The following is a 57671-nucleotide window of genomic DNA, read 5'->3' as shown; positions in this document are numbered from 1 at the left end:
TATAGGATATGAGGTATTAGATGCAGTAGATAATAAAAACTATAGTATGTCGTATGCATTCTCATACGGGCCGTTCTTTAACACTGGATTAAAAGCACAATATACCTCAGGTAAATTTACGGCTATGTTTGGTATAACAAATCCAACTGATTTTAAATCAGCGATGGATGCAGGGTCAAGCCAAAAAACATATATCGGACAATTAGGATATATTGGTGAAACAGGAAGTGTCTATCTGAACTTTACGTCAGGAAGTACTAATCCAACACCGGGAACTTTGGTAGTGCCATCAGATGAAAATAAAACGCAATTTGATTTAGTTGCATCAAAAACAATAAGTGATAGTTTCGGTCTTGGATTTAATGCAACGTATGCCAAATCAAAAAATGATTTTGACAGCACTTTAGACGGTGAGTGGTTTTCACTAGTAGGATATGCTAATTATTCATTCAAACCGGATTTGCTTTTGGCTTACAGAATTGAATATTTTGACGCTAAAGATGCTTTAAATCTTGGAACTCTAAATGGTTCTAGTGTATTTGCAAACACATTGTCGTTAAATTACAAAGTTGGAAAACTGACAATAATTCCTGAGGTAAGATACGATGCTGCATCAGAAGATATATTTTTAGACAAAGATGCTTTGCCAACAGGCGGATCATTCTACGCGCTACTTGCTACAACATACTCTTTCTAGAGATAAAGATTGATATTTTTTTTTTTTTTTGGAGCTGTCGAAACATATTAATGTTTTGGCAGCTTTTTTATTACTGCCTGTTTTTTTTGCAACAAATCAAATTACTAAAAGATTCCTAATGTTTTTCTGCCATGACCTAAGTGATAGCGAACAGGCGCAGTAATCCCACTAATTTCCACTATTTTTTCCTTCATCTATCTAAAATGTCACTTTTTAATTTGTGCTAATTAGTGTAATTTATGGTTGAAAAAAATCAACACAGAACAAGAAAAAATAATCTTTTTTAATCTAATCTGTGGCAAACTATTTTAATCGAATCATGGCAACTATTTATACAAAATAAAAAAAACGCGTTTCTAAACAATTAGAAACGCGTTTTGTATTTATTAGTTTTCTTCTTTTATTGAAGTTGTTTTTTGTAAATAGAATAAATCGTATCAATTGTTTTTCGATCTAAAACAGATGTAGTATCTGTTTGAATATAATGTAATTTGAAAGCCTGAATTGCCGCAGTAAGATTTTTGGTGTTATAACCAATAATACGCAAAGCCTGTTCTATTTTAAAATCCACGGGAGCTTCTTCTAAAATTTCATCTGGCCAGATTCCAAATCCTTTTTCTGCCAAAGTTTTCCACGGAAACAATCCACTTGGATCTTGTTTTCTTCCCGGAGCAATATCAGCGTGACCCAGAATATTCTGAGTCGGAATGTTGTAATCTTTTTTTAATTTAGTTAAAAGAGCTATCAAACTGCTAATTTGTGCTTCAGTAAAAGGCTTAAAGCCATTATTGTCTAATTCAATACCAATTGAGCTGGAATTTAAATCTGTGTTTTTTCCCCACGTTGATGCTCCGGCATGCCAGGCTCTTAAATAGTCATTAAGCATTTGAACTACTTTACCGTTTTCAGAAATCACGTAATGAGCACTTACCTGTGTTTTAGTTTTGATAAAAGTGTTTATGGTTTGCTGAATAGAATCCTGTGCAGTATGGTGAATAATGATAAAGCTCGGTTTTCTTAAATTAAAGTTTACCGTGCCAATCCATTCCGTATTTATTCCGTTAAGTAGGGCAGTAGATCCTGTTTTTGACAGCGTATCTTTTACAATACCTAATTGTTGCGCATAAGTAGTATCAATAACTACAGGGCTAACTGCGGGTATTGTTTGTGCTTCTTTACTTGTAATTTGATTTTCTAAATTTTTAAGCTGCTGATCGTAAACCTTTTCAGTGCTTTTATAAGGATTTGTAGAGCAAGAAGTAATAATAATTGCTAAAATCAGATAACAAAAATGTTTTTTTGCCATGTTTATTATTTTTAAGATATAGTTAAAACAATTATTATTCTGTTTTTATTGTCTCTGTTTCTTTTTTATCGTCTTTATCTTCTTTTGAATCTTTTTTCTTTTTAGATTTCGTTTTCTTTATTTCTTTGAAATCAGCCATAAAAGCGGTATATTTTTCAATCTGATCCGGATTTAAAAAAGCAGTTACTTTTTTTGTAGTAGCTTCTCTTAGCGCTTTCATTTGCTCGATTTTTTCATCCTGGCTGCTGCTTTCGTTTTTCAAAAGAACCCCTTGTTCCTTCATGCTGTCCGTAAAAACATTTGCAATTGCAATTGCTTGAAGTTCGTCAAGATTGACTACAGGTTTCATTTGTTCTACAATTTTGGCTGCAGTTTCTTCAGCTGGAATTTCTTTAGGTTTACTTGTATTTCCCTGAGGTCCTGCCATCATGCTTCTGTCCATTCCCATTCCGCCGCCTCTTCCGTAGCCGCCTCCGCCGTAACCATTATTATATCCGTTTCCGTACTGTGCAGAAACAGAATTGAAACATAATAAGGTAAAAACTAAAAGAAATAAAGATTGTATAGGTTTCATAAATGGTTCTTATATAAAAGTTAGCAAATGAATACTGTAAATTTAAGCAGGTTCTCCGTATAAATCAAATTCTGTTGCTTCAATTATCCTTATATTAACAAATTCACCTGTTTTTACGTAATGTTTTGATGCATCTATTAAAACTTCGTTATCAACATCCGGACTGTCAAATTCTGTTCTTCCCACAAAATGAGCACCTTCTTTTCTGTCAATAATACATTTAAATACTTTTCCAACTTTTTCCTGATTCAAATCCCATGAAATTTGCGATTGCAATTCCATGATTTCATTGGCTCTCGCTTGTTTTACATCATCTGGAACATCATCTTCAAGCAGATAAGCATGTGTATTTTCTTCATGAGAATAAGCAAAACATCCCATTCTGTCAAATTTCATTTCCTGAACAAAATCTTTCAAAATTTCAAAATCTTCCTGAGTTTCTCCTGGATAACCAACAATTAAAGTAGTTCTAATTGCCATTCCCGGAACCGCAGCACGGAAATCTTTCAATAATTGAGTTGTTTTTGCCTGAGTTGTTCCGCGACGCATTGATTTCAAAATCGAATCAGAAATATGCTGCAACGGAATATCAATATAGTTACAGATTTTCGGTTCGCGCTTCATTACTTCCAAAACATCCATAGGGAAACCGCTAGGGAAGGCGTAGTGCAAACGAATCCACTCAATTCCTTCAACTTTTACCAAAGCTTCTAAAAGTTCTGCAAGATTTCTCTTTTTATAAATGTCAAGACCATAATAAGTTAAATCCTGAGCAATTAAGATCAATTCTTTTACGCCGTTTTTTGCTAAACCTTCTGCTTCTTTAACCAGTTTTTCAATAGTTTGAGAAACGTGTTTTCCACGCATTAACGGAATCGCACAAAAACTGCAAGGTCTGTCGCAGCCTTCGGCAATTTTTAAATAAGCGTAGTTTTTTGGAGTTGTAGTTAAACGTTCTCCTAATAATTCGTGTTTATAATCGGCTCCTAAAGCTTTCAATAGTTGAGGTAATTCTGTTGTGCCAAAATATTGATCTACATTCGGAATTTCTTTTTCTAAATCAGGTCTGTAACGTTCAGACAAACATCCGGTTACAAAAACTTTATCAACTAAACCTTTGTCTTTTTTATCAGCATATTCCAAAATCATATTTACCGATTCTGCTTTTGCATTATCAATAAATCCGCAAGTGTTAATTACAATTATGTTTCCTTCTTCGGCTGCAGGCGCTTCATGTTGTACTTCTTTTCCATTCGCACGAAGCTGTCCCATAAGCACTTCGCTGTCATAAACATTCTTTGAACACCCAAGAGTGATTACGTTAATTTTGTTCTTTTTTAAAGACTTGGTTCTCATACTTTTATAAATTGGAGTGCAAAATTACACTTTTTTATTCAAACACCAGTTGTTTCGGTTTGTTTTACGTGTTTTTTATGAAGCTAATCCTGCTGTCCGCTATATCTTTTGTGGTGAACCCCACCACAAAAGGATGCCGCTTCCATCAGGGCTAAAAAAAATCCGCCAAGTAAAAAACCTGACGGAAATTTCCATTCATCTATTTATTCTTAATTACAATTCAAATATTGCAGTCAAAGAAACATTATTAAGTTTCGATGTAATATTGGCTCCATCAGTAAATCCTGTAGCAAAAAATCCCTGATTCGTTTTTCTCTGTGCATAAGAGTAGGCTAAATCTAATTTGGTTGCTCCAAAATTATATCCCAAACCACCAGAGTAACTGTTTAAATCTCCAATTGTTGTTTTGTCTTTATAAGGACTTCCTTCATAACGATATCCACCTCTTAAGCTTAATCTTTTTATTTTGAATTCAGCACCAACTCTTAATTCACCATTATTGGTTAGTTGATCACTAATGTCATTGTTTAATCCTCTAAATCCTGTGTCATTTGTAGGTTTAAATTTTGTGTTTCCATAGTCTTTTATAGCATAATCAACACTAATTAAGCCTGATTTCCCAAATACATAAGCGCCGCTAAAAGTAAATTTTCCTGGAGTTTGTAAAGTATATGGTTCGTAAACATTAATAATATTTGGATTTACATCCGCATAATTTTCTGGTCCATTAACTGCTTGTGTTGTTGTGTAAAGACTTTGAGAAATTTCATCGTATAATTCATACCAGGTATTTGATTCGTACGCTAATCCAAGACGAAATGATTCGGTTACTTTAGCAATGGCACCAAGTTGAAATGAAAATCCATTTCCATACGTGTATAATTCATTGTTGAATCGTAAATTAGATATAGTTTCACTTGTTTGTAATGGATTGCTTTCGTAGAAACTACTTGATCTTCTATAATCTGTAATGTGAACATTTAAATTAGCACCAAAATAAATTCTATCCTTATATGATGTCGCGATATTAAAACTTAATTTACTGTTATATCCTCTCTCATATATTTCATTTTGCTGATAATTTGCAACTTGAGGCATGTTAGTGGTATATTGTGTATTATTGTCGTTGTCTGCAAGAGGATTAATTACGAAGCCATAATAACCAAAATAAGCTTGCTGTTCTCCATAAAGTTGATCTCCGTAAGGTACGCCTTTAATGTCTCCCAATGATATTCCATTAGCATAAGCTAAAAAATATTGATCAATAGAATGGGTTGGATTTGTATTTGTTCCTGCTGAAAAAGTATTATTGTCGAAATTTTTTGTGTTTTCATAAGAAGCTCCAATAACAATTTTATTCCAGCCATTAGGATTTGTGTTATTAAAAACAAAAACACCACCAGCCTGATTTAGTATAAAAGAATTGTCTTTGTCACTGGTTTGAGTTCCAAAATAATCAGAATTGTTTTTAGTGTTTACATTACTTAAAGTTACCGCTACCTGATTGTTTAGAAATATAGCAGATCCTGCAGGGTTTACAGAAAGAGAGGATAAATCTCCACCTACGGCTCCAAAGGCTCCGCTCATAGCTCTAAATCTGGCAGTTCCAGTCAAATTGTCCTGAGCATAACGTACAGCATCTGAAACTTCTTGCGAATGTGAGACGCTAATAGTTAGTCCTGATATAATTAGGAAGAATATTTTTTTCATTTGATTTAGGTGTTAAATGATTTTATAGATTGAAACAGTAGAGGAATTATCTTCTTCCTCCACCGCCACCGCCGTAAGATCTTCCACCGCCGCCACCGCCGCCAGATGATCTCATGCTTCCGCCGCCGCCACTGTTATAAGAACGGGAAGAGCCTGAACTTGGTGATGAATAACTTCTTGAAGAGTTATTACTACCATTGTTGTAGCTTCTGGTAGTAGTATTGCTTGAACTTCTGTTTGAATAATCGTAGCCACTGCTTCTGTTAGAGTTAGAATAGTTTCTGTTTGTAAAAGTAGGACTTGTTGTTCTGCCATTTACAGCACTTCTTCGGTAATCAGAATATCCGTTACTTCTGTTAGTGTAATTTCTGTTTGTGGTATAGTTTCCTCTATTGGTATAGCTTCTGTTTGTGTAACTTCTATTTGAGTAGTCTCTGCTGCTATATCCTCTATTTGTGTAATTTCTGTTGTATGCGTAGTTTCTTCCGCCATAATAAGCGGCAGAACCTCTTCTTCCATAGTTGTAAGCGTAGTTATTGTAACGGTATCCGTAACCGCCTCCCCAATAATATCCAGGGTAACCCCATCCAGGACCCCAGTAACCAGGATAACCCCATGCATATCCAGGATATCCCCAGTAGCCGCCATAACCATAACCCCATCCATAATAAGGATAACCCCATCCTAAACCAAAACCTATTGACCAGGTTGGATCAGAATAAACGTTTACGGCTACATCTGTATTTGCACTTCCCCAAGCTGGATAAGCGGTAGAAGTTGCAGTTTGCGTACTGTCATTTTCAGCATAATTTCCATAAGAATCTACATCTGTAAAAATTTCAGTAGGCTGATTATCATCTTGTAATGATTTAAAGTATTCCTTATATTGATTGTTAGTACCTGTGGTATTTGTTTGAGCATACGTTCTTGAAGAACCACCATATACTCCGTCATTATCACTGTAAGAAGTATTTTGGTAAGAACCACACGATGCTGCTAGAAAACTCAGTAATCCAATTAAGTAGAAATGAGCTGAATTTTGGCGAAGAGAAATAGAAGTTTTCATATCTGTGGTGTTTTTTATTGTTGCACATTACAAAAATAGTTAGTTTTGTCAAACTATTTAGTTAAAATTATTAAAACAAAATTTGTGCCAAACTATTCAATATGAGTAAGAACCTCACTACAAGATCAGAAGATTATTCGAAATGGTATAACGAGCTGGTTGTTAAGGCAGATTTAGCCGAAAATTCAGGAGTTAGAGGCTGTATGGTTATCAAACCATACGGATATGCTATTTGGGAAAAAATGCAGGCTGAGTTAGACAGAATGTTTAAAGAGACAGGACATCAAAACGCATACTTTCCTTTATTCGTGCCTAAAAGCATGTTTGAGGCTGAAGAAAAAAATGCAGAAGGATTTGCAAAAGAGTGTGCTATTGTAACACATTATAGATTAAAAAACGATCCGGACAAACCCGGAAAATTAATGGTTGATCCAAATGCTAAACTTGAAGAAGAACTGATCGTTCGTCCTACGAGTGAGGCAATTATTTGGTCTACTTATAAAGGTTGGGTGCAGTCTTACAGAGATTTGCCTCTTTTAATTAATCAGTGGGCAAATGTGGTTCGCTGGGAAATGCGTACGCGTTTGTTTTTGAGAACTGCCGAGTTTTTATGGCAGGAAGGGCACACGGCGCATGCCACAAAAGCAGAAGCATTGGAAGAGTCTGAAAAGATGATGAATGTTTATGCTGATTTTGTAGAAAACTTTATGGCAATTCCGGTTGTTAAAGGGATAAAAACCGAAACTGAGCGTTTTGCAGGAGCTGACGAAACTTATTGTATTGAAGCTTTAATGCAGGATGGAAAGGCATTGCAGGCTGGTACATCTCACTTTTTAGGACAGAATTTTGCAAAAGCATTTGATGTGAAATTTGCTAACGCCGAAGGAAAACAAGAACACGTATGGGGAACTTCTTGGGGAGTTTCTACCCGTTTAATGGGAGCTTTGGTAATGACGCATTCTGATGATCAGGGATTGGTTTTGCCTCCAAATTTAGCGCCAATACAAGTTGTTATTGTACCTATTCATAAAACAGATGAGCAATTAGCGGAAATCACGACTTCTGTTAATGAGCTAGTGGCTAAATTGCGAAAACTGAAAATCTCGGTTAAATATGATGACAGAACAACTCAAAAACCAGGATTCAAATTTGCTGAATGGGAATTAAAAGGAGTTCCGGTTAGAATTGCTGTTGGGCCAAAAGATCTTGAAAATGGAACTTTTGAAGTTGCAAGACGTGATACTTTGACAAAAGAAGTAGTTCCTGCTGATGGAATTGTAAATTATATAAATGACCTTTTAGAACAGATTCAAAGTGATTTATTCAACAAAGCATTAGACTATCGTAATACGCATATTACGGAAGTAAATAGTTTTGAGGAGTTTAAAGAAGTTTTAGATGGTAAAGCAGGTTTTGTATCGGCTCATTGGGATGGTACGGCTGCCACAGAAGAAAAGATAAAAGACCTGACAAAGGCGACGATTCGTTGTATACCTTTAGATAGTATAGACGAGGCGGGAACCTGTGTGTTTACTGGGAATCCTTCTTCAAAAAGAGTGCTTTTTGCAAAGGCATATTAATTTTTTTTAATTTTTTTTGCATCGGGTATTGTACATCTTAAAAATAGTTGTATTTTTGCATCCGCATTAGAGAAACACGGTCCGTTCGTCTATCGGTTAGGACGCCAGGTTTTCATCCTGGTAAGGGGGGTTCGATTCCCCCACGGACTACTTTTTTTTCTGCGAATTAAGTTATTTAACTTGATGTAATGGTCCGTTCGTCTATCGGTTAGGACGCCAGGTTTTCATCCTGGTAAGGGGGGTTCGATTCCCCCACGGACTACAATTTCAATTTTATTTAAATTGAAGAAAACTTAGAAGAATATGGTCTGTTCGTCTAGGGGTTAGGACTCCAGGCTTTCGTCCTGGTAACAGGGGTTCGATTCCCTTACAGACTACTAAAATTAGTTGTGAATAAGTTTTATAAAATAAAAATTGGTGTCTCGGTTCTTATTTTATTAGTTAAAACCAAAGTGATTGTTTTGCAATTGTGGGAGGTTTTTCTTTTTTAACTAGTATCTATAATAATTATTACATCTAAAATTAAAACAAAATGGCAAATCATAAGTCAGCATTAAAAAGAATCAGAAGTAACGAAAAAAGAAGAGTTCTTAACAGATATCAACATAAAACTACTCGTAATGCTATTAAAGCATTAAGATTAGCTACTGATAAATCTGATGCTACTTCAAAATTATCAACTGTAATCTCTATGATTGATAAATTAGCTAAAAAGAACATCATTCATGATAATAAAGCTTCTAACTTGAAGTCTAAATTAACTAAACATGTTGCTAAATTGTAATTAATTACAATTTCCTAAAAATATAAAGTCCTCTTTTAGAGGACTTTTTTTTGTTTAAATGAATTTCTAAATTTCAGACATTTACATGACATTAAGTCTGTTTAAGCAGATTTTTTGCTAAGAATGGGGACTTGTAAAATATCAAAATATCTTATTTTTTGTCAGGTTGCGTTAGGGATAGGAGCGGTATCCTTTTGTGACAAGAAAAAACGTTTGGTTTGTGCCGAAATTTTCCGGAACAAAAGATTTAGCGGATAGCCCGACCCGAAGGGAAATGCCCTAATTATTCTATTAATAAAAAAGACTTTAAAGCTCTATCTTCTTTTTTAAATATTCAAGCATGGGTTTTGTAATAGGCTTCGATAGAAAATCTATAATTATGGGATATTTTTTTGCCTTGGCTAAATCGTGAGGGTCAATTGTAGAAGATAATACAATGACTTTTGCAGTATTGAATTCGGAATAATAGGAAGATGTAAAATGATCCAAAAATTCCCAACCGCCCATTACAGGCATATTTAAGTCTAAAAAAATTAGCTCTGGTTTTTTATTTACCTTGTTTTTACTGTTATTGTATTTTAAAGTATTGAAATGATGTAGTGCTTCTTCGCCATTGGGAGCTGTGATGATTTCTTTTGAAAAAGAAGATTTTGAAATCACTTTTTTGCATAACATCAATGTAATTGGGTCGTCGTCAATACATAAAATCTGCTCAAGCATAATAATTAATTTTTAAAAGTTATTGTAAAAGTAGTCCCTTTGTTAACTTCACTTTCGATACTAATAGTTCCTCCCATGGTTTCTACCTGCGATTTTACAAGATACAATCCTAATCCTTTGCTGTCAGGATAATTGTGAAATCTTTGGTACAATCCAAAAACTTTATCACGATTTCTTTCTAAATCAATTCCAATTCCGTTGTCTTTAAAGGTCAGGATTACCTGATGATCAATTTGTTCTGCAATAATAGAAATCTTGAGTTTCCTGTTCTCTGATTTGTATTTTATAGAATTGGTGAGTAAATTAAGTAAAATACTTTCAATATACGCTTTGTTTGTGTTTAATAATGGTACTCTGTCAAACTTCAGTTTTATTATTGGCTTGTGCAATTCGATTTGAAAAGATAATTGGCTAAAAACATTTTCGAATATTTCTTTTAATGACACTTCTTCTTTTTGCATAGAAGGATTGTCTTTAATAATGATAACTTTTACCAAATCATTGATGGTTTCATTTAGTAAATGCGTTGATTTACTGAATCCTGCCAGAATTTCTTTTAGTTCAGAATCTTCAATTGGAATGTCTTCGGTAAGGTTTAAAAGTCCAATTAAATTAGACAAAGGTGCGCGTAGATTGTGGGATGTAATGTATGAAAACTGCTTTAAGTCCTTATTGTTTTGGGTTAATTCCCTGATAAGATGTTCTTTTTCTGTTTCTAGCTTTTTCTCATCGGTAATGTCTCTTTGAATAGAAATCCAATGTGAAATTACGCCTTCGTTGTTGAAAATAGGAATCATGGAAAATCGAACCCAGTATTCTTCTTTTTGTTTGGTGTAGCTAATGGTTTCGATCAAACATTCTTCTTCATTTTTAATAGCTCGCAAAAGTTTTTTTAATTCATCAGAATCTGAATTAGGACCTTTATTAAAAATATTGGTTGATTTTCCGATAATTTCGTTTGAATGATAACCGGACATTTGCGAAAATGCCGGATTAACATAAACTATTTTAGGAATTTTCCCGTTAACAGAATTAGCTTCTGTAATTAATATAGAATCTTTTGATTGCGTGATTACGGTTTCGAGAAGTTTTAATCGCTGTTCTTCTTCTTTTTGTTTGGTGATATCCTGAATTGCACCGATCATTCTGATGGCTCTTCCGTTTTCATCTTTCAATAAAAAACCTCTGTCCAAAACATATTTATAAGTTCCGTCTGCGCATCTAAAACGATATTGATCCTGCCATTTTTCAGTTTTTTGCTCGATAAAAGAATATAATTTAATAGACATTCTGATGCTGTCTTCGGGATGAATTTTGTCAAACCACCATTTTGAGGTTTTTCCAACATCTTCTTGTTTATATCCAAAAACACTCTCAATTCCTTTATTCCAATTAATGCTGTCTTCCTGAATTTTCCAGTCCCAAATCGTGTCACTTGTTGCTTTTGCTACAATATCATATTTTTCGTTTGATTCTTTAATTTCTTCATTTGTTGTTTTAAATTTTTCGAAAATTGATTTGTTTTTGTTTTCGTTTTTCGAAAGTATGTATTTGAAAACAAGTCCGGTAATTAAGATGAAAAGAAAATCTTTTATGATGAAGAAATAAAATTCCTGTTTAGAAGAGATAAAACTAGCTAGTAATTTGTCGCAGATTACAGCTACAAATAACGAAATGATAACATATATTAGAGTAATTTGGAGAGTTTTACTTTTCATTACTCAAATATAGTTAAATTAACTATAATTAAACAATAAGAAAAGTTCATTTTACACTTAATTAATGCAGTTTTTAGTTAACTAATTACTTGTATATACGCAAACTATCTCAGAAACGTTTTTTATATCAAAATAAAGTGTACCTTTGCACCCATTAAAAATCACAGATGGAATCTATTAGAAACATTGCAATTATTGCCCACGTCGATCACGGTAAAACCACTTTGGTTGATAAAATTATGTATCACTGTCAATTATTTCGTGACAACGAAAACACAGGTGATTTAATTCTTGATAATAACGATTTAGAGCGTGAGAGAGGTATTACTATTACTTCGAAAAACGTATCAGTTCAATATAAAGGAACAAAAATCAATATTATTGACACTCCAGGCCACGCGGATTTTGGAGGTGAAGTAGAACGTGTATTAAACATGGCCGATGGTGTATGTTTGCTAGTGGATGCTTTTGAAGGTCCAATGCCACAAACTCGTTTTGTATTACAAAAAGCTATTGACTTAGGTCTTAAGCCATGTGTAGTTATCAATAAAGTTGATAAAGAAAACTGTACTCCTGAAGAAGTTCATGAAAAAGTTTTTGACTTAATGTTTGAATTAGGTGCTTCTGAAGAGCAATTGGATTTTCCAACTGTTTACGGTTCAGCTAAAAACAACTGGATGTCTGACGACTGGAAAAATCAAACAGACAATATTGAGCCTTTATTAGACATGGTAATTCAAAATGTACCAGCTCCTAAAGTATCTGAAGGAACTCCTCAAATGTTGATTACATCTTTAGATTTCTCTGCATTTACAGGTCGTATCGCTATTGGTCGTCTTGAAAGAGGAATATTAAATGAAGGTATGCCAATTTCTTTGGTAAAAAGAGACGGTAAAGTAATAAAATCACGTATTAAGGAATTACACACTTTTGAAGGTTTAGGCCGTAAAAAAGTACCACAGGTAATTGCCGGTGATATTTGTGCGATTATTGGAGTAGAAGGTTTTGAAATTGGTGATACTATTGCTGATGCTGAAAATCCTGAAGCTTTACAAACAATCGCTATTGATGAGCCTACAATGAGTATGTTATTTACAATTAACGACTCACCTTTCTTTGGTAAAGAAGGTAAATTTGTAACTTCTCGTCATATTAGAGAAAGATTGACAAAAGAATTAGAGAAAAACTTAGCTATGAAGTTAGGTGAAACTGATTCTGCTGATAAATTCATGGTTTTTGGCCGTGGAGTACTTCACTTGTCTGTTCTTATTGAAACAATGAGAAGAGAAGGTTACGAATTACAAATTGGTCAGCCACAAGTTATCATCAAAGAAATTGATGGTAAAAAATGTGAGCCAATTGAGGAATTGACAATCGATTTACCGGAAAACCTTTCAGGTAGAGCAGTTGAATTCGTTACAATGCGTAAAGGAGAAATGCTTTCTATGGAAACTAAAGGGGAGCGTATGATTGTGAAATTTAATATTCCATCACGTGGAATTATTGGATTACGTAACCAATTGCTTACTGCAACAGCTGGTGAGGCTATTATGGCGCACCGTTTTATTGGATATGAGCCTTACAAAGGAGAAATTGCCGGACGTAACAAAGGTTCATTGATTTCTATGGAAAAAGGAAAAGCTATTCCTTACTCTATCGATAAATTGCAAGATCGTGGTAAGTTTTTTGTTGAACCAAATGCTGAGATCTACGAAGGTCAGGTAATTGGAGAAAACTCTCGTGCTGATGATATGTGTGTGAACGTAACTAAAGAGAAAAAACAATCTAACGTTCGTTCTTCTGGAAATGATGAAAAAGCTAGAATTATTCCACCAATTATTTTCTCTCTTGAAGAAGCTTTAGAGTACATTCAAAAAGATGAATATGTAGAGGTTACACCAAAATCTATTCGTTTGAGAAAAATCTATTTGACAGAAACTGATAGAAAAAGATATAAAATCTAATACGTTTTAAATTTCAATATAAAAAATCCCAAATTCCAATTTTACGGAGTTTGGGATTTTTTTTGTTATAAAGTGAAGTATTGGAATTTGGAATTTCCAGATTGGAATTTCCTATCTTTTATCTTTTTAAACTAAAATGACCTTTTACTATCTTACCATCAACAAAAGTCAGAGTAAACCAATAATCGTCAGATGGTAATTGCTGCCCGTTGAATATTCCGTTCCAACCGCTGCTATTTTGATTCATTTGTTTGAGTAATTTACCATAACGATCAAAAATGAAAAGTGTATAATCAGGAAGCTGGTCTAAATTCTGAATAACCCATGAATCATTATATCCATCTCCATTTGGAGTAAAAAACCTTGGATAATCTAAAACATAAATGATATAAGTGTTTGATAATCCGCAGCCATTTTTGTCTCTGATAATAGCATAATAAGTTCCCGGAGAGACATTTGTAAACAATGGCTGATCCTGAAAAACAGTTTGATTTAGTGAAAATTCATAATTTCCAACTCCTGTATATTCTAGTAAAACAGAATTTTCATTGGCGGAAAAGTCTTTTATAATCGCTCCGGTTATAGTTGCGACTTCTGATAGAATTACTTTGAATTTTTTCGTTTTCTCACAGCCATTTACATCTTTAACAGTAACCGAATAATCTGCTGCTGTACTTACAGTTATAGAGTTTGTGGTGTTGCCGGTATTCCATAAATAGCTTGCGAAACTACTATCAACTGTTAGCTCCATTTGATCGCCTCTACACAAATAGAGAGTTTCATCTTCAAAATTAGGAGGATCAAAAGTATTTACAACAAGCGTAACAGGAGTTATAGCATAACAATCAGGACCGTTAACTATTCTTGCATAAATAGTTTGTGTAAAAGCTACAGTGTTCTTAAAGATATTAGGAACTGCATTTGTTTCTGTAACAGCATCAGCAGCATTTAAATAATACTGTACAGTTAATCCGTTTGGCAACCCAAAAAGAATTTGTGGAGTTGCCTCTTGTTGAAGATCAAATTGATAAAATCCATCTTGGTTATCATCGCCGTCGCAAGTTGCTACTGGGTTTTGATTTGAAATAGCTGCATTTGAAATCTGTAGTGTTACTTCGGCTATTTTGTAGCAGCCGTATTTATTTTCCAGCCTTGCAAAAACAATTTGGTTTGGAGATTTATTAGTGTATTTTTCCGGTGTTACTATTGGATTTGTTTTTGATTCGGCATTAATTAATGACTCGTAATATCCTTTATTTAGAATTTCGGCATTATTATTTTTTACAATATTATCTGCTTTAGTTAAATTGAATACAGAGATTCCATCTGCATTATCATCACATTGTATTAAAGTAGTATTTGAAATTAACATTTCCGAAGCAAAATCAATTTTAATTTTACCATTTAAAATACAAAGTGAAGGTGTCAGGGTTACTTGAACAGTGTAAGTTCCTGATTCAGTTGGAACATAAGAAGGCGTATTTGCACCGCTAATTAAAACTCCGTCTTTAAACCATTTATAGGAATATGCAGGCGATAATTTTGTATCTAATGTTAATTGCTCTCCATAACAAACAGGATTTCCGTCGGCTATAGTTCTGTCTGTTCCAAAATCAATTTTTGAAGAGAAACTGCCAGCTTCTAAGAATACAGCCGAATCATAATATCTATTTCTGTCATCTGCTATAACAAGTTTTATATGGTATTTTTTTCCTGCAATCACATTGGTTTGTGCATTCATTTCAATAGTTTGTCCTGCATAATTTATGGGACTCGAGAGATCATTTAATCCATTAAAATAGCTCTCGTTTATTGCTTCGCAACCATCATATTTATCGCCATTGGGAGCAATAGTAGGTTCAATTTTAGGATGGATATTTGTAGAAGAAACCGGTGTATTTGTGTTCGGAATGACGGCCAGATTTTTATAAGGGTCACTTGTTCCCGCTTCTTTAATTAAAAAAGCAAAACCATCAGAATATACACAAGGATAAAAAAATTGATATTCATTTGATGCAAAAACATAATTGAAACTTAAAAAATCAGTTAAAGGTACAAAATCAAATTCAAGTAGTGTGGAATTTAAAGAATTGATCCCTAAAACCTGATCTAAATCTGGGTCGCCTAACCAGTTAACATTCCCGTCTCCTACATCGCTTATGTAAGGACCAATTGCATTTTTACTTTTGGAAGTTGTTAAAACAACACCTTCAGAAAAAGGAAAACTAGTTGAAGCGGCGTTGAAATAGGCATAACTATTTTGACCCGGACTAAAAGGATCTCCTTTTCCTGAGGTATTAGTAACAGAAACACATGAACTATTTACTAAAATATTTTCAATAAGCTGCTGTGGTGTTTTTTGGTCATCAATACTTATAAACTGGGCATTTACCTTTGAAGATAAACCACATAGAAATATAATTAACAAAAAACTTTTAATATAATTCATAGTAACAAATATACTACAAATCTCTATTCTTTAATATTTTGTAAGAAAAATAAACAAACAAAAATGTCCAGATTAAAACTATAAAAACAGAAAGATAATGCACATCATAATCTTTTGTGTTTTCAATGCCAATTTGATTTCCTAATGCTTTTATTACCGATAATCTTGAGAATGGCTCAATGATTAAATTCGACATGGCTTCTAATGGGAAAAATTGTGTGATATAGTCTGCCTTATTACTATTTGGAAAAACCTGAAAAATCAAAAGACCTTTAAGTATACCTTCCAAAATACTCCAGACTAAAAGAAAACCTAAAGCAAAGGCAGATCGCTTTACAAAAATCCCTAAAAAGAGACAGAAAGAAAAGAATCCCATCAGCTTTACAAAAAAAGCGAGCAAATAATCCATATCCATAAAAACAACATCAAGTTCTGTATAAGATGAAAAGCTAAATCCTAAGATTAAACTCATCACAAAAACAAAAACTGTCGAACAGAGTGCAAAAAGAACTACCGTAAGAAACTTGGACAAAATGAATTCTTTTTTGCTTAAACCGTCAATTAAATTTTGTTTTAAAGTGCCATAACTATATTCATTTGCCATCATAGAAACGATTACGATCGCCAGAAAAAGTTTAAGCCAGGCAGCAATGTAAGTATTAAAATGCCAGATAAAAGGAAAGTTGAAAATTCCCATTTCGGCTACGTGAATTTTAACCACGCCAAAATCAAATTTTATCGACGCAATTAATGCAATGAAAGAAAGTAAAATAAAATAGGTTAAGGTAAGAACGCGACTCGCTTTGTTCTTCCAGATTTTTTGCAATTCTATAGATATAAGTCTGTTCATGGTTTAGTTGTTTTGAGGAGTGGCGGTTTTAGTTAATTCTAAAAATTGAGCTTCTAAACTATTTTTACGTTTTACTAAATGGCTCAAAGTAATATTTTTAGAAAATAAAAATGAATTTAATTCTGAAGCTGAAAAATCTGATTTTAAATAAGCAAGGATTTTGCCCTCTTCTTCCGTTAATCTTTCTATAGCGGGATGATCTGCCAGAATTAATTTTAAAGCAGCATTATCTTCAGACATAACTTCAAAGAAACCTTCATTTGCAGACATTCCGTCAACAGAACCAGAATATAAAATTTCACCTTTTCGTAAAACAATAACATGCGAACATACTTTTTCTACTTCGTCAAGTAAATGTGAAGCCAGTAAAATAGTAGTTCCCTGAGAGGCAATTTTTTTGATAATATCACGAATCTGATGAATTCCCTGCGGATCTAAACCATTCGTTGGCTCATCCAGAATTAAAATTTCAGGATCATTTAAAAGTGCCGAAGCAATGGCCAGACGCTGTTTCATTCCTAAAGAAAAAGTACTGAATTTGCTGTCTTTTCTTTCCGATAAACCTACTAAATCAAGCTTTTCATTTATCTTGGAATAATTGATGCTTTTAATTTTACAGACTAATTTCAGGTTTTCTTCAGCCGTCATATAAGGGTAAAAGTTGGGTCTTTCAATAATTGCTCCCACTTTTTTAAGCGCCTCATGTGTCTGAATTTTTCCGTCAAACCAGCGATAATCGCCTGATGTTTTGTTGACAACATTTAGCACAATTCCCAAAGTAGTAGATTTTCCGCTTCCATTAGGACCTAAGATGCCATAAACGCGGCCTTTTTGTATTTCAAAAGATACATTTTTCAACGCCTGAATGCGTCCGTATCGTTTGTAAAGATTTTCAATAGTAAGAATGGTTTCCAAATTATTTCGGTTTTAGTTTTAAGTATGACGATTCAACCTCTATATTGTTACGCTAAATTTTATTTAATGTAAATTTGTAATAAAGATATTCAAAATGAGCGAACCTTTAATGGTCTTAAAAAAACCATCTTATCCTTTAACGCAATCACTTTTAAATTATTTAGAACGATACGAGAGAATCTCCAAAGTATCTGTGTTCTATGATGATTTATTGCGATTTGCCGGTTCTGTAAATGTATACGATAAAAACGAAACCGATACTTTATGGATTAGGGTTTATTATAGCGAATTTGAAAGAAATGAAATTGACCTCAATTTAAAGAAAATCTATTCCCTTCTGCATTCTGATGGAAATAGCGAGATTATTCAGTTCCTAAATGTCGATGCCATTGATTATTGTACTTTCGGAAATTCAAAACCGTTTCGGGTAAAAGTCCGAAACATTCTCAATGACAATTACGTTCATTTTTATATCAAAAAAGCAGACGCTTCCAGAATTTACGGTTTAGAATTAGAAGACATTCTTTCGCCAGATAAAATCAACTTTCTGGTTTATAAAGATACTTTGATCGAAGAACATATTATCGGAATTCCTGGCGATGTTTTTATGGATACTTTATTGGATAATTGTACCGAAATGGAAAAATCGCAGATTGCAAAAGAATTTGTGAAGTTTAATGAACGGTGTATGATTCGTCTTTTAGGTGATATGCGGGCTTATAATTATGTAATTGTACCAATTCACGATTTTGATCAGGTAGTTTATAAAATCCGTCCAATTGACTTTGACCAGCAATGTTACGAGGGAAATTTTAAAGTATATCGTCCACAGTTTTTCAAGGAAAATTATCCAATGATAAAACTCATTAAGGACAAATTAGAAGAACGTTCCATCATTCAGTATAAAGACGAAGAAAGAGCAATTTTGGCAAAACGTATTCACTCAGCCGAAAACAGAATCAAAAAGTTATTGAATATCATGTGTCATGATACCATTTCGACAGAAGAACATCTCAATCAACTAAAAATGGAATTGTACCGTTATACTAATGACATGAAATTTAAAAATGCCAGATCAATGGGGCATATTATGTTCGCGGCGTTCGAGTTTATCACACGTAATTTTAAAAACACAAATTTAATTTAAAAGTTCTTCACCATATAAGTTATATAAGTTCATATAAACACAATTTCTTAAATTTACTTATGACTTATATGGTTTAAAAAAATATATACTATGAAAAAGTTTTTTTTACTTGGAATTTCAATTGCTTTATTGGCTTGTCAGCAACAATCAAATAATGATTTAAAGACGCTTTATTCACTTCCTAAAAAGTTAAAAGAAGTTTCAGGAATTGCTTATTTTCCTAAAAATAATTTGATTTATACGCTGGAAGACAGCGGAAATGCAAACAAAATCTACGCCATAAATGCTGATGGAAAATTAGATAAAACAATCACCATTACAAACGCAACAAATGTAGATTGGGAAGATATTACAAAAGATAAAAACGACAATATTTATATTGGAGATTTTGGAAACAACGACAACGAACGCAAAGATTTATGCATTTATAAAGTTGCCAAAAATGAACTGAATAAAGATTTGGCTGTAGCCGAATATAAAGTTTCATTCTCATATCCGGAACAAACAGAATTTCCTCCAAAGAAAAAAGAAATGTTTTATGATGTAGAAGGTTTTTTTGAATATGAAAATTACTTTTATCTTTTCACAAAAAATCGAAGCAAAAACTTTGACGGAACGGCTTTTATCTACAAAATCTTAAATGCGCCGGGAACTCAAAAAGCAATAAAAATAGGGGAATTTAAAACTTGTGATAATTACAATCATTGTGTGCTGACAAGTGCAACAATTAGTCCTGACGGAAAAAAAATAGTCGTTTTAAGCCATGATAAAATAGTTTTATTCCAGGATTTCAAAGGTGATTTATTCCACAAAGGAGCACAAACCGAAATAAAACTAAACCATTTTTCTCAAAAAGAAGCCATCGTTTTTAAAGACAACAACACTTTACTGATCGCCGACGAAAAAACAAACAAAGTAGGAGGGAACGTCTACGAATTCAAACTGAAATGATTTTAAGCTTCTAAGGTACTAAGTTTCTAAGATGCTAGGGTTTGAAATGCTAAGAAAAAGTTAGCCACGAATTCACGAATTTTTTATTACAAATAATTCGTGAATTCGTGGCTAAAAAACCTTTCTAACTTTGAGCCTTTGTACCCAAGAAAAAAACTTAGAACCTTAGCAACTCAGAATCTTAGTACCTTTTTAAAAGCTATATGCCGCTCCAAAAATAACTCTTCCTACTTCATCCGGAGATTTAAAATAAGAGATTCTTGCTGTTAAAACATTAATGGCATTGATCCAAAGTCCGCCACCGTAATCCTGGTGCCATTTTCTGGAGTTTTCTCCGTCAAGCCAAACTCTTCCGTAATCGAAACCACCCAGAATTCCGTAAGTCAGAGGCGCAATCGTTTTTTGAATTTTACCAATACTAAAACGTAAATCACTACTTTGAGAAAAATAAGAACTTCCTAAAAAGCGTTCGTTTCTATAACCTCTCAAATCAGTATCGCCGCCTAGAGAAGCACCATGATAAAAATCAAAATTATTATTTAAAACAGCTTTTCCTTTTAAAAGAGTCGCTAAAACTAACTTTCCGTTGTGATCAATTTTATGTGTAAAACCTAAAAGACTTTCAATAGTTGGAAAATTTTGTTTTGTTTCATTTAAATTAGTCAGCCATGTTGCCGAAATCATAAAAGCAACCCCTAAAGTAGGTTTTGCCGCAAAATCAGAATTTTTAAATATATATTTCGCTTTCAAACCTCCATAATTCTGACTTTCAAAAACATTTGGATTTACAATATTTGGCGTGTTAATATATCTGCCTTCAGTATCTTCAACAGTCATTCTCTGAAAAACTGGCTGTAAACTAAACTCACTTCCATAACGCCCAACATGTCTGATGGCAGCCGAAGCATTAAATTTTCTAATACGCACACGATTATAATCCATTCCAACCTGATCGTCATCATACGTAGTTTCATTTCCGTATCCAAAATAATTCATAGCAAAATTTGGCGTGGTATAAAGCGATTCAACATCAATAACCCATTTACCCAATAATCCCGGAAAATGTGCTACATAATTAAATTCTAATCCGCCGGTAGCAAAATAGTAAAATGCATTAATGACATGTCTTTGCGTGTACGGATTCTGCTTGAAATTATTCACCGTATAATTCAAATTAATACCCACTTTTACACCATCGTCAGGATTAAATCCAATGTTTGGAAGCCCTGAAATTACATTATATTTTGGTTTTTCGTAATTGTATAAATTTACATCATAATCATCTGTAAGCTGTGTTTGAGTTTTAGAATCCAGGTTATAAGTGTTTTCTTTTGATTTAAAATCGTAAACAATTACTTTTTTTCCATTCTCAATATTATAAGTATCATTGTTTTGACCGCCAATTAAACGAATTTTTATGTTCGATTTCTGATTTCCAACAACTTCAAAAACGTCAGCATCGTCTAAACCATAAATCCAAAGATTCTTCGTTTTTGCATCCGTCACAGTTTTGCTATAAATCAATTCATCGCCTTCTTTTTTAACTCGATAAACCTGAACCTCAATGCTTTTTCTTGCATTATGATTGATTACAAATTTGTCTTTTTTATCCGTTCCGGCAATCATTACTGTTTTAGACAGCACATCAGAATATTCCGAAGCATATTTTTGAAGGTCTTTTTTTCTGTTTTTTAGCTTACGCTTAATATCTTCAACCGTTCCATCCTGAACTTCTTTCGGCATATTTTTAAAAGCATTGTCAATCTCCGCATCCGATAAATTTTCCTGAATAAATTTCGCCTGTTCAATCCAGTCCTTTTCATCAGATGTTCTTAAAAAAGCCAAATCCATTGGATAAGGTTCTCTGCTTAACCATTTTACGTTATCAATTTTGTTTTTGAAAGTACGCATATGGCGAAGTGCCGGAATATTCATTAACAGCGAAAGCAAAGTTCCGTCGTATTTGGCAAAAGCCTGATCACGATCGCGCGGAATAGGTTTGTAAATAATCTTATCTCCTTTTTTATATTCTCCCCAACGCCATTGATCGCTGTGTCTGTCCCAGTCACCAATTAACATATCAAACAAACGTGCTTTCATATATTCTTTTTCATCAACCGAATATTTTTCATCTTTATGAAGATTGGCCATCATATCTTCGGTACTGATAATATTACTTGGGTTTCCGAAATTTTTTCCGTCAAGATGATTATCTGCAGGTCTTTCTTCAACCATATACAATTCATCTCCAAAATTCGAATTAAATTCTTTCAATCCATTTTGTTTCGGAATATAATATAGAACAGGATTGGTGTGCGAAATACCCAACTGATCTGCCATACTGCCAATTACAAACGGAGCATAAGGATGTGCAGTAGTATAAAAATCAAACAAAAAGTTCTCAGCATACGTATCTTCAAAATCATTTACAACATATTGATCTTTAAAAGCAACAGATTGTAAAAATGCAGTAGCACTTTTTTTCATACCGCGCATTACATATTCTCTTCCTTTTGGATCAGACATTCTTAAAGATACAGATTGATGTCCGCCGCCTTCGCGAATAGGTTTTAAACCACCCATTAAAGTATCTATTGTTGCAGTTCTGGCTTCAATTGGCAAGCTGTAATATTTTCTGTAATGCTGACCAAATAAAAATTTATGAAATAAACTTTTATCCGTCATTTTTGTCGAATAAATAGAGGTGTTAACAGTTGCAGGAAATTTATTTGAAGCACCCGCAGCCCAGTTAATTTCTTTGGCTTTTATAATCTCACGTTCAAAAAGTAATTTTTCCTTTTGATTTTCATTTCCAAAATAGGACACTTTTGCATCTCCGCTTTTAAATAAAGTCAGGGTTGCATAACCGTTTCCACCATACGAAAAATCATTTTCATTGATTGCCCTTGCAGCTTCAGATTTAGAACCCGCACCGCTTATAATCTGCTTGATATTTTCTTTATTAATATATTGAAGATTATGATCGTGCCCGGAAACTACAATTACATTTTTCTGCCCTTGCAAGAGCGTTTTAATTCTCTTTGCATAAATAGTATATTGTTTATTTTGAATATCCTGCGGACTTGCACCAGAGGTTTTTCTCAATAAATTTATCAGAGAACCGATAACCGGAAGCGGAATTTTTTTCTCTAAAGGAAATAATTGTTTTTCTAATGAAAACTGACCTCCGTGTGTTCCGTTGCTCAGTAAAGGATGATGAATGGCCAGAACAACTGTTTTTTCCTGATTTTTGTTTAGAAGATTTTCCAGTTGATCAAAGAAATCTTCTCTGGTTTTAATGTCGCAATTATCATTTATAGTAGGATGATTGTCCCAGTCTTCCAGAAACCATTCACTATCAACAGTAATTAATGTTGAAGTACTGTCAATTTTGACATCTTCGATCGGACAGCTTTTTCTTGGAAGAAATGATTTTTTATCGTTTAAATATTTCGTTACAAAATCAGCCTGAAGTTCAAGACCTTTAATGCCGCTGTACCAATCATGATTTCCCGGAATAAAAATGGTTTTTCCTTTAAAACCTTTCGTCAATTTTAATTGATTCGTCAGTTTTGTTTCTGCCAAAGCTTTTTCTGAAGCATTGTCATTACTAGGAAAACCTTTTGGGTAAATATTATCACCCAAAAATATCAAAGTCGATTTTTTGTTCGCTCTTTTTAATTTTTGATGTAATAATTCCAGAGTTTGCTGTGATTGCTCCTCATCGGCATTTCCTGCATCTCCCACTAAAAATAAGGTGTGGGAAATTTTTATCGTGTCTGTCGCGTTTTCCGTTTCGTTTACGCCGACATTTTTTCCGTATTGGGCTTTATGTGTAGCACACGAATACAGTAAAAATAATATAGAGATTACTAAAGAATAAGTTTTAATCTTAGTAATAAAATGGTTATCCAAAAACAATTTCATAATTTAGTGGTATATAAAAATATTCGCCATGAATCTAATAGAACAATCCGAAGATTTCGTCAGTAATTTACTCAAAGATAAACTTTCTAATTTATATTCTTATCATAATTTTAACCATACTTTAACCGTAGTTTCTGCGGTAAAAGAACTATGTAAGAAAGAAGATGTAAGTGGTGATGATAAAGAAGCGCTTTTGATAGCTGCCTGGTTTCACGACACCGGATATATTGAAGGTTATGAAAACCATGAAGAAGCAAGTGCAAAAATTGCTTCTGATTTTTTGAGAGAAAAAGGTAAATCTCAGGAGTTTATCGCAACTGTTTCACGTCTTATTCTTGCAACCGTAAAAGAATATGTACCAAAAACACATTTAGAAAAAATTATTAAAGATGCTGATTATGCGCATCTTATGGGAACAGAATATGTTACAACCTGCGAATTACTTCGTTTAGAATTAAAAAATACCGGAATTGCAGCGTTTTCTAATGCCGAATGGACAAAAGAAAACCTGAATTTTTTATTGAATAAACACCGCTTTTATACCGATTATGCTTTGAAAAAATGGCAGCCTCTAAAAGAAAAAAACCTGATTCTGGTGCAGAAAAAAATAGACAAACAAGAATTAAAAGCAGCAAAGTCGCTGGAAGATGAAATTAAAAAGAAAGAAAAAGTAGAAAAACCGGATCGCGGCGTTGATACTTTATTTCGCGTAACACTTGGAAATCACACTCGTTTAAGCGGGATTGCAGATAGTAAAGCCAATATTTTATTGTCTGTAAACGCGATTATTATTTCGATTGCACTTTCTTCTATAATTCCAAAATTGGATAGTCCGAAAAATGCACATTTGGTAATCCCGACATTTATCATGTTGATGTCCAGTGTGATTACTATTATTTTTGCTATTCTTTCAACCCGTCCAAAAGTAACTTCGGGAGTTTTTACCAGAGAAGATATTGAGAACAAAAAGATTAACTTATTGTTTTTTGGAAATTTCTACAAAATGCCTTTGGAAGAATATGACTGGGCAATGAACGAAATGATGAAAGACCGTGATTATCTTTATTCAAACATGATCAAGGATTTATATTACCTGGGGTTGGTTTTACAGCGAAAATATAATTTACTGCGAATAGCCTACAACTTTTTCATGTTTGGTTTGATAGTGACCGTAATAGCCTTTATAATTGCTTTTAAATCAATTTGATATTCCTGACTTATAAACATAGAAACATAATTTATAATTAAAATACTAAAGTTTTAAAAGTTATGTTTCTATGTATTTAAAATAAAAAAGCCCAACTAATTAGTTGAGCTCATCTAATAAATCCTGATACGTTATTTTTTTCGAAACCAGATTTTCTGTATTGTTAATCACTTTTACGCGAATGGCACGTAAACCTGAAACGCCTTGAAGATCTTCCACTTCAAATTGTTCAATAGACGGTTCCAGTATCTTTTTATGCTGTAAATATTTGATGTATTTCAAATATTCGGTTTCTTCATTGTTTTGAGAATATACAATCGTAATTTTTTCTTTCTCCGTAATTCTGTCTTTTGTTCCTTTTATATTGGCTTTATCGATACGTTTTTTCACCACTTCATATCTTGCATTATAAGTTCCGTCAACGTCAAAACGTTTTTCATCCATTCTAAAACGGATAGAAAGAGCTGAACTAAATACCAAAATCAAAGAAGTCACATCAAGTTCATAAGGTAAAGATTCCTTAAGCTGATGATGTTCTAACTCCATTTCGCATAAAGTTTGTAATTGCCACAAACGTAAATTGTGCAAATACATAATATCAAAAGGTTTCGTTGGCGAAATTGAAGCTCCAATATATAAATTGTGTTCAACACCATCCGTTTTAAAACGCTCGTAATAATGCGGATAAATCTGCTGCGCTTCAACTTGTTTTCTATCCAGAACAGAGGCTAATCTCTTGTTTATGATAGACATTGCATTATCAAACTTTTTTCTTTCCTGATAAAACATTCCTGTTTTTTCATCCAGACTTTCAAAATACAATTCTTCCAGTTTTTGATTTTTTGCCGTGTCTTTTGTGTTTTTTAGAATAGGATGAATTTCATCTTCTATATAACGCTGAATATGTTGTTCCGTATCTGCTTTAAGCGGATTTTCTAACTCCGCGCGCATAGATTCCAATTCGAATTTTCGTTGTTCAAGAAGTACCAGATTGCTGTTTGGTTTCTGATTTTCAAAAATTTCCAAAAGCGTACTTAACTGATTTTTTAAATCTCTTTTAACCGTTTCATTTCGATGTTCAGAAGAACCTTTAATATCAATTTGTCCATATAAAGGAAATACATTCTTAAAAACAATTTCTTTAAAAATATAATCTTTGGTATGATTCGTATTCTGAAAATAATTTTGAGATTCTTTTTTAAATTTCCAGTAAACACTTGGATGAATCGTAGTATATTCACGTTGAATAATCGCTTCAATCTGATGTTGCATATCCGTATTGTAGCGGTCGATTGTGTCAGTTAAATACGGTAAAACCAATTCAAGTTTTGTCGCATTGACACTATTTAAATCTCTTGGATTTTCAGAAACTAATTCCACAACTCCGAGTAAATGACCATCTTTTATAACAGGCGCAAAAACACAGCTCTGAATTCCTTGTCGTAATAAATGTTCGCCAAGTCTTTTATTTGGAGATTCTTCAATAAATTTCTTCACATTCGAAATCACAAAAGGCTCTTTTTTATCTAATAAATTCTCAAACGAACATCCAAAAAAAGCATTTTTACACTCGACTTCCTGTTCTTTTGAAAGCAGAAAACTCTGAAGCTGATTGTCGAATTTTACCGGTCTGATGAATTTTTCTTCCTCCGGATTATAGATAATAAAACCAACTTTTAAATGTGAAACCTTAAAAATGGACTTAAAAATGTTTTCTATAATATCATTTGATGCTACCGTTTTAGTATCAGGCTTAAGCAAATTACTTTTTAAATTTGAGATAGCACTTTCTGTAGTGGCATCAAATAAAGAAACAATTCCAAACCCTTTTAAAGTCCAGCTTCCCACAGGAAATTTAGATTTCCATAACTCAAGATCATTATAATTGTCAATTAATAAATCAATATCGTCTTGCGTTAAATGCACTGAACTTTCAGTTGGAATAATTTCCATGAAATCAGCATTGTATAAAATTCGATAATGTTTTTCCACACCTTCCTCATCCGGAATATCATAAAAAAACGGTTTATTAAAATCGATATGCTGTTTATAATAACTGCTCAAAATCAGGCAGCAATTGTTGATGTAAAACTGATGACTGTCAAAATCACGAATTTCCATATAAAATTCATCACCGGCATTGCGTAATATTTTCTTAAAGCGTTCCGTATAATTGAAAGATATATTTTGAAAAGGAATTGTGATGGCTTTTATTTCATTGTGAGTTAGTGCAGTAGGAAATAAATCAGCCGTTATGTTTTTGATTAAAGCCTCATGTGTTTTGATCAGACTATAATCGTGAATTCCGGTTCTGAATTCGGGAATTGATTCAACTTGTTTCAAAATCGCTTTGGCATAGTTCGATCGATAATCAACATTTGATAAAGCAATTTCTTCAAAAGATTGAATTAGTTTATGAAATGATATGATTGTGGTAAAAGGACTTTCGTTGTGTAGAAGGCTACCCATTTGATTTTAATTTAGGCTACAAAATTAAGCATAAATTAAGAATGTTTGACATTTTACGATTTCTTTCATTTATGATATTATAGAAAGAATCCCTTATAAACAGGAGGTTTCAAACGGCTATTTTAATTTTAACTAAACATTAACATTAATAATAACGGAACGATCGTTCCGTTATTATATCTTTGTACCATAATAATTGAATAATCAATAATTTAAAACAAATAAAAATGAAAAATTTAGAAAACAAAGTAGCTATAGTAACAGGTGGAAATAGCGGAATTGGTTATGCAGCAGCAGCTGAATTAACTGCAAAAGGTGCAAAAGTAATTATTACAGGAAGAAACAAAGAAGCTTTGGCAAAAGCCGAAAAAGAATTAAACGTAACCGGAATCGTTTCAGACCAATCAGATTTAAAATCAATTGACAGTTTGGTTGAACAGGTGAAAGCACAATTTGGAAAAGTAGACATCTTATTCTTAAATGCCGGAATCGCTTCATTTGCTCCCGTAGAATCTGCTTCAGAAGAACATTACGATAGCATCATGAATGTGAATGTAAAAGGAGTTTATTTTACAGTTCAAAAAGTATTACCCATATTGAATGATGGCGGATCTATTATTTTTAATACTTCAATCAACGCACATGTTGGTATGCCAAATTCAAGTGTTTATGCCTCAAGCAAAGCTGCGGTTTTATCTTTGAATAAAGTTTTTGCTACAGAATTAGCACCAAGAAAAATCAGAGTAAATGCCGTTTCTCCTGGTCCTGTTGAAACTCCGCTTTATGGAAAATTAGGTTTAGAAAAAGCAGAAGTAGATGGTTTTGGAGCAGTTTTAGGAGAGAAAATTTTATTGAAACGTTTCGGACAATCTTCAGAAATTGCAAAAACAGTTGGTTTCTTAGCTTCAGATGATGCTTCATTTATAACAGGAACTGAAATTGTTGTTGACGGCGGACTTACTGTAAACGCAGTAGTATAATTTTTTTCTCTAATTCAGGAACGATTGTTCCGTATTTTTGTATCTTTGTAAAATATTTCAATTTTAGAAATCATGGCTAGAACAAAAGAATTTAACGAAGATCAGGCTCTGGATAAAGCGATAGAAATTTTTTGGCACAAAGGCTATAACGGCACTTCGGCGCAGGATTTGGTAACGCATTTGGGTTTAAGCCGTTCGAGCTTGTATGATACTTTTGGAGACAAACAGAAGCTGTTTAGTAAGTCGTTGCAGTGTTATCAAAAACAATCTAAGGATCAGGTTATCAAGCTTTTAGAAGAATCTGAAAACGTAAAAGAAACATTGCATGATATTTTTAAACAGGCAGTTTTAGAAAGCCTGCAAGACCGACTTACGAAAGGCTGTTTTATGGTGAATTCTTCTGTAGAACTTGCCATGCATGATGAAGAGATTGCAAAAATCGTAAAAAGCAACAGCCAGACTATGGAAGAAGTTTTTACAAAAGCAGTCAAAAAAGGACAAGAAGCCGGACATATTTCCAAAGCCATTGAGGCGAAAGTCTTAGCTCGATTTATCTTTAATAATTATTCGGGAATTAGAGTTCTCGCCAGAACCGGAGAAAGAGACAAACAAGTCTACGATGATATTGTAAAAGCACTGTTTTCTATATTATAATTTAGAAAACAGCAAAAACAAAAAACGGCAATTACTGATGTAGTTGCCGTTTTTTGTTTAATAATGGAAAAATGAATTATCTGTTTTCGTCCAGTGATTTCATTTCGTCTATGATTGAAAGAATTTGCAGTTGTTCTTCCTCATCTAATTTTTCAGTGTATAAAAGTGTAATTAAAACGGTATAAGAATCGTCTAAACCTGAATTTTCTTCAAGCGTAAGATTTTCTGGATTTGGATATTTTTCGAGTAATGTTTTCGCAGTTTTAAAAGCACGTTCTTCTAATTCTGTTTTTTTTAAATCTGCCATTATATTTGATTTTAGTTCGATTATCAAATCTAGCAAATTTTAAACTGGTTTAAACTTTTTTATTCTATTGAAAGGAAATTCAATTAATAAAAAACGGCAATTACAAATAAATGTAGTTGCCGTTTTTTGTTTTAAGTAAGTAATAGAAAATGAATGACTCTTAGCTTTTTTCTTCTTTGTTGAAATACACTAAGTAGTAATACATTTGTTTTTCTTCATCCCAGCCTTTTTCAACAAATTTCTCGGCGCTTTCAGGATTAATAAAATCCATTTTAATCTGAATGTGAGTATCCAGATTAATAACATTTTTAATCGATTTTCTGGCGTCAGAAACTGCTGCGTTTGCAATAGGGAATGAGGTTACATCTTCGATGCTGTATTTTTCTCCTTTATCAACTTTATAGTTTTTGAATTCAGGAATTAAGTCAGGATTGTCTAATACTTCGTTCAGGAAATTTTGTTCTTCAAACTGATCATTTTTAGCGAAATAATTCACAGATCTGTTCATAAACATTACTTCTTCTTTTTTGTCTTCTGCCGGCAAAACAACATCTTTTGCGAAGTTCTGACAGAATTTCAAGTATTTTTTGGTAATGAAGTTTTCATCTTCAAAAGCATCGACAGATAAAAAGTGCTCTAACCAATAACGCGCATCATAACGGTTACTGTCAACAGTTAGGATTTTATATCCTTCTTCTTTTTTATAATTAAAAATCAAACAGCCTTTATCCAATTTATTAAGATTGATACCTTGCTGCAAGATCATTTCAAGATTGCTGTTTTTTTCTTCAAACTGTAAAAAGTCGGCTTGTATTTCGCTTTTAAAAATTCCGATAGCGTCAACAACGTTGTTATCGATACTTAAATTCGTTAAATACGTTACATAAACCTCTCCGTTTTTAATGTGCGGATGATTGGATTGTTCGAATAAATGAGTAGTGATTTTTTTCGAAATCTCCTGTAAATTACCTGGATTAGCAAAAATCTCCGTAGCATATTTAAACATGTCATTATAATCCAAATCGACTTCGTGCGCAAACTGATAATAGTTTTCTTCTTTCTCTCTAAAAGGTTTAAAAAAGTATTCTTTTATCAAAGGCACAATTTCATCATTCAGATTAAATGGTTGTTCAGATAAAAAAATCGCTTCGTTTCTGCTCTTGTTTCCTACGCGGTGTATCGCAAGCGTCTCGATGTGGGTGTTGAATAAGTTGATCATTTTTTTTAGATGCTAAGGTTCTGAGTTGCTAAGGTACTAAGGTTTAGTTTCTGCCTTTTATTTTTTTAATAAAAGAAACTAACATTCTTTCTACTTCGCGACTGTCCTCATATAGGTTATTAAAATCGTCTTCTTTTATGTACGATATATTTTTTGCGATTTCTAATTGAGTCTGCATTTCAAATAAAGACCCAACAGAAATATTTAAAAAGCGTAAAAGATCTTTATCACTTTCTCTTCCAAATCCTTCGGCAATATTGCTGGGAACTGAAACAGAACTACGTCTTATTTGTGAAGTTAATCCGAAGATTTCTTCTTTTGGAAAATTGTTTGTTGTAAAATAAATTTTGGTAGTCAAGGCCATTGATTTCTGCCAGATAAGCAGACTTCTAAAGTTACTCATTTTGTTATTTTTAATTAATCGGTAAAACTAATAAAAAAATAAGAAAAAACCTTCAAGAGAAAACCTTAGAATCTTAGCATCTCAGAACCTTAGCAACTTAGAACTAATTCCAATTCTCCTCAAATCCATAATCTTCAAAGCTGTCGTCTCCTTCGAACATGTCGAGGTCGTCTTCGTCAAGATCGTCTTCAAATTCTCCGTAGATATCGTCGTGCATATCTGCTTCAAAGTTTTTTTCGATGGCTTCATCCGGCATTTCTCCGTGAGAGAATAAAGTTTCAGGATATGGAGCTCCGGCAATTTGATCTTCAATAGCGGCTAATTCGACTAAGAAAGTCCACATACTGATGAAATCGTACACGTAGATAATTTTGGTGTTTTCTTTATCTAAAATACTAGATAATGGATAATCACTCATAGTTCGTTGTTCGCCGGGAATGTCGCCGGTATCAAAAAGCGGAATTTCGTCTTCCTGATTCCAGGTTTCGTCACAAGTATAAAATGAAGCAACTTCAGTTCCGTCAAAACCAAAAGCGTTGAAGATTGCATTGTGTAAATCCTCAAGCGTATCGTCTTCAAGAATTGCAATGTCTCTAAAAATGTCTTCTTCGGCGTCTAGAATTACTCTAAATTTATAAACCATAATCTTTGTATTTTTGAAAAGTCAAAGGTAAAATATAAAAAATGAAATACGAATCACGAATTGCGATTTGTTGAAAAGATTTTTATTTGTCAGGCTGAGCGGAGTCGAAGCCCATTTAAGGTTAACAAGCCTTCGACTCCGCTCAGGATGACAATAGTGTAATCGAATTACTATTTAAGGGTTAATCTCTTTCTAATCCTATGATAATGTTTATGATACGTACTATGACTTGGATAACTTCTGCCTGAAGTCATATTATTAAATACCAAAGCTGTTAAAAGTAAGATCAAAGTTCCAATTAAAACCGGCGAAAACACATACATATAGCCTAAAGCTTTTACTTTCTCCGTACCAATAATCGCGATTAAAGCAGTTGCTCCTCCCGGAGGATGAAGTGTTTTTGTAATTTGCATTGAAATAATAGCCAATGAAACGGCTAAAGGAGCAGCAATCCAGATAATATCCGGTGCGAGTTTATGAACCGTAACGCCTATAAATGCTGAAATAACATGTCCGCCAACTAAATTTCTGGGCTGCGAAAACGGACTTTGAATAATCCCGTAAACCAAAACGCTTGAAGCGCCAAAAGAACCAATTAAATAAACAGCATCGTTTCCGGAAAAGTGAATGGATTGTACATAAGCCAGAATTCCAATTCCAACAAAAGATCCTATGAAGGACCAAAAATGTTCTTTAAAATCGATTAAAGTTTCTCTATAAAGAATGTAGCGTGTTTTGCGATAGCTTCTTTTTATTTTTGGAGTGGGCATTTATGTGGTATTTTATTTTAAAACTTTGAGATTTTTTGCCACAGATTTAAAGATTCACACGATTATTAATCTTTTAAAATCATTAAATCTTTGGCATAATATTTTTATTTTACTAAACCTGGCGAATAGGAATAAACCGTAAATGGGTAAATCATCTTTGCAGTATATTTTGAAATCAGACAAACTACTAAAATCGGAAAAAATAAAGTGTAATCATTTGTTAGTCCGCAAACTAAAAATATGGCTGTAAAAGGCGCGTGAATACTGGCACTTAAAACTGCCGCCATTCCAATAATCATAAAATTGACAGGAATTACATTCACATGAAAAAATGTATTTAAAATAGAAGCCAGTAATAATCCTAAAAAAGCGCCGATAAAAAGACTGGGAGCAAAGACACCGCCGTCACCTCCGGAAGCTAAAGTTATGGAAGTTACAATAGGTTTTAAAAGCAGAATTCCGACGAAAGTAAAAGCCAAAGTTAGCGTCAAAGGAAGTTCGGATGAAGAACCAAATATTCCTTTTATAGCATGATATCCTTCTCCATATAATTGCGGAAAAATAAAAAGAGAAACACTCAACACCACAGATCCAATGATAATTTTATAATAATGAGTATCGATTTTTCCGAATTGAGATTTGAAAAATAATACGCAGCGTGTTAGATAAACAGAATTTATTCCAGCTAAAATTCCCAATAGAATAAAATATGGAATCGCTTTTAAATGCCAGGTTGTAATCGAAACTGCAAATAAAGGTTCTTCTTTTAAAATAGAAAGTAAACCAAAAGCAATAGAAACCGCAATGACATTTGAAATGATAAAAGCTCTGGTAACTTTTCGTGAAATAACTTCGAGAGCAAATAAAATTCCGGCAATTGGAGAACTAAATAATGCAGTAACTCCTGCCGCAACGCCTGCACAAATTAATTCGGTTTTGTATTGACGAAATACGTTTTCTTTTTGCTGTGCTACAGAACCAATTGTAGCAGTGGCAACAACTGTCGAAACTTCGATTCCGGTTGAACCTCCAAAAATAACCGTTAATAATCCGTTTATAAAGTGAGACGGAATTTTATAAGAAGGTAAATTTTTTGAATTTGATTTTGTGCTTTCAAAAACTTCTTTGATTCCTTTGTTTTCTTTTTTCTTAAACAAGTATTGTCTCAGAAAATAAATTACAGATAATCCGAAAACAGGAAAAAGAATGTAAAAAAGTGGATTTACAGAAACTTCATGAAAGAAAATTTCTTCGTAATATTCAGTAATTTTTTTAAGTGAAATTCCTAAAAAAGCCGATAAAAAGCCAATTAAAACAGAGACAATAAATAATTTTCGGAACTTAATAAATTGATGATTTTTTTTGATTTGCGCCGTTTTGTTCATCAGAAGTAAATTTGTAAACCGCATTAATTTTATTTGCGTTTTCACAAAATTAAAGAATCATATTCGGTTTTTAATAAAAAACACTCATTATATTATGTTAAAAACTGTTTTGAAAGACAATTCTTTCTTTTTGTACTGACATAAGATAAGAAAAAAAACTTTGTGTCTTAGTGCCTTCGTGGCAAAAAAAGCGTTAGCTATCGTTCATAAAATTCAATCGGCAATAAATCCGGATCAGCAATAAAAGTAAAACGTTTATTAGTCGTTTCATCAATTCGAATTGGTTCTGATTCTATATTTTTTGAATCTAAAAAAGCAACAGTTTCATCCAGATTAATAACTTCAAAAGCCAAATGACGCAAGCCAACCGCTTCGGGTCTTGAAGGTCGTTTTGGCGGATCAGGAAATGAAAATAATTCAACTACATAAGTTCCATTTAAAGCCAGATCCAGTTTATAAGACTGGCGTTCTTCGCGATAGATTTCTCTAATAATTGTTAAGCCTAAAACTTCGGTATAAAAAGTTTTAGATTTTTGATAATCAGAACATAAAATGGCGATGTGATGAATTTTGTTTAAAGTAAGCATTAGATATTGGGTTCAGTTTCTTGATTTAATTTTCGAATTACTTTTGCAGGATTTCCAACGGCTAAAGAATTATCCGGAATATCTTTTGTTACGACAGATCCGGCGCCAATGACACAGCCTTTTCCAATTGTTACACCGGGACAAATTACTGAGTTTCCGCCAATCCAGCAATCGTCTCCAATTGTAACAGGATATGCATTTTCAAGCGATTTTCTTAATTCGGCGTCAAGCGGATGCGAAGCGGTATAAATTTGAACATTTGGCGCAATAAAAACATTTGACCCAATATTTACGGGCGCACAATCCAGAACAACACAATTTACATTGAAATAAACGTTGTCTCCGCAAAAAATATTATAACCATAATCACAGTGAAAAGGAGGTTCTATGTAAAAACCTTGTCCAGTATTAGGAATCAGTTCTTTTAAAATTTCTTTTGCTTTTTTGGTTACCCGATATTCTTTTACATTTAAGGTATGCAGAAGATTTTTTGCAGTTCGGCGGCCTTTTACTAATTCCGGATCAAAAGCGTTGTAATACTCCCCCGAAATCATTTTTTCTTTTTCTGTTTTCATACAGTATAATGATATTTTGTCCTGATATTTTCGACTGCAGTTCTTTAATTATTTAGCATTTTATTTTCAGTCAATTCAATGTTTTTTATTGAAGCAATTGGCGCAATTTTTACTGTTTGTTCTCCTTTTGTTACATAAAAATAATAGGTCGTATTTGATCCTATTATGTAAACCTGTTCCGAGTTTTCATCATTAAAGTTTAGAGTATTGTTGTAGTGTAATGTTTTGCCTTTTATTTTTGTGGCAATCGATCTGCCATCTGCAAATCCATATCCCAAAAAAACAGAGATTAAAAAACTAGCAAGAAATTTTATTGAGATAGTTGTGTAATAATCAATTTTTTCACTTTCTGCTAATTTTTTCACTTCGGTAATGTCTTTTACACCAAACAATTTGTGAAGGCCTTTTTTGTCTTCGTTGTTTAATAATATTTGAGGAAGGTTGTAGGAAAAAATAAACAGTATTAAAACAGTTATAAAAAATACAGGATGCGAAGTAACGGCCGCTAATGGACTTATTAAAATGTCTATAATAGATGAATATCTGATAATATTTATTCCTATTTGATAATACGATATAGTTTCTTTCACAATTCCCAAAGTGACAAGAAAGAGATAACCTAAAGGAAGTAAACCTTGCACTTTATCAATGTTTTTCATCTGAATTACCTATTTAATCCCCTAATTTTAATTTTTAAAGCAACTTCTTCAAAATAACAATTTGTCCCAAATGATACACATCATGCTGGATAATGCCATGAATATCTTCATAAAAATTATGATTGTTGTTTGGGTCTATTTTTTCGAAACCGGCATCCTCAAAATCACTCAAAAAAGCCGTCCATAATTCCTGAGATTTGGCAAGACTTTGCAGCGATTGTTCCCAGGCTGGTTCAGATGAGTCCAGAATTGGCACAAAATAATTATGATCTGGCGTGGTAATTATTTCGCCCTGAACGCGTCTTAAAATATTTCTTCTCCATTGGGTAAGATGGTTGACAATTTCCCAAATCGTATTCAAATTAGGATTTACTTTTTTAATAGCCTGCGCTGCGGTAACACCTTTTAAAGTATCGGCTAAGGTAACCTCAAGCCACGGATTTCCATTATAAATGGATTGATATAAATTTGAAACTCTTTTACTTTCTGACATGATTAATAGTTTTTAAACGTGAAAGCTAAGATACGAATAAGTAATTTACAACTCATCCTCAAAATTCTACAATTGGGTTATTAATTATTTTATACCTTCGAATGTTAAAATACATTTGCTTCATCAAAATCAAAAACCATGAGAACCAAATTACTTTTTACAATTAGCTTTTTATTTTTAACAACTGCATTTTTTGCTCAAAATACCATTTCTGGAAAAGTGGTTGATGAAAAAGGAAAACCCGTTCCCGGAGCAAATATTTATATCGACGGAACATACGATGGAGCAACAAGTTCTGAAACAGGTGAATTTTCTTTTGAAACAACAGCAACGGGAAATCAATTTATAGTAGTAAGTTTTTTACTTTATGAAACATTCAAAACAGAAATTGATGTTACCAATTTTAAAGATCAAACGGTAAAACTAAGAGAGAATGTAAACGCTCTTGACGCTGTTGTAATCACTGCCGGAACATTAGAATCCGGAGACAAAGCAAGAGTTTCTGTTTTAAAGCCACTCGATATTGTGACTACAGCAGGTTCCGCAGGAAATATTATTGCCGCTCTGCAAACATTGCCGGGAACACAAACTGTTGGTGAAGACGGGCGTTTGTTTGTTCGTGGAGGGGAAGCCAGCGAAACCCAGACTTTTGTTGACGGACTTCGCGTAGCACAGCCTTACGGCGCTTCAACCAATAATTTACCGACACGAAGCCGTTTTTCTCCTTTCTTATTTAGCGGAATTGCTTTTTCTACAGGTGGATATTCTGCAGAATATGGCGAAGCTTTATCAAGTGTTTTACTTTTAAATACACAAGATGAACCGGATCAAAATAAAACAGATATTGCTTTAATGACCGTAGGTTTAGGAGTTGGAAATACTCAAAAGTGGAAAAAAAGTTCGTTTAGTATCAATACCAATTATATCAATTTAGCACCTTATCAGGCTGTGATTCCTCAAAATGTTGACTGGAATAATCCGTATCAGTCTCTGGGTGGTGAAGCTGTATATCGTTATCACTTTGAAAGAGGAATTTTTAAATTATACGCGGCTTTCGATTCAGAGAAATTCGATTTAAATCAGAAAAACGTAAACTTTGTTGATCCGGTAAGAACAGACTTAAATAATAATAATTTTTATTTTAACGGATCTTACAAAGGTGATTTTGGAACAGGCTGGCAAATTACTTCAGGAGTTAGTTACGGTTACAGCAAAAACAAAGTCAAATATGATATTAGTGATGTAAACACCAATGAAAATGCAGCGCAGTTGAAATTAAAGTTGAGAAAAAACTTTTCGAATTACTTTAAATTATCTTTTGGAGCAGATTATTTTATCACCAAATTCAATGAAAATTTCAAGGATAATATTTCTATTGATGTTGCAAACGGTTACGATTCAAACATCGCTGCTTTTTATACCGAAGGAGATATTTTATTCTCAAAAAATCTGGCGTTGAAAGTGGGAGCAAGACTTTCAAATAATAGTTTATTAGATGAAACTAACCTCGCTCCAAGAGCTTCTATTGCTTATAAAGTTTCTAAAACGAGTCAGTTTTCATTTGCTTACGGAGATTTTTCTCAAACACCGGTTGTTGATTACATCAAGTATTCCAAATACCACCAATTTGAAAGTGAAAAAGCGCAGCATTATATCTTAAACTATCAATTTACAAGACCGGGACAAACTTTTAGAGCCGAAGCTTATTATAAGGATTACAGCAATTTAGTTCAATACGATACAAAAGATATTGCTTACAATTCAGTTTTCAACAATAACGGTTCAGGATATGCAAAAGGACTGGATTTGTTTTGGAGAGACAGCAATTTATATAAAAACTTAGAATATTGGATTTCTTATTCTTACATCGATTCTGAAAGACAATACAAGAATTTTCCAACGATGGCAACTCCAAGTTTTATTGCCAATCACAGTTTATCCATCGTAACAAAATATTTTATTACCGACTGGAAATCACAAATTGGTTTTACAAATAGTTACAGTTCAGGACGTCCGTATAATGATCCAAATCAGACGCAATTCATGAATGGAAAAACAAAATCTTATAATAGTTTGAGTTTTAACTGGGCATATTTATTAACCACACAAAAAATTCTGTATTTCTCCGTTTCAAATGTATTAGGATCACAAAACGTTTTTGGATATGATTATGCAAAATTACCAGACGCAAACGGAGTTTACAACAGACAAGCCGTAACCCCAACCGCAGACAGATTTTTCTTCGTTGGTTTCTTCTGGACAATCAGTGATAATAAAAATGATAATCAGTTGAAAAATTTATAAAGGTTCAAAGAGGCAAAGGTTCAAAGGGACAGAGGTTTATATAGAAAATCAAAAAAAACCTTTGAGCCTTTGTTACTCTGAACCTTTGAACCTCAAAAGAAACAATTCAGTAAGCAAAATCAACAACTGAGTATTATTTAATTTTAAAAGAATATAAACCGACATACTTTTGAAGTATAAATTAACAAACAGAGTTTTAATCATCAATTAATTAGCCACTAAGTTGCTAAGATCCTAAGATACTAAGAAAAAAAACTTAGAAACTTAGCAACTCAGAACCTTAGTAACTTTAAAAAAAACAACCCATGACCAAAATTATCACAATAACAATGATGTTTATCTGCAGCTTAATGTCTGCTCAAAATGTAAAATTAACCGTTTCTGTTTCAGGATTGAAAAACAATACAGGAATCGTAAAAGTAGGTTTGTACAACTCAGAAGGCACATTTCTTAAAACGGCATATAAAAGCCTTACTTCTGAAATTAAAAACAATGAAGCGACGGTGACATTTGATAATCTTCCGACAGGAGAATATGCAATTTCAACCTATCACGATGAAAACAACAACGGACAGCTTGATAAAAATATGATGGGAATTCCTTCTGAAGATTATGCTGCTTCAAACAATGCTAAAGGATTTATGGGACCACCTTCCTATAAAGATGCTAAATTTGTTATCGATAAAAATTCAAAAATTAAAATTGCATTATAAATAGTAACCAACAAAAAATAAACAACCATTAAATTACTTATAAAATGAAAAAAATCATCACTTTAATCGCATTATTTGTAGTAGTAATAAGCTCTGCACAAACACAATTTGAACAAGGAATGGGAAAAGCCTTCGGACTTTGGAAAGAAGGAAAAAATGCAGAAGCTTCGGCAATGTTTGAAAGAATTGCTGCGGCAGAAAAAACAAGTTATCTGCCAAATTATTATGTAGCTTTAATCAATACGACAACTGCATTTACTGAAAAAGACAAAACAAAAATTGATTTGTTATTGACAAAAGCACAAGATGCATTAGATGTAGAATTCATAAAAGATCAAAACAATGCCGAATTATATGCCATGCAAGCTTTGATTTATACGGCTTGGGTAGTTGCAGATCCAATGACAAACGGAATGAAATATTCTGCTAAAGTGATGGAAGCTTACGCAAAAGGAAAAGCGATCGACCCAAATAATCCAAGAATTGTTTTTGGTGAAGCTGATTATCAGATCGGTGGAGCAAAATGGACAGGTGTTGATACAAAGCCATTATGTGCTCAGGTTGATAAAGCAATTGAACTTTTTGGTACTTTTAAACCAGCAACTCCTTTTTCTCCAAAATGGGGATTAGAAAGAGCTTTGGAAACTCAAAAATCTTGCAACAAATAATAATTTAAAAAATAAATAATGTCTTTAAAACCAAATTTGTTTAAAGCGTTTATAATAGGCGGAATTGTTTTTATATTTTCCTTTCTAATACGTTTTGCTTCGATTGGAATCGAAGTTTTCAACAAAGATTTATACATTTTTTTCCTGTATTGCATGTTATACAGCGTTGTGCTGTATGTTGTTAATGCATCGTTATTTGTATATCTGGATAAAGTTTTTAGAGACAACAGATTTTCAGCTAGAAGAATTTTAGTTGGATTTATAAGTTCATTTTTTATTTCGCTCTTTGTCATTTTTTTACTGCGGATTTTTACACAGGTCGTGATCGAAAAAAGACCGGTAATTAGTTTTTTGGCAAATGAAAAAGCGGGAAGTTATATAGAATCTTCAGTGATTACTTTTATCATTTTGCTGGTATTTCACGCACTTCATTTCTATCGATTGTATCAGGAAAATAAAGTCAAGCAGCAAAAAATCATTGCAGGAACGGCAAATGCGAAATTCGAAAGTTTAAAAAATCAGATAGATCCGCATTTTCTTTTTAATAGTTTGAATGTATTAAGTTCTTTGATCGAAGAGAATCCGGATAATGCACAAAGATTTACCACTTCTTTATCTAAAATCTATCGTTATGTTTTAGAGCAAAAAGATAAAGAACTGGTTTCTGTTGAAGATGAATTGTCATTTGCAAAAACGTACATGAATTTGCTAAAAATGCGCTTCGAAAATAGTTTGTTTTACGAATTGCCAACAACAGATATTAATCCGGATGCAAAAGTGGTTCCGCTATCGTTGCAGCTTTTACTCGAAAATACGGTAAAACACAATGTGGTAAGTGAACAAAAACCGTTGCATATCAGAATTTATGTTGACGGAGATTATCTGGCTATTCAGAATGATTTTCAAAAGAAAGAAGTTTTGCAGGACAGGCAAGGAGTTGGTTTGCAGAATATTGTAGACCGCTACGGAATTATTACAAACAGAAAAGTTTTGATAGAACAAAACAAGGAAACATTTACGGTTAAAATTCCAATTTTGACCAAACAAATTACGGTTATGGATGCAAGTGTAGATTATAATGATGAAAGTAAGGCTTATTTCAGAGCTAAAAAAAGAGTTGAAGAATTGAAAGGTTTTTATGGAAATGTACTTTCTTATTGTTGTATAATTCCGTTTTTAGTTTTTATAAATTTAAAATTTTCACCGGGATTTCAATGGTTTTGGTTTTCTGCTCTAGGCTGGGGATTTGGAGTTGTAATGCATGCTTTTAAAGTTTTTGGTTACAGTTCTGATTGGGAAGAAAGAAAAATCAGAGAGATTTTGGAAAAAGACAACAAGCAAAAAAACTGGAAATAGTCATGGAAACACATTGCAATTTTGACAGGGAAAGATTTGAGTTTGAGCAAATATTTAACAAAAGAATTGTTAAACTAAAATCATTTTGTATTCATGCTCTTCTATACTTTTCGGCAGTAACGGTTTTTATTTTAAAAGAATTTTTTGGAGTTCATTTTGATTTTTTTGCAATCCAATATCTAAATTATGTTGTGCTGATAATCTGGACCGGGGTGTTTTTATTTTCTGCGATTGATTTAATTATTTCCTATACAATTTTCGGGAAAGAATGGGAGGAACGTAAACTGAAAAGTATTCTGGAAAAAAGACAGCAAAAACAGAAATGGGTCTAAGTATGAAAAAGCAATTTATTGAAGAAGAACGTTATTATCGAGCTCAAAAAAGAGTAGAAGAAATTTTAGAAAAAGAAAAAAAACAAAAATGGGAGTAATCATGGAAATGAATTTTAGCGAAGAAGATAAATACTATCTTGCAAAAAAGAAAGTAGAAAGCATAAAAGGATTTTACGCAAACCTTACGTCTTTCATTGGTGTAAATGTGATTTTAATTTTCATTAATTTATATACAACACCAGATCATTTATGGTTTTACTGGCCGCTAATGTGGTGGGGAATAGGTGTGCTTTTTCACGGATTAAAGGTTTTTGAAGTATTTCCGGTTTTAGGAAAAGACTGGGAAAGAAGAAAAATCCAGGAATTTATGGAAAAAGAAAAAGAGAATAATAACAAATGGAAATAATTTAATTTTAGATATAATGGGAAGATTTAGAAGACGCACGTACGAAGAATATTCACAAGAATTTTCATCAGATGAACGCTTTAATGCAGCGTACAAAAAAGTAAAAAGAATACAAGGATTTTATTCGCATTTAAGAATTTATATCATAGTAAACATCCTGATAATCGTTGCCAGCGTAAACGGAAACTTTTTCTCAAAAGGAATCCTGGACAGCGGATTATTAGATTGGCAAACATATTCTACCGCTTTGTTTTGGGGAATAGGTTTACTGGCTCATGGATTATCTGTTTTTGGCAGAGATGTTTTTTTTAGTGCTGATTGGGAACAAAGAAAAATTCAGGAATACATGAATAAGGAAGCTGCCAATAATAAATGGGAATAATTGTAGATTTACTTTTTCAAAATTAGCATTGTAAAATGACAACATTAATAATAGAAGACGAAAAACCCGCTGCCAGATTATTACAGCGAAAACTGGAAAAATTAAATATTGCTGTAGAAACCATGCTGCATTCTGTAGAAGAAGCGATCAATTGGTTTTCTAATAATGAACATCCTGATTTAATTTTTCTGGATATTCAATTGTCAGATGGTTTATCGTTTGAAATTTTTGATAAAATAGAAATTAAAAGCGCCATCATTTTTACAACTGCTTATGATGAATATGCTTTAAAAGCCTTTAAACTCAACAGTATCGATTATCTTTTAAAACCTATTGACGAAGATGATCTGGATGTTGCCGTTAATAAATTCAAAGCACGTTTGCCTAAAATAGAATCGGAACCCAAAAACCTTCAGTTAGACTTTGAGCAAATACGCCAAATGTTGTCAAATCCTTTTGAGAAGAATTTCAAGAAACGATTTACCGTTAAAATTGGTCAGCATTTAAAGGTTATTACAACAGATGAAATCGAATGTTTTTTTAGTGAAAACAAAGGAACTTACATTCATACTTTCGATAATCGAAATTATTTAATCGATTCGACGTTAGAGATTTTGGAGCAGGAATTAGATATGAAGAACTTCTTTCGCGTAAGCAGAAAATTCATTGTTCCGCTTCCTGCAATTAAAGAAATTCAGGTTTACACCAATTCCCGACTTAAAGTTATTTTACCAACTTATAAAGAAGATGAGGTTATTGTAAGCCGTGAAAAGGTTCAGGATTTTAAAAATTGGTTGGGATAAAAAAAAATATTTTATAATTAAATTCCAACGGAATAATCATTAAACTTCGGAACGTTTCCATACATGTGAACCGGATTTAAATCCGGCCCTACAAAATGAATCGAGCCGATGGCTCTTTAATTTTGGATTAAATTCCGTAGGAATGGTTTATATTGTAGGGCCGGATTTTAATCCGGTTTAAACATATCGAATTCGACAAATACAAAAATAAAAAAATCCTTCAGCGAAGGATTTTTTTATTTTTAAACATTTTTATTATTTACTCAATCTATGTAAAGTAAAAGTCATAGCGCTTAAAAGGAAAAATGCCATAATTTGGTGAATCAATCCTAAAGCCAACGGAACGCTGTATAGTAATGTAAAAACACCTAATAAAAACTGAATGAAAACAAAAACAACTAATGTTTTGATTCCGTTATTTTGTGTTCTGTTAAGCGAAAATTTAGTGCTTTTGTAATATAAAAACAGAATAAAAGCGACAACAACATACGCAAAAGTTCTATGTACAAACTGAACACCGCTTTTTCCTTCAATTAAATTTTTAACTAAAGTAGATTGTTCGATAAAAACGGAATCATGTATAAATTGTCCGTCACTCATTAAAGGCCAGTGATTGTGGATTAATCCGGCATTTAATCCGGCCACAAAACCACCATAAATAATTTGAATTAATAACGCGACTAAAGCAAAACGCGCAATATTGCGAAGCGGAATTACTTTTGTAATTGTCCTTTCCGGATAAATTAAATCCAACGCAACCCATAAAGTATAAGCAAAAGTGATAAAGGCAAAAGTTAAGTGCAGTGAAAGTCTGAAATGGCTAACATCCGGATTGTCAATTAATCCGCTGCGAACCATAAACCAACCTAAAAAGCCCTGGAAAGCGCCCATTGCTAAAAGAACGATACATTTTTTAATGGTTTCACGATCCAGTTTTTTTCTGATTAAGAAATACACAAAAGGAACAAAGAAAACCAATCCGATAATTCGACCGATGAAACGGTGAAACCATTCCCAGAAATAGATGAATTTATAATCAGCTAATTGAAAATCATTGTGAATATTGATTTTTTGATATTCAGGAAATTTCTTGTATTGCTCGAAAGCTTCATTCCATTTTGCATCCGTCAAAGGCGGAAAAGTATCGGTTACCAAATGCCAGTCTGTCATTGATAAACCTGAATTTGTCAAACGGGTAATACCGCCAACAACCACCATTAAAAACAATAAAACACAACCCGATAGTAACCAAATGATTACTGATTTATTCTTTTTTTTCATTTTATAGTACTTATTCTTATACTTTTTTTAAACCTAATTTTTCAGCTCTTTTAATAATAAAATCATAAGCAGCCTGATATTCATTCGGAATATCGCCTTCCAGAATAGCTTCTTTTACAGCTTCTTTCAAAACTCCAATCTCGCGACCAGGTTTCAAATCGAACATTTCCATAATTTGTTCGCCGGAAATTGGCGGTTGAAAATTACGAACATGATCGCGTTCTTCTACTTCAACAATTTTCTTGCGAACGATATCAAAATTCTTGTGATATTTTTTAAATTTTGCCGGGTTCTTAGTTGTAATATCAGCTTCGCACAAAGTCATTAAATCCTCGACATCTTCACCCGCATCAAAAACCAAACGGCGAACGGCGCTGTCTGTCACAATATCTTGTGCCAAAACAATTGGACGTGAACTCATAATCACCATTTTTTGCACAAATTTCATTTTGTGATTCAATGGCATGTGTAAACGCTCGAATATTTTCTTGGCCATTTTTCCACCCAGAAATTCATGACCGTGAAAAGTCCATCCTTGTTTTTTATTGAAACGTTTTGTTGGCGCTTTTCCAATATCATGCAATAAAGCTGACCAGCGCAACCATACATCATCTGTATTTGGGCAAATATTATCGACAACTTCAAGAGTGTGATAAAAATTGTTTTTATGTGTATGACCTTCAATTTCTTCCACCTGATTCAAAGCTGTTAATTCAGGAAGAATAATATCTAAAAGTCCGGTTTGGTATAAAAGTAAAAAACCGATTGAAGGTTTATCTGTCGAAAGAATTTTGTTTAATTCATCAACAATTCGTTCGCCTGAAATAATTTTAATTCTTTCTGCGTTTTTAGTAATTGCATCAAGAGAATTTTTCTCGATTTCGAAACCCAGCTGATTCGCAAAACGAATCGCACGCAGCATTCGCAAAGGATCATCAGAATAGGTAATACTCGGATCTAAAGGCGTTTTGATTGTTTTATTTTCCAAATCTGCCAATCCGTTAAAAGGATCTGAAAGATCTCCGAATGTTTTTTCGTTTAACGATAAAGCCAAAGCATTAATGGTGAAATCACGACGATTTTGATCATCTTCTAGCGTTCCGTTTTCTACGATAGGATTTCTGCTGTCAAAATTATAGGATTCTTTTCGGGCGCCAACAAATTCAATATCAGTATCTTCAAAACGAAGCATTGCTGTTCCGTAAGTTTTAAAAACCTGAACTTTTGGTTTTTTTGGAAGCAATTCAGATACTTTCAAAGCCAATTCAATTCCGCTGCCAACGGCAACAACATCAATGTCTTTATTAGAACCTCGGTTTAAAAGCAAATCCCGAACAAATCCGCCAATAACATAACTGTCAACGTTTAGTTCCTGAGATGCTTTCGAAATTATTTCGAAGATTTTATGTTGTAAAGCTGTTTTATAGTTTGTTTGTATAGCCACGAATTCAGTAATTTTTATAAAATAATACGTTTGTGTTCAAGTGAGGAAGAATTAAAGTTTGCTAAAATTGCTAAATGTGTTTTCGAAACTTTAAGATAATTTAGACATTGTGAAATGTGCTTTGGGTGTAAAAAATCACTTGATTTTATTTCAAGTATAATTTTATCAAACAAAACAAAATCAGCATAAAATTTGTGATTCAGTATAATGTCTTTATAATTTACCAAATATTCTTTTTCTCTTTCAAATGGAATATTGGCTTTTTTAAATTCATATTCTAAAGCGTCTTTATATACGATTTCAGAAAAACCTCCACCTAAATTTCTATGAACATCAAATAAAATTCCCATTATTTGATAACTTTCCAGTTGATATAATATTTTTGTCATAGTCTAAATTTTCCGCCACGAATTCACGAATTTTTTTAATTAATTTTTAAAAAGTTAATTCGTGATTCGTGGCTATATTTAGAATACAACTTTCAATTTTATATTGAATGTTATTTGGAATTTTATAGCTGCAAATTTACAACATAGAAAATGCCTTTTACAATCTATCGTTTACTTTTTTGAACAAATTCATATTTTCAGGTATCAAATTTTATTAAAACAAAAAACTTCACGCTAAATTTCACGAATCATAATCAATATAAAATAAGAAATTCGTGAATTCGTGGCGAAAAAAATATCTTCAGGTTGATTTATAGCATTATCAAACAAATCAATTGCAATAATATTTTTTTAGAAATTCAATTTGTATTTTTGAGTTCTATAAAAACGCACAAATGAAAATTGTTATATCGCCGGCAAAATCTTTGAATTTCGAAAAAGAATTACCAACTTCTAAATATACAGAACCAGCTTTTTTAAAAGAAGCGCGTCAGGTTCATAAAGTTTTAAAACCTAAAAAACCTGCTGAATTATCGGAACTAATGTCGATTTCAGAAAAATTATCAGACTTAAACTGGGAAAGAAACCAGAAATGGAAAACTCCTTTTTCTCCGGAAAATGCCCGTCCGGCAGTTTATACTTTTGACGGAGATGTTTATACCGGTTTGGATGCTTATACAATTCCGCTAGAGAAATTAGATGCTTTACAAGATAAATTAAGAATATTATCAGGACTTTACGGTATTTTGAAACCACTTGATTTAATGCAGGCTTATCGTTTGGAAATGGGAACAAAATTGCCTGTTGGCGAATACAAAAACCTGCACGAATTTTGGAAACCAACCGTTACAAAAACTTTAAATAAAGAATTAAAGAAAGGGGAATTGTTTGTGAATTTAGCGAGTAACGAATATTTCTCAGCTGTTGATGTCAAGGCTTTGAAAGTTCCTGTAATCACTCCGGATTTTAAAGATTATAAAGATGGAAAACTAAAAATGATCAGTTTCTTTGCAAAAAAGGCGAGAGGGATGATGGTGCGTTATATCATCGATACAAATGCAGAAACGATTGACGATTTAAAAGGTTTCAATTATGACGGATATGGTTTTGATGCCAATCTTTCAAAAGGAAATCATTTAGTTTTTACAAGATGATTTTTGAGGAACAAAGATTCAAAGTAACGAAGGTTCAAAGTTTGTAAAGAGTCGTAGACTCGGTTTATATTGTAGGGAGGGATTTCAATCCCTTCAAATAAGAGAATATTGTCGGTAGGGATTTTAATCCCTTCAAATTAGAGAAATATTATAGGCAGAGATTTATTTTAATCGCGCATATAATCAATAGATAATTTCAAAATTCACAAATAAAAAAGCCGGGTTAAATTATTAGCCCGGCTTTTTCGTATTATAAATTATAAATCAATTATTATTAATGCATTGCATCAGCAGGATTAATCTTGTTTTTGCCTTTTTTAATAAAAAGGATAATTGGTATACAACATAAGAACATAATTCCTAAGTACATGAAAATATCCATATATGACATTACTGTACTTTGTTTCATAACTGCAAAATCTAATGCCTGATACGCTTTTTTAAGCGCAACATCGGCACTGTAACCTTTAGCCATAAATGCTCTTTGCATTCCGGCAATACGTTGTTGTACATCGTATTTTGCAGGATCTAAATTGTTCAATAAATTTACTCTGTGTTCCTGGCTAAATCGGGTAATAAAAGTGGTGATAATCGCAATACCAAATGAACCTCCTAATTGACGCATCATTCCGGTAAAAGCCGCTCCTTCACCAATTTGTTTTCCTTTTAAAGTAGAAAGTGAAAGTGTTGTAATAGGCACGAAAAGCAATCCTAAACCAATTCCTCTTAATATCAAAGGCCAATACATATGCTCAACACCGGTATCAGGCGTCATACGAGTCTGCATCATAAAGGTAAAGAAGAAGAAAACTAAAAATCCAACTCCCACCATATATCCTTGCGGAACACCTTTTTGAATCATATTACCCACAAATGGCATCATGATCGCTGTTGTAATCGAACCGGGAATCAATAACATTCCGGCATCAGTTGCTGTCCATCCTAAAATAGACTGCGTATAAATCGGGATAATTAAAGTCGAACCGTATAATCCGAAACCAAGAATAAAACACATAACTGTTCCAATTCTTAAATTTCCATCTTTTAAAACACTCAAATTTACAATTGGATGTTTGTATGTTAGCTCTCTCCAGATAAATAATATCAATCCAAGAACAGTAACAACACTTAAAGTCACGATTAATGAATCGTTGAACCAGTCGTCTTGTTGTCCGTGTTCTAATACGAATTGTAAAGATCCAATAAAAGAAGCTAACAATATAATTCCCCACCAGTCAACCTGATTTGCTTTTAATTTTTCTCCATATTTTGGACTTCTTACGAAAGTAAGCGCCAAAATTGTAGCAATAATACCCAAAGGAATATTAATGTAAAAAATATAAGGCCAGGAATAATTATCTACTAAATAACCTCCCAAAGGCGGACCTAAAGTGGGACCAACAATAACCCCCATTCCATAAATTGCTTGCGCCATTCCTCGTTTTGCAACCGGATAACTTTCTGTAATAATAGTTTGGGCTGTTACAAGTAATGCTCCACCGCCCATACCTTGTACGAACCTAAAAGCAACCAATTCCCAAATATTACTGGCATTACCACACAAAAAGGAGCAGACTGTAAATATGATGATAGAAGCCACAAAATAATTACGTCTTCCAAATTGCTGCGATAGCCAGCTCGTCATCGGTATTACAATAACATTCGCAATTGCGTATGCTGTAATTACCCACGCCACATCTGTCAAAGTAGCACCAAGGCTGCCTCGCATGTCTGTTAGCGCTACGTTTACAATGGTCGTATCAACGATTTCAAGCAAGGCACAAAGTACTGCTGTAATCGTGATTATGACACGTCTGTAACCGTATTCTACTAAATCGTCGTCTGCTTGTACTGCTGCTGCCATATTTTATTTTAAATGTACGTCTACGTCAACATTCATTCCCGGACGTAATAATTTTACTTTTTCTGGATCATTTGATTCATCTAAACTAATTTTTACCGGTAATCTTTGAATTGTTTTTACGAAGTTACCTGTCGCGTTATCAGGAGGTAATAATGAAAAACGAGATCCTGTAGCCGGAGAAAATGAAGTTAAAGTACCTTTGAATTCATAGTTAGGATAAGCATCAACTTTTAAACTTACTTTTTGACCCACAACCATTTTGTTTAATTGTGTTTCTTTAAAGTTTGCTACAACCCACGCTTCGTTATTGTTAATGATATAAAATAAAGACTGTCCCGGTTGAACCAATTGTCCAGGCTGAATATCAACTTTAGAAACCTGTCCATCAATTGCTGCTGTAACAACGGTATAGCTAAGATTTAATTTTGCAACATCAAGCATTGTTCTTGCTTTTTTGATGTTTGCAGAAGCAACTTCAGTTTGTTTATCAGAAACTTTTGATTTCGATTGAATAACAGATTTTTGGAAAGAACTTGCTCTTTGTTGTTGTTCTAAAACTCTAACTTGATTTTCAGCCTCATCTTTTGCAGTTTGAGCCTGTTCAAATTGTTGTTTTGTAATCGTATGCGTTTTATACAAATTATTGTAACGATTGAAATCATTTGTAAGCTGTCTCAATCTAATTTTTGCACTTTCGATAGAACCACCTGCAGATCTCATTTGAGCATCAGAAACTGAGATACTTGCATAAGCACTTCCAATATCAGCTTTTGCAGCTTCGTATTGACCTTCAGCACCTAATAAAGCAGCATTTGCTTCATCAATCTTCAATTGGTAATCTCTTTTATCGATAGTAAATAAAGTATCTCCTTTTTTTACAAAATCATTATCTTTTACATACACTTTGCTGATATATCCTGATACTCTCGGGATAATTGGATTCATTTTTTTCTCGATTTGAGCATCATCTGTTTCCTCGTGAGCTAATGAGTGCATGTATTTTGTTATTCCGTAAGTTCCGCCCACTAAAACCAAAACGGTTAGTATAATGATGAATTTAGTATTTGTTTTTTTCTTTTCCATGAGAGCTATCGATTATATTTTAGAAAGATTGAATGATTGTGATAATTGTCCTGATACTGAAAGTAATTCGTAATATTTTTGAATAATTGTTGCTTTTGAAACAGCGGTATTGATTTTGGCACTTAATTGCTCAACATCAGCTTCAACTAAATCATTGGTGTCAGATAAACCGTTATCAAATTTATCTTTTACCAGTCTGTAGTTTTCTGCAGCTTGTTGAAGTGCTTCATCATAAACAACACTTTGATTAATAGCTAAGTCATAATCTTCAATAGATTTTTGAACCTCAACTTTAATGCGGTCTGTCATAATTGCTTCCGTATTTTTTACCTCAAGTGCTCTGCTTTCAGCTTCTTTTACATGTGCACTGTTTTTCAGAATTCCTGATAAATCATAAGATAAACCTAAACCAAAATTCATAGCATATTTTACAGTTACAATATCTTTAAGATCTAATGCAGTATAACCGCCAAGCAATGAAATTGTTGGGTAATATCCGGCTTTTGCTATTTTAACATTTGCCTCAGAAGCTTTTTGCTGCAAGCGAATAGCCTCTAAATCTTTTCTGTTCTCAAGAGCCAAAGCATCAGATGTTGGTGCGTTGGTTGTTTTTAAGCTGAAAAAATCATCTTCATTAACCTGAATTTTTACTGATGGATCTAATTTAAGTAATGTCGTTAAATAAAAATTAATGTTATTGATATTATTATTAGCTTCATCAATAGATAATTGTGTTTTTGAAACTAATAACTGTGCTTTCAATAAGTCATTTCTTGGAATAATTCCGTTTTTCTCTAATTCTGTGAAATCAGTAACACGTTGTTTCGCGCTTTTTTGATTCTCATTTAAGACATCCAATGTTTTTTGTGCTTTGTATAAAGCAGTGTAATAAGTGATTACCCTTAAAGCAACATCTTCTTTTGTTTTAAGAGCAGTAACTGTTTCCGCTTCGTATAAACTTTCGTAAGCGTCAATACTACTCTGGATCTTAAATCCTGCAAAAAGTGGTAAACTTAAATTTGCCATTCCAATCATTGCACGATCCGGAGAAGCTAAAGAAGCACTTTCTTCCTGATTTGGCATCTCAATCGAAGCTTTAGTCAAGCGCTGATATTGTCCTGAGATTTTTAAATCTGGATATTGGTTGTTTTTAACCGTTTGCAATTCGTATTTTTTTGAGTTTACCTTAGTGTTGGCAAGCGTAACTTCGTTACTTTTTTCCCAAGCCATTTTAACGGCTTCGTCTAAGGTTAAACTTGTTTTTTCTTGTGCTTCTATTGATGAAATTCCGATAAAGAAAATACCAAAGAGCATTAATTGATTAATTTTCATAAACAAGTAGAGCTTTTATAGTTTGTTGAATGTGCTTTGTAAGACTGTTTTTAATGTAATCGTTGTATAACGTTTCTGTGTTTAAATTAAGAAGTTCCTCAAAAAAAGGTTTATTCATATGAAAGTGAAAAAAAGTTCCGATGATAGTAGGTGTAATGAGCGGAATGATAACATCTTTTCTAAAAACACCTTTTGCCTGACCCTGAGTAATAATGCTTTCAACAGATTTTAAGTTTCCTTTTTTTAATTCTGTAAAAGCGATCATACTTTTTTCTCTTTTTTGAGAATTAAGTTCAAAATGTAAAACTCTGAAAATCCCTTTGTTACAACTAATTCTGGTAATGTAAATTTCAACTAGTTTATTTACTTTTTCAAGAGGTTCAATATTTTCCTGTAATAAGTTTTCAAGCTGCAATTTTAAATCAGAAGTTTTATAAAGAATTAAAGCTTCCAGTAATCTTTCTTTTGAACCAAAATAATACGAAACCATGGCAATATTTATTTTGGCATGTTTAGAGATATCCCGTATTGATGTACCCTCAAATCCTTTATCCGAAAAAAGCTTTTCAGCCACTTCCAGAATCTGAATTTTTTTATCGTTTAATTCGATGTTTGACATGGTATTGTTTCTAATCGGGTACAAAATTAAACAAGTGTTTAAATTAAACGCTTGTTTAATTTTTGTTTAACAAAATATTAACAGAAAACGGTGTAGTATTTTTGAGTAAAAAAAAAGCTGAATTAATATCCTAAGATTTTAATTCAGCTATAGTACTTTGTCGAAATGAAAAACTATGTGATATTTTTTAATAAAAAATAAATTACCTAATCTCCCCAACAAATTCGTTAATTTTTCCAGAACCACTTTCACTCAAATGTTTAATAAAAGCACTTCCAATAATTGCGCCTTTAGCAAATTTTGTCGCCTGATTAAAAGTTTCTTTATTTGAAATTCCGAAACCAATAATCTGTGGATTTTTCAAATTCATGTTTGCGATTCTTTCGAAATAATCTTCCTGAACGTTTCCAAAACCAGATTGAGATCCTGTAACGCTTGCAGAACTTACCATATAAATAAATCCGTTTGAAACGCTGTCGATAAAACGAATACGCTCGTCAGAAGTTTGTGGGGTAATCAGAAACACGTTAATTAATCCGTATTTTTCAAAAATAGCTTTGTATTCATCTGCGTAAACGTCAACCGGTAAATCCGGAATAATTAATCCGTCGATACCAATTTCAGCGCATTTTTTGCAGAATTCTTCCACTCCGTATTGTAACATCGGATTAAAATATCCCATAATAATCAACGGAATTTTTACGCTTTCGCGGATGTTTTTCAGCTGATCAAAAAGAATTTGAGTTGTCATTCCGTTATGAAGCGCCGTCGTAGAACTTGCCTGAATCGTTGGTCCGTCTGCCAAAGGATCACTAAATGGTAAACCAATTTCGATTAAATCAACACCGTTTTTTTCTAAATCCTGAATAATCTGAACCGTATCATTTAAATTAGGATATCCTGCAGAAAAATAAATAGAAAGTATCTTTTTATCTTCTTGTAATTTTTGAGTTATTCTGTTCATTTCTTTCATGTTTTTCTCCTGCAAGGTTTCCAAAACCTTGTAGGTATTTATTATGTTATTTTTTTACCGCAGCTACTAATGGTTCAAATTATTTCACGCAGATTTAAATTGATTTAAGCAGATTTACACAGATTATCTAATTAAATGTGCGGAAAAAAATCTTTTTAATCTGTGCAATATGTGGCATATTTTTAAATTTTGACAACTTTACTTGTCCAATTATCATTTTGATTTTCGACTAATAATAATCCCGAATCAGAATCATTCATTTGCCCCACAAGTTCTCCTTTATTATTCCAAAAGGCGCTTTTTCCGCCAGAAGGATAACCCCAGGATTCTCCACTGAAATTAGACATCAAAACATTCATTTTGTGTTTTTGAGCATAACTCTGTAAATCTCTGTAAGCATTCGGAATTCCGTTTGGCGAAAAGAAAATACTGGCAATATAAATTTCCGTTTCTCTTTTAAATGCATTTTCCGGATGCAGCGGATTATCAATATCGGCACAAATAGCAAAAGATATCTTTTTGTCTTCAATCGTAATCATCGGATTATAATCAAAAGAAGATTGAAAAAATGCATCTTCACCTTCATGCAAAAACTGCTTCGTATAAATTGAAATTGAGTTATCCGGAGAAATCACAAATTCACCTATAAATAATTCCGATTCAATTTGAATGGGAGCGCCGGCAATAATTATAATGTTATTTTCGACAGCCAATTTCTTCAAATGATCCAATCTTGAATCGTCTTTTTTGAAAGCCAGTTTTTGAGCATCTTCTCTTTCATAACCTGTAATCGACAATTCAGGAAATGCAATTAATTGCGCTTCATTTTGCACCGCCAATTCTATAAGGCGATAATGATCTGATATATTAGCTTCAATATTTCCTCTTGATGGTTTAGTTTGTGCCGCGGCTAGAATCATCTCTATTTTTTATTAATTTTCTATGTAAATCCAGGCAACTATTCCGGAATTCAATTTCACCTGAACTCTTTTATATGCATTCGATTCGAAGATGTCTACTTTGGCTAATTCTGCCTCAGTAATATTGAAAACCACACCATGAATAATGTCAGAATGAATTTCGCTTGGTACCGCCACAACATAATCTGCCATTCCAAATTCTTCTTCTATCTGTAGACTTTTCAGTTTATAGCTCAAAAGCTGATCTGCGGTTCCGGTTAATAATCTATTAAAAACCTGCATTTGAATTTGTTTTGACCGTAATGTTCCGTAGGAAAATAATTGTTCCATAGTTTTATTTTTCTCGTTATTTGATGCGTTAGGAATTGTGAACGCCCAAATTACGATTTTTATTACAATTTAAAATAATCAATATAATTGTCTAAATCTTTATCGCCACGTCCAGAAAGGCTTATAACCACAATGTCTGTAGGTTTAAATTTCTTCTGATCTAAAACTGCAAATGCATGCGCGCTCTCAATCGCCGGAATAATTCCTTCTAATTTCGTAAGCTGTAAACCTGCATTCATGGCATCATCATCGGTTACGGAGAAAAATTCTCCACGGCCTGTTTGTGCCAAATGTGCGTGCATTGGTCCAACTCCCGGATAATCCAATCCTGCCGAAATAGAATACGGTTCTGTAATTTGCCCGTCAGAAGTTTGCATTAAAAGGGTTTTACAACCGTGAATAACGCCCACTTTTCCTAATTTGCTCGTTGCTGCACTATGACCGCTATCAACACCTTTTCCCGCTGCTTCAACTGCAATAATTCCAACTTCGGGCTCGTGTAAAAAGTGATAATATGTTCCTGCAGCATTACTTCCACCACCAATACAAGCGACCACATAATCAGGATTTTCTCGTCCTTCTTTTTCTTTTAACTGCCATTTTATTTCTTCAGAAATTACACTTTGAAAACGTGTCACCATATCCGGATAAGGATGTGGTCCAATTGCTGATCCAATGATATAATGTGTGTCAACCGGATTGTTAATCCAGTCACGAATTGCTTCGTTTGTAGCATCTTTTAAAGTTCTCGAACCTGAAAGTGCCGGACGAACCTCAGCGCCTAACATTTTCATACGAGCCACGTTTGGTGCCTGGCGCGCAATGTCAATTTCGCCCATATATACGATACATTCCATTCCCATTAAAGCACAAACTGTTGCAGTAGCAACGCCATGCTGACCTGCGCCGGTTTCAGCAATAATTCTTTTTTTGCCCAAACGTTTTGCAACCAGAATTTGTCCAATTGTATTGTTGACTTTATGCGCTCCGGTATGGTTTAGATCTTCTCTTTTCAGATAAACTTTTGTATTGTATTTTTCAGATAAACGATTCGCAAAATAAAGCGGACTCGGACGTCCAACGTAATCTTTTAGCAACTGATCGAATTCAGCCTTAAAGTCTGGTTCGCTTGTTATTTTTAAATAATTCTGGCGTAATTCTTCTACATTTGGATATAACATTTCCGGAATGTAAGCTCCTCCAAATTCTCCGTAATATCCTTTTTCGTTAACGTTAAAATTCATTTTATTCCAATTTTAAAAGTTGGCAACATCAAATTTTCGTTTGAAATTGCTAAATAGATTTTTGTTTTTTAAGCCTGGTTCGATTTCAAATTTACTATTTATATCGACGGCATAAATAGGAAGATTGGTTTTTGAAATCTCTTCGATCGCTTTTAATTCGTTGATTCCAATTCCGCCACTCAAAAAGAATGGTTTCTTTGAATTGTATTTTTTTAATATCGTCCAGTCAAAAGTGGTTCCGTTTCCGCCGGGTAATTTTCCTTTTGTATCAAACATAAAATAATCGCAAACAGCTTCGAATGGTTTTATAATTTCGAAATCAAAACTTTCATCAGCAGAAAATACTTTGATGATTTCGATTTTCTTTGGCAATTGTTTTTTTAGTTCTGATAAAAATTCAACCGATTCATTTCCGTGTAACTGAACGGCTTGTAAATTGTATTTTGTTACTTTATCCAGAATTTCTTCCTGACTTTGATTGACAAAAACACCGACTTTTTTGATTGTTTTGATAAGTTCCGGAATTGTTCCGTTAAAATATCTCGCGGATTTCTCCCAGAAAATAAATCCCATATAATCGGGTAGGAGTGCGCCTACTTCGAGAATGTTTTCAGGATATTTCATACCGCATATTTTGAGTTTCATTGTTGTTTTGTTTTTTGCCACGAAGGCGCTAAGACACAAAGTTTTTTTATTTTTTGCCACAACGGCAAAAAGATGCTAAATTTTTTCGCCACGAATTCACGAATTAATTATAAAAAAAAATTCGTGAATTCGTGGCTATTTTTAAATATTCAAATTATTTATAAATTCAGTTGCTGCTTTTCCTGCGTTGTCGGTTTTCATGAAGTTTTCTCCAATTAAGAAACCGCTGTAACCATAAGGTCTTAATTCTGAAATGGCTTCAATAGACGAGATTCCGCTTTCAGAAACTTTTACAAAATCATTTGGAATTTGAGATGCCAATTCTTTACTGAAATCCAGACTTACTTCAAACGTTTTTAGGTTTCTGTTATTTACACCAATCATGTCTAAACTTGGCATAATCGATTTTTCCAGTTCTTCTTGGTTGTGAACTTCCAATAAAACTTCTAAACCTAATTTTTTAGCAAATTCAGATAAAGATTTAATTTCTTCACGTGTTAAAACCGCTGCAATCAGTAAAATCAAATCGGCTCCAAAAGCTTTGGCTTCCAGAATTTGATATTCATCAACGATAAATTCTTTTCGCAATAGCGGAATATTGACACTCGCTCTTGCCAGAAGTAAATCGTCCAGAGAACCCCCAAAATATTTCCCATCCGTTAAAACCGAAATTCCGCAAGCTCCGGCATTTTCGTAACCTTTTACTACTTCTTCAACCGTAAAACTGTGATTGATTACTGATTTTGAAGGTGAACGACGTTTGTGTTCTGCAATAATTCCGGTTGAACTTGTTCTAAGTTTTTGACTTAAAGAAATTGTTTCTCTTCCAAAAAATACAGAACTCTCCAATTGTGAAACCGGAATGATCGATTTTTTAAGAACGACTTCTCGTTGTTTATCAAATATTATTTTATCTAAAATATTCATGATCTTTTTTGTTTCAGGTTTCAGGTTTCAAGTTTCAGGTTACGTTCCAATAACTTGAAACCTGAAACAAAGAAAACTTGAAACTATTTTTATCTGCTAAGTTCTTGTAATGTCTGTAATGCTTTTAATCCTTTTCCAGAGAATAGGCTTTCTTTTGCTAATTCAAATCCTTCGAGTGGCGAACATTTTGTAACCGTTGCAATTGCCATTGCGGCGTTTGCTAAAACTACATTGTTCTGTGCTTCGGTGCCTTTTCCTGAAATGATATTGATAAACATATCAGCCGATTCTTCGATGGTTTTTCCACCTTCTATTTCAGTTTGAGACAAAAGTCTAACTCCAAAATCTGATGGATTTAACATTCCCTCCATATGCGATGTGATCGTTTTGGTTGGACCTGTTAAAGAAATTTCATCATATCCGTCAAGCGAATGTAA

At 33.1% G+C, this 57671-nt stretch carries 54 protein-coding genes and 3 tRNA genes (2 of these 57 running past the window's edge); 21 read left to right on the top strand and 36 right to left on the bottom strand.

Annotation, left to right across the window (positions count from 1 at the left end; translation table 11 throughout):
- Nucleotides 1-697, top strand: partial view of an outer membrane beta-barrel protein gene (locus tag AC3QL1_RS21190; protein ID WP_492494112.1) — the 3' portion only. 395 nt of this gene lie to the left of the window's left edge; only the last 697 of its 1092 coding nucleotides appear in the window; its start codon lies beyond the left edge, outside the window; its stop codon occupies nt 695-697.
- Nucleotides 698-1097: 400 nt separating this feature from the next.
- On the opposite strand, the gene AC3QL1_RS21185 is transcribed toward AC3QL1_RS21190, so the two are convergent.
- The 5 genes from AC3QL1_RS21185 to AC3QL1_RS21165 form a co-directional block, all read right to left on the bottom strand.
- Nucleotides 1098-2003, bottom strand: coding sequence for an N-acetylmuramoyl-L-alanine amidase (locus tag AC3QL1_RS21185; RefSeq protein ID WP_492494111.1), 906 nt, complete (start codon nt 2001-2003; stop codon nt 1098-1100).
- A gap of 34 nt (nt 2004-2037) precedes the next feature.
- A complete protein-coding gene (locus AC3QL1_RS21180; protein ID WP_492494110.1) occupies nt 2038-2577 on the bottom strand; it encodes a hypothetical protein in 540 nt (179 codons plus the stop codon).
- Nucleotides 2578-2619: 42 nt separating this feature from the next.
- Nucleotides 2620-3933: a 30S ribosomal protein S12 methylthiotransferase RimO gene (rimO, locus tag AC3QL1_RS21175; RefSeq protein ID WP_492494109.1), complete on the bottom strand. Its 1314-nt coding sequence runs from the start codon at nt 3931-3933 to the stop codon at nt 2620-2622.
- A 213-nt stretch (nt 3934-4146) separates the two neighbouring features.
- A complete protein-coding gene (locus AC3QL1_RS21170) occupies nt 4147-5643 on the bottom strand; it encodes an OmpP1/FadL family transporter (RefSeq protein WP_492494108.1) in 1497 nt (498 codons plus the stop codon).
- Between the two features lie 46 nt (nt 5644-5689).
- The gene (locus AC3QL1_RS21165; RefSeq protein ID WP_492494107.1) at nt 5690-6709 is read right to left on the bottom strand and encodes a hypothetical protein; all 1020 of its coding nucleotides are present in this window, start codon (nt 6707-6709) and stop codon (nt 5690-5692) included.
- A gap of 101 nt (nt 6710-6810) precedes the next feature.
- On the opposite strand from AC3QL1_RS21165, the gene proS reads away from it, so the two are divergent.
- The 5 genes from proS (at nt 6811) to rpsT (ending at nt 9073) form a co-directional block, all read left to right on the top strand.
- Nucleotides 6811-8289, top strand: a complete 1479-nt coding sequence (gene proS / locus AC3QL1_RS21160) for a proline--tRNA ligase (protein ID WP_492494106.1) — start codon at nt 6811-6813, stop codon at nt 8287-8289.
- A gap of 78 nt (nt 8290-8367) precedes the next feature.
- Nucleotides 8368-8439, top strand: a tRNA-Glu gene (locus AC3QL1_RS21155).
- A 40-nt stretch (nt 8440-8479) separates the two neighbouring features.
- A tRNA-Glu gene (locus AC3QL1_RS21150) sits at nt 8480-8551 on the top strand.
- 43 nt (nt 8552-8594) lie between these two features.
- A tRNA-Glu gene (locus AC3QL1_RS21145) sits at nt 8595-8666 on the top strand.
- Nucleotides 8667-8821: 155 nt separating this feature from the next.
- Nucleotides 8822-9073 (top strand): 30S ribosomal protein S20, encoded by a 252-nt coding sequence (gene rpsT / locus AC3QL1_RS21140; protein ID WP_160375900.1) that lies wholly within the window; start codon nt 8822-8824, stop codon nt 9071-9073.
- 306 nt (nt 9074-9379) lie between these two features.
- Here the strand turns inward: rpsT and AC3QL1_RS21135 are convergent, their stop codons facing one another.
- Nucleotides 9380-9793 carry a response regulator gene (locus AC3QL1_RS21135; RefSeq protein WP_492494105.1) on the bottom strand — a complete coding sequence of 138 codons (414 nt, stop codon included), beginning with the start codon at nt 9791-9793 and terminating at the stop codon, nt 9380-9382.
- 5 nt (nt 9794-9798) lie between these two features.
- The gene (locus tag AC3QL1_RS21130) at nt 9799-11511 is read right to left on the bottom strand and encodes a PAS domain-containing sensor histidine kinase (protein WP_492494104.1); all 1713 of its coding nucleotides are present in this window, start codon (nt 11509-11511) and stop codon (nt 9799-9801) included.
- 167 nt (nt 11512-11678) lie between these two features.
- On the opposite strand from AC3QL1_RS21130, the gene typA reads away from it, so the two are divergent.
- Nucleotides 11679-13475, top strand: a complete 1797-nt coding sequence (gene typA / locus AC3QL1_RS21125) for a translational GTPase TypA (protein ID WP_492494103.1) — start codon at nt 11679-11681, stop codon at nt 13473-13475.
- 118 nt (nt 13476-13593) lie between these two features.
- Here the strand turns inward: typA and AC3QL1_RS21120 are convergent, their stop codons facing one another.
- Genes AC3QL1_RS21120 through AC3QL1_RS21110 form a run of 3 tightly spaced genes read right to left on the bottom strand, consistent with a single transcriptional unit; the run spans nt 13594 to nt 17689 of the window.
- Nucleotides 13594-15903, bottom strand: a complete 2310-nt coding sequence (locus AC3QL1_RS21120) for a choice-of-anchor L domain-containing protein (RefSeq protein ID WP_492494102.1) — start codon at nt 15901-15903, stop codon at nt 13594-13596.
- Between the two features lie 34 nt (nt 15904-15937).
- A complete protein-coding gene (locus AC3QL1_RS21115; protein ID WP_492494101.1) occupies nt 15938-16774 on the bottom strand; it encodes an ABC transporter permease in 837 nt (278 codons plus the stop codon).
- 3 nt (nt 16775-16777) lie between these two features.
- Nucleotides 16778-17689, bottom strand: a complete 912-nt coding sequence (locus tag AC3QL1_RS21110; RefSeq protein ID WP_492494100.1) for an ABC transporter ATP-binding protein — start codon at nt 17687-17689, stop codon at nt 16778-16780.
- Nucleotides 17690-17783: 94 nt separating this feature from the next.
- On the opposite strand from AC3QL1_RS21110, the gene AC3QL1_RS21105 reads away from it, so the two are divergent.
- Complete coding sequence (locus AC3QL1_RS21105; protein ID WP_492494099.1) at nt 17784-18836, top strand: hypothetical protein; 1053 nt, start codon at nt 17784-17786, stop codon at nt 18834-18836.
- A 90-nt stretch (nt 18837-18926) separates the two neighbouring features.
- Entirely contained in the window at nt 18927-19787 is an 861-nt protein-coding gene (locus tag AC3QL1_RS21100) for a hypothetical protein (protein WP_492494098.1), read from the top strand.
- 192 nt (nt 19788-19979) lie between these two features.
- Here the strand turns inward: AC3QL1_RS21100 and AC3QL1_RS21095 are convergent, their stop codons facing one another.
- The gene (locus AC3QL1_RS21095; protein WP_492494097.1) at nt 19980-23714 is read right to left on the bottom strand and encodes a metallophosphoesterase; all 3735 of its coding nucleotides are present in this window, start codon (nt 23712-23714) and stop codon (nt 19980-19982) included.
- A 28-nt stretch (nt 23715-23742) separates the two neighbouring features.
- Between AC3QL1_RS21095 and AC3QL1_RS21090 the strand changes: the two genes are divergently transcribed.
- Nucleotides 23743-24921, top strand: a complete 1179-nt coding sequence (locus tag AC3QL1_RS21090; RefSeq protein ID WP_492494096.1) for a Pycsar system effector family protein — start codon at nt 23743-23745, stop codon at nt 24919-24921.
- Between the two features lie 99 nt (nt 24922-25020).
- Here the strand turns inward: AC3QL1_RS21090 and AC3QL1_RS21085 are convergent, their stop codons facing one another.
- The gene (locus AC3QL1_RS21085; RefSeq protein WP_492494095.1) at nt 25021-27390 is read right to left on the bottom strand and encodes a GAF domain-containing protein; all 2370 of its coding nucleotides are present in this window, start codon (nt 27388-27390) and stop codon (nt 25021-25023) included.
- A gap of 227 nt (nt 27391-27617) precedes the next feature.
- Between AC3QL1_RS21085 and AC3QL1_RS21080 the strand changes: the two genes are divergently transcribed.
- Complete coding sequence (locus tag AC3QL1_RS21080) at nt 27618-28370, top strand: SDR family oxidoreductase (RefSeq protein ID WP_492494094.1); 753 nt, start codon at nt 27618-27620, stop codon at nt 28368-28370.
- 72 nt (nt 28371-28442) lie between these two features.
- A complete protein-coding gene (locus AC3QL1_RS21075) occupies nt 28443-29024 on the top strand; it encodes a TetR/AcrR family transcriptional regulator (protein WP_492494093.1) in 582 nt (193 codons plus the stop codon).
- Nucleotides 29025-29100: 76 nt separating this feature from the next.
- On the opposite strand, the gene AC3QL1_RS21070 is transcribed toward AC3QL1_RS21075, so the two are convergent.
- The 10 genes from AC3QL1_RS21070 to AC3QL1_RS21025 all read right to left on the bottom strand — a co-directional run bounded on the left by AC3QL1_RS21070 (nt 29101) and on the right by AC3QL1_RS21025 (nt 36065).
- Nucleotides 29101-29331 carry a hypothetical protein gene (locus AC3QL1_RS21070; protein ID WP_492494092.1) on the bottom strand — a complete coding sequence of 77 codons (231 nt, stop codon included), beginning with the start codon at nt 29329-29331 and terminating at the stop codon, nt 29101-29103.
- A gap of 160 nt (nt 29332-29491) precedes the next feature.
- A complete protein-coding gene (locus AC3QL1_RS21065; protein ID WP_492494091.1) occupies nt 29492-30550 on the bottom strand; it encodes a nucleoid-associated protein in 1059 nt (352 codons plus the stop codon).
- Nucleotides 30551-30593: 43 nt separating this feature from the next.
- Nucleotides 30594-30953, bottom strand: a complete 360-nt coding sequence (locus tag AC3QL1_RS21060; RefSeq protein WP_492494090.1) for a four helix bundle protein — start codon at nt 30951-30953, stop codon at nt 30594-30596.
- Between the two features lie 103 nt (nt 30954-31056).
- Nucleotides 31057-31596 carry an IS1096 element passenger TnpR family protein gene (locus tag AC3QL1_RS21055; RefSeq protein ID WP_492494089.1) on the bottom strand — a complete coding sequence of 180 codons (540 nt, stop codon included), beginning with the start codon at nt 31594-31596 and terminating at the stop codon, nt 31057-31059.
- 170 nt (nt 31597-31766) lie between these two features.
- Nucleotides 31767-32366, bottom strand: a complete 600-nt coding sequence (locus AC3QL1_RS21050) for an HPP family protein (RefSeq protein WP_492494088.1) — start codon at nt 32364-32366, stop codon at nt 31767-31769.
- A 104-nt stretch (nt 32367-32470) separates the two neighbouring features.
- Nucleotides 32471-33751, bottom strand: coding sequence for a chloride channel protein (locus AC3QL1_RS21045; RefSeq protein ID WP_492494087.1), 1281 nt, complete (start codon nt 33749-33751; stop codon nt 32471-32473).
- A gap of 197 nt (nt 33752-33948) precedes the next feature.
- Nucleotides 33949-34338, bottom strand: coding sequence for an SMU1112c/YaeR family gloxylase I-like metalloprotein (gene gloA2, locus AC3QL1_RS21040; RefSeq protein WP_492494086.1), 390 nt, complete (start codon nt 34336-34338; stop codon nt 33949-33951).
- Nucleotides 34338-34913 carry a sugar O-acetyltransferase gene (locus AC3QL1_RS21035; protein ID WP_492494085.1) on the bottom strand — a complete coding sequence of 192 codons (576 nt, stop codon included), beginning with the start codon at nt 34911-34913 and terminating at the stop codon, nt 34338-34340. The genes gloA2 and AC3QL1_RS21035 overlap by 1 nt, the downstream gene beginning before the upstream one ends.
- Before the next feature lie 44 nt (nt 34914-34957).
- Entirely contained in the window at nt 34958-35572 is a 615-nt protein-coding gene (locus AC3QL1_RS21030; RefSeq protein WP_492494084.1) for a hypothetical protein, read from the bottom strand.
- A 34-nt stretch (nt 35573-35606) separates the two neighbouring features.
- On the bottom strand, nt 35607-36065 hold the full coding sequence (locus AC3QL1_RS21025) for a DinB family protein (RefSeq protein WP_492494083.1): 459 nt from the start codon (nt 36063-36065) through the stop codon (nt 35607-35609).
- Nucleotides 36066-36203: 138 nt separating this feature from the next.
- Here AC3QL1_RS21025 and AC3QL1_RS21020 point away from each other — a divergent pair, with 138 nt between their 5' ends.
- The 8 genes from AC3QL1_RS21020 (at nt 36204) to AC3QL1_RS20985 (ending at nt 43029) form a co-directional block, all read left to right on the top strand.
- Nucleotides 36204-38369, top strand: coding sequence for a TonB-dependent receptor (locus tag AC3QL1_RS21020; RefSeq protein WP_492494082.1), 2166 nt, complete (start codon nt 36204-36206; stop codon nt 38367-38369).
- A gap of 305 nt (nt 38370-38674) precedes the next feature.
- Entirely contained in the window at nt 38675-39082 is a 408-nt protein-coding gene (locus tag AC3QL1_RS21015) for a DUF2141 domain-containing protein (RefSeq protein ID WP_492494081.1), read from the top strand.
- Between the two features lie 44 nt (nt 39083-39126).
- Complete coding sequence (locus AC3QL1_RS21010) at nt 39127-39750, top strand: hypothetical protein (RefSeq protein WP_492494080.1); 624 nt, start codon at nt 39127-39129, stop codon at nt 39748-39750.
- A gap of 18 nt (nt 39751-39768) precedes the next feature.
- Complete coding sequence (locus tag AC3QL1_RS21005; protein WP_492494079.1) at nt 39769-41106, top strand: histidine kinase; 1338 nt, start codon at nt 39769-39771, stop codon at nt 41104-41106.
- 2 nt (nt 41107-41108) lie between these two features.
- Nucleotides 41109-41438 (top strand): 2TM domain-containing protein, encoded by a 330-nt coding sequence (locus tag AC3QL1_RS21000; RefSeq protein WP_492494078.1) that lies wholly within the window; start codon nt 41109-41111, stop codon nt 41436-41438.
- A 100-nt stretch (nt 41439-41538) separates the two neighbouring features.
- A complete protein-coding gene (locus AC3QL1_RS20995; protein WP_492494077.1) occupies nt 41539-41844 on the top strand; it encodes a 2TM domain-containing protein in 306 nt (101 codons plus the stop codon).
- A 16-nt stretch (nt 41845-41860) separates the two neighbouring features.
- Nucleotides 41861-42226, top strand: coding sequence for a 2TM domain-containing protein (locus tag AC3QL1_RS20990; protein ID WP_492494076.1), 366 nt, complete (start codon nt 41861-41863; stop codon nt 42224-42226).
- Between the two features lie 35 nt (nt 42227-42261).
- A complete protein-coding gene (locus AC3QL1_RS20985; protein ID WP_492494075.1) occupies nt 42262-43029 on the top strand; it encodes a LytR/AlgR family response regulator transcription factor in 768 nt (255 codons plus the stop codon).
- Nucleotides 43030-43284: 255 nt separating this feature from the next.
- Here AC3QL1_RS20985 and AC3QL1_RS20980 read toward each other — a convergent pair whose 3' ends face one another.
- From AC3QL1_RS20980 to AC3QL1_RS20970, 3 genes are read right to left on the bottom strand one after another with little or no spacing between them, the layout of a single operon-like run.
- Nucleotides 43285-44310: a COX15/CtaA family protein gene (locus tag AC3QL1_RS20980; RefSeq protein WP_492494074.1), complete on the bottom strand. Its 1026-nt coding sequence runs from the start codon at nt 44308-44310 to the stop codon at nt 43285-43287.
- A 16-nt stretch (nt 44311-44326) separates the two neighbouring features.
- Nucleotides 44327-45754 carry a CCA tRNA nucleotidyltransferase gene (locus tag AC3QL1_RS20975; protein WP_492494073.1) on the bottom strand — a complete coding sequence of 476 codons (1428 nt, stop codon included), beginning with the start codon at nt 45752-45754 and terminating at the stop codon, nt 44327-44329.
- 14 nt (nt 45755-45768) lie between these two features.
- A complete protein-coding gene (locus AC3QL1_RS20970) occupies nt 45769-46143 on the bottom strand; it encodes a GxxExxY protein (protein WP_492494072.1) in 375 nt (124 codons plus the stop codon).
- Nucleotides 46144-46538: 395 nt separating this feature from the next.
- On the opposite strand from AC3QL1_RS20970, the gene yaaA reads away from it, so the two are divergent.
- The gene (gene yaaA, locus AC3QL1_RS20965) at nt 46539-47297 is read left to right on the top strand and encodes a peroxide stress protein YaaA (RefSeq protein WP_492494071.1); all 759 of its coding nucleotides are present in this window, start codon (nt 46539-46541) and stop codon (nt 47295-47297) included.
- 274 nt (nt 47298-47571) lie between these two features.
- Here the strand turns inward: yaaA and AC3QL1_RS20960 are convergent, their stop codons facing one another.
- The 11 genes from AC3QL1_RS20960 to trpD form a co-directional block, all read right to left on the bottom strand.
- The gene (locus AC3QL1_RS20960; RefSeq protein WP_492494070.1) at nt 47572-49161 is read right to left on the bottom strand and encodes an MDR family MFS transporter; all 1590 of its coding nucleotides are present in this window, start codon (nt 49159-49161) and stop codon (nt 47572-47574) included.
- A 3-nt stretch (nt 49162-49164) separates the two neighbouring features.
- Nucleotides 49165-50244 (bottom strand): HlyD family secretion protein, encoded by a 1080-nt coding sequence (locus tag AC3QL1_RS20955; protein ID WP_492494069.1) that lies wholly within the window; start codon nt 50242-50244, stop codon nt 49165-49167.
- A 12-nt stretch (nt 50245-50256) separates the two neighbouring features.
- Nucleotides 50257-51576 (bottom strand): TolC family protein, encoded by a 1320-nt coding sequence (locus AC3QL1_RS20950; protein WP_492494068.1) that lies wholly within the window; start codon nt 51574-51576, stop codon nt 50257-50259.
- Entirely contained in the window at nt 51566-52195 is a 630-nt protein-coding gene (locus AC3QL1_RS20945; RefSeq protein WP_492494067.1) for a TetR/AcrR family transcriptional regulator, read from the bottom strand. The genes AC3QL1_RS20950 and AC3QL1_RS20945 overlap by 11 nt, the downstream gene beginning before the upstream one ends.
- Nucleotides 52196-52397: 202 nt before the next feature.
- Entirely contained in the window at nt 52398-53159 is a 762-nt protein-coding gene (gene trpA / locus AC3QL1_RS20940; protein WP_492494066.1) for a tryptophan synthase subunit alpha, read from the bottom strand.
- A 191-nt stretch (nt 53160-53350) separates the two neighbouring features.
- The gene (locus AC3QL1_RS20935; protein WP_492494065.1) at nt 53351-54088 is read right to left on the bottom strand and encodes a carbon-nitrogen hydrolase family protein; all 738 of its coding nucleotides are present in this window, start codon (nt 54086-54088) and stop codon (nt 53351-53353) included.
- A gap of 12 nt (nt 54089-54100) precedes the next feature.
- A complete protein-coding gene (locus AC3QL1_RS20930) occupies nt 54101-54418 on the bottom strand; it encodes a gamma-glutamylcyclotransferase family protein (RefSeq protein ID WP_492494064.1) in 318 nt (105 codons plus the stop codon).
- A gap of 62 nt (nt 54419-54480) precedes the next feature.
- Nucleotides 54481-55662, bottom strand: coding sequence for a tryptophan synthase subunit beta (trpB, locus tag AC3QL1_RS20925; protein ID WP_492494063.1), 1182 nt, complete (start codon nt 55660-55662; stop codon nt 54481-54483).
- Between the two features lie 12 nt (nt 55663-55674).
- Nucleotides 55675-56307, bottom strand: coding sequence for a phosphoribosylanthranilate isomerase (locus AC3QL1_RS20920; RefSeq protein ID WP_492494062.1), 633 nt, complete (start codon nt 56305-56307; stop codon nt 55675-55677).
- Nucleotides 56308-56448: 141 nt separating this feature from the next.
- The gene (gene trpC, locus AC3QL1_RS20915) at nt 56449-57234 is read right to left on the bottom strand and encodes an indole-3-glycerol phosphate synthase TrpC (RefSeq protein WP_492494061.1); all 786 of its coding nucleotides are present in this window, start codon (nt 57232-57234) and stop codon (nt 56449-56451) included.
- 89 nt (nt 57235-57323) lie between these two features.
- Nucleotides 57324-57671, bottom strand: partial view of an anthranilate phosphoribosyltransferase gene (gene trpD / locus AC3QL1_RS20910; protein ID WP_492494060.1) — the 3' end only. The gene runs 645 nt beyond the window's last position; 348 of the gene's 993 nt are visible here — the last part of the coding sequence; its start codon lies beyond the right edge, outside the window — the gene reads right to left on this strand; its stop codon occupies nt 57324-57326.

This window comes from Flavobacterium sp. GW823-FHT04A11 (genome assembly GCF_058796535.1).
Note: the sequence above shows the minus strand (reverse complement) of the source record. Positions and strands in the feature narration are given on the sequence as shown.

Coding starts and splice junctions, on each gene's coding strand:
- AC3QL1_RS21010 (WP_492494080.1), top strand. CDS start 39,127: ATGAAAAAAATCATCACTTTAATCGCATTATTTGTAGTAGTAATAAGC.
- AC3QL1_RS21105 (WP_492494099.1), top strand. CDS start 17,784: ATGAGCGAACCTTTAATGGTCTTAAAAAAACCATCTTATCCTTTAACG.
- AC3QL1_RS20970 (WP_492494072.1), bottom strand. CDS start 46,143: ATGACAAAAATATTATATCAACTGGAAAGTTATCAAATAATGGGAATT.
- rpsT (WP_160375900.1), top strand. CDS start 8,822: ATGGCAAATCATAAGTCAGCATTAAAAAGAATCAGAAGTAACGAAAAA.
- rimO (WP_492494109.1), bottom strand. CDS start 3,933: ATGAGAACCAAGTCTTTAAAAAAGAACAAAATTAACGTAATCACTCTT.
- AC3QL1_RS21115 (WP_492494101.1), bottom strand. CDS start 16,774: ATGAACAGACTTATATCTATAGAATTGCAAAAAATCTGGAAGAACAAA.
- yaaA (WP_492494071.1), top strand. CDS start 46,539: ATGAAAATTGTTATATCGCCGGCAAAATCTTTGAATTTCGAAAAAGAA.
- AC3QL1_RS21090 (WP_492494096.1), top strand. CDS start 23,743: ATGAATCTAATAGAACAATCCGAAGATTTCGTCAGTAATTTACTCAAA.
- AC3QL1_RS20960 (WP_492494070.1), bottom strand. CDS start 49,161: ATGGCAGCAGCAGTACAAGCAGACGACGATTTAGTAGAATACGGTTAC.
- AC3QL1_RS20995 (WP_492494077.1), top strand. CDS start 41,539: ATGGAAATGAATTTTAGCGAAGAAGATAAATACTATCTTGCAAAAAAG.
- AC3QL1_RS20955 (WP_492494069.1), bottom strand. CDS start 50,244: ATGGAAAAGAAAAAAACAAATACTAAATTCATCATTATACTAACCGTT.
- proS (WP_492494106.1), top strand. CDS start 6,811: ATGAGTAAGAACCTCACTACAAGATCAGAAGATTATTCGAAATGGTAT.
- AC3QL1_RS20920 (WP_492494062.1), bottom strand. CDS start 56,307: ATGAAACTCAAAATATGCGGTATGAAATATCCTGAAAACATTCTCGAA.
- AC3QL1_RS21100 (WP_492494098.1), top strand. CDS start 18,927: ATGAAAAAGTTTTTTTTACTTGGAATTTCAATTGCTTTATTGGCTTGT.
- AC3QL1_RS21045 (WP_492494087.1), bottom strand. CDS start 33,751: ATGAACAAAACGGCGCAAATCAAAAAAAATCATCAATTTATTAAGTTC.
- AC3QL1_RS21135 (WP_492494105.1), bottom strand. CDS start 9,793: ATGCTTGAGCAGATTTTATGTATTGACGACGACCCAATTACATTGATG.
- trpA (WP_492494066.1), bottom strand. CDS start 53,159: ATGAACAGAATAACTCAAAAATTACAAGAAGATAAAAAGATACTTTCT.
- AC3QL1_RS20985 (WP_492494075.1), top strand. CDS start 42,262: ATGACAACATTAATAATAGAAGACGAAAAACCCGCTGCCAGATTATTA.
- gloA2 (WP_492494086.1), bottom strand. CDS start 34,338: ATGCTTACTTTAAACAAAATTCATCACATCGCCATTTTATGTTCTGAT.
- AC3QL1_RS21180 (WP_492494110.1), bottom strand. CDS start 2,577: ATGAAACCTATACAATCTTTATTTCTTTTAGTTTTTACCTTATTATGT.
- trpC (WP_492494061.1), bottom strand. CDS start 57,234: ATGAATATTTTAGATAAAATAATATTTGATAAACAACGAGAAGTCGTT.
- AC3QL1_RS21035 (WP_492494085.1), bottom strand. CDS start 34,913: ATGAAAACAGAAAAAGAAAAAATGATTTCGGGGGAGTATTACAACGCT.
- AC3QL1_RS21165 (WP_492494107.1), bottom strand. CDS start 6,709: ATGAAAACTTCTATTTCTCTTCGCCAAAATTCAGCTCATTTCTACTTA.
- typA (WP_492494103.1), top strand. CDS start 11,679: ATGGAATCTATTAGAAACATTGCAATTATTGCCCACGTCGATCACGGT.
- AC3QL1_RS20945 (WP_492494067.1), bottom strand. CDS start 52,195: ATGTCAAACATCGAATTAAACGATAAAAAAATTCAGATTCTGGAAGTG.
- AC3QL1_RS20980 (WP_492494074.1), bottom strand. CDS start 44,310: ATGAAAAAAAAGAATAAATCAGTAATCATTTGGTTACTATCGGGTTGT.
- AC3QL1_RS21060 (WP_492494090.1), bottom strand. CDS start 30,953: ATGAGTAACTTTAGAAGTCTGCTTATCTGGCAGAAATCAATGGCCTTG.
- AC3QL1_RS21030 (WP_492494084.1), bottom strand. CDS start 35,572: ATGAAAAACATTGATAAAGTGCAAGGTTTACTTCCTTTAGGTTATCTC.
- AC3QL1_RS21025 (WP_492494083.1), bottom strand. CDS start 36,065: ATGTCAGAAAGTAAAAGAGTTTCAAATTTATATCAATCCATTTATAAT.
- AC3QL1_RS21015 (WP_492494081.1), top strand. CDS start 38,675: ATGACCAAAATTATCACAATAACAATGATGTTTATCTGCAGCTTAATG.
- AC3QL1_RS21170 (WP_492494108.1), bottom strand. CDS start 5,643: ATGAAAAAAATATTCTTCCTAATTATATCAGGACTAACTATTAGCGTC.
- AC3QL1_RS21095 (WP_492494097.1), bottom strand. CDS start 23,714: ATGAAATTGTTTTTGGATAACCATTTTATTACTAAGATTAAAACTTAT.
- AC3QL1_RS21130 (WP_492494104.1), bottom strand. CDS start 11,511: ATGAAAAGTAAAACTCTCCAAATTACTCTAATATATGTTATCATTTCG.
- AC3QL1_RS21080 (WP_492494094.1), top strand. CDS start 27,618: ATGAAAAATTTAGAAAACAAAGTAGCTATAGTAACAGGTGGAAATAGC.
- AC3QL1_RS21020 (WP_492494082.1), top strand. CDS start 36,204: ATGAGAACCAAATTACTTTTTACAATTAGCTTTTTATTTTTAACAACT.
- AC3QL1_RS21185 (WP_492494111.1), bottom strand. CDS start 2,003: ATGGCAAAAAAACATTTTTGTTATCTGATTTTAGCAATTATTATTACT.
- AC3QL1_RS21075 (WP_492494093.1), top strand. CDS start 28,443: ATGGCTAGAACAAAAGAATTTAACGAAGATCAGGCTCTGGATAAAGCG.
- AC3QL1_RS21070 (WP_492494092.1), bottom strand. CDS start 29,331: ATGGCAGATTTAAAAAAAACAGAATTAGAAGAACGTGCTTTTAAAACT.
- AC3QL1_RS21005 (WP_492494079.1), top strand. CDS start 39,769: ATGTCTTTAAAACCAAATTTGTTTAAAGCGTTTATAATAGGCGGAATT.
- AC3QL1_RS21055 (WP_492494089.1), bottom strand. CDS start 31,596: ATGGTTTATAAATTTAGAGTAATTCTAGACGCCGAAGAAGACATTTTT.
- AC3QL1_RS20950 (WP_492494068.1), bottom strand. CDS start 51,576: ATGAAAATTAATCAATTAATGCTCTTTGGTATTTTCTTTATCGGAATT.
- AC3QL1_RS20930 (WP_492494064.1), bottom strand. CDS start 54,418: ATGGAACAATTATTTTCCTACGGAACATTACGGTCAAAACAAATTCAA.
- AC3QL1_RS21065 (WP_492494091.1), bottom strand. CDS start 30,550: ATGATCAACTTATTCAACACCCACATCGAGACGCTTGCGATACACCGC.
- AC3QL1_RS21085 (WP_492494095.1), bottom strand. CDS start 27,390: ATGGGTAGCCTTCTACACAACGAAAGTCCTTTTACCACAATCATATCA.
- AC3QL1_RS21050 (WP_492494088.1), bottom strand. CDS start 32,366: ATGCCCACTCCAAAAATAAAAAGAAGCTATCGCAAAACACGCTACATT.
- AC3QL1_RS20935 (WP_492494065.1), bottom strand. CDS start 54,088: ATGATTCTAGCCGCGGCACAAACTAAACCATCAAGAGGAAATATTGAA.
- AC3QL1_RS21000 (WP_492494078.1), top strand. CDS start 41,109: ATGGAAACACATTGCAATTTTGACAGGGAAAGATTTGAGTTTGAGCAA.
- AC3QL1_RS20990 (WP_492494076.1), top strand. CDS start 41,861: ATGGGAAGATTTAGAAGACGCACGTACGAAGAATATTCACAAGAATTT.
- trpB (WP_492494063.1), bottom strand. CDS start 55,662: ATGAATTTTAACGTTAACGAAAAAGGATATTACGGAGAATTTGGAGGA.